52 protein-coding genes and 1 tRNA gene (2 of these 53 only partly in view) are annotated in these 57,671 nt (G+C 61.8%); 26 read left to right on the plus strand and 27 right to left on the minus strand.

Features of this window, described 5'->3' with window-relative positions:
* From AAFO92_RS10375 to AAFO92_RS10405, 7 genes are all read right to left on the minus strand, one after another.
* Positions 1-317, minus strand: partial view of a carboxymuconolactone decarboxylase family protein gene (locus tag AAFO92_RS10375; protein ID WP_347534733.1) — the 5' portion only. Its footprint begins 70 nt before the window's first position; 317 of the gene's 387 nt are visible here — the first part of the coding sequence; its start codon is at positions 315-317; its stop codon lies off the left edge, out of view.
* 67 nt (positions 318-384) lie between these two features.
* Positions 385-1,836 carry an aldehyde dehydrogenase family protein gene (locus tag AAFO92_RS10380; RefSeq protein WP_347534735.1) on the minus strand — a complete coding sequence of 484 codons (1,452 nt, stop codon included), beginning with the start codon at positions 1,834-1,836 and terminating at the stop codon, positions 385-387.
* Between the two features lie 11 nt (positions 1,837-1,847).
* A complete protein-coding gene (locus AAFO92_RS10385) occupies positions 1,848-2,588 on the minus strand; it encodes a sulfotransferase family protein (RefSeq protein WP_347534737.1) in 741 nt (246 codons plus the stop codon).
* A 48-nt stretch (positions 2,589-2,636) separates the two neighbouring features.
* Positions 2,637-3,455, minus strand: a complete 819-nt coding sequence (locus AAFO92_RS10390) for a hypothetical protein (RefSeq protein WP_347534739.1) — start codon at positions 3,453-3,455, stop codon at positions 2,637-2,639.
* Positions 3,449-4,093 (minus strand): DsbA family protein, encoded by a 645-nt coding sequence (locus AAFO92_RS10395; protein WP_347534741.1) that lies wholly within the window; start codon positions 4,091-4,093, stop codon positions 3,449-3,451. The genes AAFO92_RS10390 and AAFO92_RS10395 overlap by 7 nt, the downstream gene beginning before the upstream one ends.
* Before the next feature lie 35 nt (positions 4,094-4,128).
* Complete coding sequence (locus tag AAFO92_RS10400; protein ID WP_347534743.1) at positions 4,129-5,208, minus strand: aromatic ring-hydroxylating dioxygenase subunit alpha; 1,080 nt, start codon at positions 5,206-5,208, stop codon at positions 4,129-4,131.
* Positions 5,205-6,092 (minus strand): MurR/RpiR family transcriptional regulator, encoded by an 888-nt coding sequence (locus AAFO92_RS10405; RefSeq protein ID WP_347534745.1) that lies wholly within the window; start codon positions 6,090-6,092, stop codon positions 5,205-5,207. Before AAFO92_RS10405 ends, AAFO92_RS10400 begins: the two co-directional genes overlap by 4 nt.
* A 71-nt stretch (positions 6,093-6,163) precedes the next feature.
* On the opposite strand from AAFO92_RS10405, the gene AAFO92_RS10410 reads away from it, so the two are divergent.
* The 10 genes from AAFO92_RS10410 (at position 6,164) to AAFO92_RS10455 (ending at position 18,093) form a co-directional block, all read left to right on the plus strand.
* On the plus strand, positions 6,164-8,623 hold the full coding sequence (locus AAFO92_RS10410; protein ID WP_347534747.1) for an FAD-dependent oxidoreductase: 2,460 nt from the start codon (positions 6,164-6,166) through the stop codon (positions 8,621-8,623).
* A complete protein-coding gene (locus AAFO92_RS10415; RefSeq protein ID WP_347534749.1) occupies positions 8,620-9,705 on the plus strand; it encodes an alcohol dehydrogenase family protein in 1,086 nt (361 codons plus the stop codon). The genes AAFO92_RS10410 and AAFO92_RS10415 overlap by 4 nt, the downstream gene beginning before the upstream one ends.
* On the plus strand, positions 9,702-10,292 hold the full coding sequence (locus AAFO92_RS10420) for a dimethylsulfonioproprionate lyase family protein (protein ID WP_347534751.1): 591 nt from the start codon (positions 9,702-9,704) through the stop codon (positions 10,290-10,292). Before AAFO92_RS10415 ends, AAFO92_RS10420 begins: the two co-directional genes overlap by 4 nt.
* Positions 10,289-11,413 (plus strand): mandelate racemase/muconate lactonizing enzyme family protein, encoded by a 1,125-nt coding sequence (locus tag AAFO92_RS10425; RefSeq protein WP_347534753.1) that lies wholly within the window; start codon positions 10,289-10,291, stop codon positions 11,411-11,413. The genes AAFO92_RS10420 and AAFO92_RS10425 overlap by 4 nt, the downstream gene beginning before the upstream one ends.
* Positions 11,414-11,416: 3 nt before the next feature.
* Positions 11,417-12,529, plus strand: a complete 1,113-nt coding sequence (locus AAFO92_RS10430; RefSeq protein WP_347534755.1) for an enolase C-terminal domain-like protein — start codon at positions 11,417-11,419, stop codon at positions 12,527-12,529.
* A gap of 76 nt (positions 12,530-12,605) precedes the next feature.
* Complete coding sequence (locus AAFO92_RS10435; RefSeq protein ID WP_347534757.1) at positions 12,606-13,712, plus strand: mandelate racemase/muconate lactonizing enzyme family protein; 1,107 nt, start codon at positions 12,606-12,608, stop codon at positions 13,710-13,712.
* A 4-nt stretch (positions 13,713-13,716) separates the two neighbouring features.
* A complete protein-coding gene (locus AAFO92_RS10440) occupies positions 13,717-14,820 on the plus strand; it encodes a mandelate racemase/muconate lactonizing enzyme family protein (RefSeq protein WP_347534759.1) in 1,104 nt (367 codons plus the stop codon).
* A gap of 10 nt (positions 14,821-14,830) precedes the next feature.
* Positions 14,831-16,108, plus strand: coding sequence for an aminotransferase class III-fold pyridoxal phosphate-dependent enzyme (locus AAFO92_RS10445; RefSeq protein ID WP_347534761.1), 1,278 nt, complete (start codon positions 14,831-14,833; stop codon positions 16,106-16,108).
* Between the two features lie 305 nt (positions 16,109-16,413).
* Positions 16,414-17,850 (plus strand): ammonium transporter, encoded by a 1,437-nt coding sequence (locus AAFO92_RS10450; protein ID WP_347534763.1) that lies wholly within the window; start codon positions 16,414-16,416, stop codon positions 17,848-17,850.
* Between the two features lie 12 nt (positions 17,851-17,862).
* The gene (locus AAFO92_RS10455; protein ID WP_347534765.1) at positions 17,863-18,093 is read left to right on the plus strand and encodes a hypothetical protein; all 231 of its coding nucleotides are present in this window, start codon (positions 17,863-17,865) and stop codon (positions 18,091-18,093) included.
* 98 nt (positions 18,094-18,191) lie between these two features.
* Here AAFO92_RS10455 and AAFO92_RS10460 read toward each other — a convergent pair whose 3' ends face one another.
* The 4 genes from AAFO92_RS10460 to glpD all read right to left on the minus strand — a co-directional run bounded on the left by AAFO92_RS10460 (position 18,192) and on the right by glpD (position 23,838).
* Complete coding sequence (locus tag AAFO92_RS10460; protein WP_347534767.1) at positions 18,192-18,956, minus strand: hypothetical protein; 765 nt, start codon at positions 18,954-18,956, stop codon at positions 18,192-18,194.
* Positions 18,957-19,286: 330 nt separating this feature from the next.
* Positions 19,287-20,627, minus strand: coding sequence for a phosphoglucosamine mutase (glmM, locus tag AAFO92_RS10465; protein WP_347534769.1), 1,341 nt, complete (start codon positions 20,625-20,627; stop codon positions 19,287-19,289).
* A 100-nt stretch (positions 20,628-20,727) separates the two neighbouring features.
* A complete protein-coding gene (gene glpK / locus AAFO92_RS10470; protein ID WP_347534771.1) occupies positions 20,728-22,206 on the minus strand; it encodes a glycerol kinase GlpK in 1,479 nt (492 codons plus the stop codon).
* 66 nt (positions 22,207-22,272) lie between these two features.
* Positions 22,273-23,838: a glycerol-3-phosphate dehydrogenase gene (gene glpD / locus AAFO92_RS10475; RefSeq protein WP_347534773.1), complete on the minus strand. Its 1,566-nt coding sequence runs from the start codon at positions 23,836-23,838 to the stop codon at positions 22,273-22,275.
* Positions 23,839-23,958: 120 nt separating this feature from the next.
* On the opposite strand from glpD, the gene AAFO92_RS10480 reads away from it, so the two are divergent.
* Positions 23,959-24,726 carry a DeoR/GlpR family DNA-binding transcription regulator gene (locus AAFO92_RS10480; RefSeq protein WP_347534775.1) on the plus strand — a complete coding sequence of 256 codons (768 nt, stop codon included), beginning with the start codon at positions 23,959-23,961 and terminating at the stop codon, positions 24,724-24,726.
* A gap of 116 nt (positions 24,727-24,842) precedes the next feature.
* Positions 24,843-24,919: transfer RNA gene (locus AAFO92_RS10485), tRNA-Met, on the plus strand.
* Positions 24,920-25,079: 160 nt separating this feature from the next.
* On the opposite strand, the gene AAFO92_RS10490 is transcribed toward AAFO92_RS10485, so the two are convergent.
* The 3 genes from AAFO92_RS10490 to AAFO92_RS10500 form a co-directional block, all read right to left on the minus strand.
* A complete protein-coding gene (locus AAFO92_RS10490; RefSeq protein ID WP_347534777.1) occupies positions 25,080-25,514 on the minus strand; it encodes a universal stress protein in 435 nt (144 codons plus the stop codon).
* Positions 25,511-28,117, minus strand: coding sequence for a TRAP transporter permease (locus AAFO92_RS10495; RefSeq protein ID WP_347534779.1), 2,607 nt, complete (start codon positions 28,115-28,117; stop codon positions 25,511-25,513). The genes AAFO92_RS10490 and AAFO92_RS10495 overlap by 4 nt, the downstream gene beginning before the upstream one ends.
* 97 nt (positions 28,118-28,214) lie before the next feature.
* Positions 28,215-29,186 (minus strand): TAXI family TRAP transporter solute-binding subunit, encoded by a 972-nt coding sequence (locus AAFO92_RS10500; RefSeq protein ID WP_347534781.1) that lies wholly within the window; start codon positions 29,184-29,186, stop codon positions 28,215-28,217.
* A 441-nt stretch (positions 29,187-29,627) separates the two neighbouring features.
* Here AAFO92_RS10500 and AAFO92_RS10505 point away from each other — a divergent pair, with 441 nt between their 5' ends.
* Positions 29,628-31,574: an ATP-binding protein gene (locus AAFO92_RS10505; protein ID WP_347534783.1), complete on the plus strand. Its 1,947-nt coding sequence runs from the start codon at positions 29,628-29,630 to the stop codon at positions 31,572-31,574.
* A 41-nt stretch (positions 31,575-31,615) separates the two neighbouring features.
* On the plus strand, positions 31,616-32,245 hold the full coding sequence (locus AAFO92_RS10510) for a response regulator (protein WP_347534784.1): 630 nt from the start codon (positions 31,616-31,618) through the stop codon (positions 32,243-32,245).
* A 12-nt stretch (positions 32,246-32,257) separates the two neighbouring features.
* Here the strand turns inward: AAFO92_RS10510 and AAFO92_RS10515 are convergent, their stop codons facing one another.
* From AAFO92_RS10515 to AAFO92_RS10550, 8 genes are all read right to left on the minus strand, one after another.
* Entirely contained in the window at positions 32,258-33,457 is a 1,200-nt protein-coding gene (locus AAFO92_RS10515) for a catalase family protein (RefSeq protein ID WP_347534786.1), read from the minus strand.
* 9 nt (positions 33,458-33,466) lie between these two features.
* Positions 33,467-34,972 (minus strand): hypothetical protein, encoded by a 1,506-nt coding sequence (locus AAFO92_RS10520; RefSeq protein WP_347534788.1) that lies wholly within the window; start codon positions 34,970-34,972, stop codon positions 33,467-33,469.
* The gene (locus AAFO92_RS10525) at positions 34,969-36,267 is read right to left on the minus strand and encodes a hypothetical protein (RefSeq protein WP_347534790.1); all 1,299 of its coding nucleotides are present in this window, start codon (positions 36,265-36,267) and stop codon (positions 34,969-34,971) included. The genes AAFO92_RS10520 and AAFO92_RS10525 overlap by 4 nt, the downstream gene beginning before the upstream one ends.
* Before the next feature lie 8 nt (positions 36,268-36,275).
* Positions 36,276-36,719 carry a hypothetical protein gene (locus tag AAFO92_RS10530; protein ID WP_347534792.1) on the minus strand — a complete coding sequence of 148 codons (444 nt, stop codon included), beginning with the start codon at positions 36,717-36,719 and terminating at the stop codon, positions 36,276-36,278.
* On the minus strand, positions 36,709-38,589 hold the full coding sequence (locus AAFO92_RS10535) for a GMC family oxidoreductase (RefSeq protein WP_347534794.1): 1,881 nt from the start codon (positions 38,587-38,589) through the stop codon (positions 36,709-36,711). Before AAFO92_RS10535 ends, AAFO92_RS10530 begins: the two co-directional genes overlap by 11 nt.
* A 14-nt stretch (positions 38,590-38,603) precedes the next feature.
* Positions 38,604-41,015 (minus strand): hypothetical protein, encoded by a 2,412-nt coding sequence (locus AAFO92_RS10540; RefSeq protein ID WP_347534796.1) that lies wholly within the window; start codon positions 41,013-41,015, stop codon positions 38,604-38,606.
* Between the two features lie 272 nt (positions 41,016-41,287).
* A complete protein-coding gene (locus AAFO92_RS10545) occupies positions 41,288-41,992 on the minus strand; it encodes a hypothetical protein (RefSeq protein WP_347534798.1) in 705 nt (234 codons plus the stop codon).
* A complete protein-coding gene (locus tag AAFO92_RS10550; RefSeq protein ID WP_347534800.1) occupies positions 41,985-42,461 on the minus strand; it encodes an SRPBCC family protein in 477 nt (158 codons plus the stop codon). Before AAFO92_RS10550 ends, AAFO92_RS10545 begins: the two co-directional genes overlap by 8 nt.
* A 121-nt stretch (positions 42,462-42,582) precedes the next feature.
* Here AAFO92_RS10550 and AAFO92_RS10555 point away from each other — a divergent pair, with 121 nt between their 5' ends.
* Positions 42,583-44,058 (plus strand): trimethylamine methyltransferase family protein, encoded by a 1,476-nt coding sequence (locus tag AAFO92_RS10555; protein WP_347534802.1) that lies wholly within the window; start codon positions 42,583-42,585, stop codon positions 44,056-44,058.
* A complete protein-coding gene (locus tag AAFO92_RS10560; protein ID WP_347534804.1) occupies positions 44,055-46,490 on the plus strand; it encodes an FAD-dependent oxidoreductase in 2,436 nt (811 codons plus the stop codon). Before AAFO92_RS10555 ends, AAFO92_RS10560 begins: the two co-directional genes overlap by 4 nt.
* Positions 46,491-46,615: 125 nt before the next feature.
* Here the strand turns inward: AAFO92_RS10560 and AAFO92_RS10565 are convergent, their stop codons facing one another.
* The gene (locus tag AAFO92_RS10565; RefSeq protein WP_347534806.1) at positions 46,616-47,494 is read right to left on the minus strand and encodes a LysR family transcriptional regulator; all 879 of its coding nucleotides are present in this window, start codon (positions 47,492-47,494) and stop codon (positions 46,616-46,618) included.
* Between the two features lie 295 nt (positions 47,495-47,789).
* On the opposite strand from AAFO92_RS10565, the gene AAFO92_RS10570 reads away from it, so the two are divergent.
* Entirely contained in the window at positions 47,790-47,987 is a 198-nt protein-coding gene (locus AAFO92_RS10570) for a CsbD family protein (RefSeq protein ID WP_347534808.1), read from the plus strand.
* 360 nt (positions 47,988-48,347) lie between these two features.
* Here the strand turns inward: AAFO92_RS10570 and AAFO92_RS10575 are convergent, their stop codons facing one another.
* Complete coding sequence (locus tag AAFO92_RS10575; protein ID WP_347534810.1) at positions 48,348-49,079, minus strand: Crp/Fnr family transcriptional regulator; 732 nt, start codon at positions 49,077-49,079, stop codon at positions 48,348-48,350.
* A gap of 184 nt (positions 49,080-49,263) precedes the next feature.
* Here AAFO92_RS10575 and AAFO92_RS10580 point away from each other — a divergent pair, with 184 nt between their 5' ends.
* Positions 49,264-49,563, plus strand: a complete 300-nt coding sequence (locus AAFO92_RS10580; RefSeq protein ID WP_347534812.1) for a hypothetical protein — start codon at positions 49,264-49,266, stop codon at positions 49,561-49,563.
* Positions 49,564-49,847: 284 nt separating this feature from the next.
* On the opposite strand, the gene AAFO92_RS10585 is transcribed toward AAFO92_RS10580, so the two are convergent.
* On the minus strand, positions 49,848-50,177 hold the full coding sequence (locus AAFO92_RS10585) for a hypothetical protein (protein ID WP_347534814.1): 330 nt from the start codon (positions 50,175-50,177) through the stop codon (positions 49,848-49,850).
* 165 nt (positions 50,178-50,342) lie between these two features.
* Here AAFO92_RS10585 and AAFO92_RS10590 point away from each other — a divergent pair, with 165 nt between their 5' ends.
* On the plus strand, positions 50,343-50,513 hold the full coding sequence (locus AAFO92_RS10590; protein ID WP_347534816.1) for a DUF1328 domain-containing protein: 171 nt from the start codon (positions 50,343-50,345) through the stop codon (positions 50,511-50,513).
* Between the two features lie 78 nt (positions 50,514-50,591).
* Positions 50,592-51,080, plus strand: a complete 489-nt coding sequence (locus AAFO92_RS10595; RefSeq protein ID WP_347534818.1) for a DNA starvation/stationary phase protection protein — start codon at positions 50,592-50,594, stop codon at positions 51,078-51,080.
* Positions 51,081-51,132: 52 nt separating this feature from the next.
* Here the strand turns inward: AAFO92_RS10595 and AAFO92_RS10600 are convergent, their stop codons facing one another.
* Entirely contained in the window at positions 51,133-51,951 is an 819-nt protein-coding gene (locus tag AAFO92_RS10600) for a response regulator (RefSeq protein ID WP_347534820.1), read from the minus strand.
* Positions 51,952-52,066: 115 nt separating this feature from the next.
* Here AAFO92_RS10600 and AAFO92_RS10605 point away from each other — a divergent pair, with 115 nt between their 5' ends.
* From AAFO92_RS10605 to AAFO92_RS10630, 6 genes are all read left to right on the plus strand, one after another.
* Positions 52,067-52,240: a NepR family anti-sigma factor gene (locus AAFO92_RS10605; protein WP_347534822.1), complete on the plus strand. Its 174-nt coding sequence runs from the start codon at positions 52,067-52,069 to the stop codon at positions 52,238-52,240.
* Positions 52,237-52,791, plus strand: coding sequence for an RNA polymerase sigma factor (locus AAFO92_RS10610; RefSeq protein ID WP_347534824.1), 555 nt, complete (start codon positions 52,237-52,239; stop codon positions 52,789-52,791). Before AAFO92_RS10605 ends, AAFO92_RS10610 begins: the two co-directional genes overlap by 4 nt.
* Positions 52,788-54,539 carry a sensor histidine kinase gene (locus tag AAFO92_RS10615; RefSeq protein ID WP_347534826.1) on the plus strand — a complete coding sequence of 584 codons (1,752 nt, stop codon included), beginning with the start codon at positions 52,788-52,790 and terminating at the stop codon, positions 54,537-54,539. Before AAFO92_RS10610 ends, AAFO92_RS10615 begins: the two co-directional genes overlap by 4 nt.
* Positions 54,540-54,601: 62 nt before the next feature.
* Positions 54,602-54,733: an entericidin A/B family lipoprotein gene (locus AAFO92_RS10620; RefSeq protein ID WP_347534828.1), complete on the plus strand. Its 132-nt coding sequence runs from the start codon at positions 54,602-54,604 to the stop codon at positions 54,731-54,733.
* Positions 54,734-54,913: 180 nt separating this feature from the next.
* Positions 54,914-55,435, plus strand: coding sequence for a hypothetical protein (locus AAFO92_RS10625; protein WP_347534830.1), 522 nt, complete (start codon positions 54,914-54,916; stop codon positions 55,433-55,435).
* A 170-nt stretch (positions 55,436-55,605) separates the two neighbouring features.
* Positions 55,606-56,574, plus strand: a complete 969-nt coding sequence (locus tag AAFO92_RS10630) for an endonuclease/exonuclease/phosphatase family protein (RefSeq protein WP_347534832.1) — start codon at positions 55,606-55,608, stop codon at positions 56,572-56,574.
* A gap of 241 nt (positions 56,575-56,815) precedes the next feature.
* On the opposite strand, the gene AAFO92_RS10635 is transcribed toward AAFO92_RS10630, so the two are convergent.
* On the minus strand, positions 56,816-57,671 hold the 3' portion of the coding sequence (locus tag AAFO92_RS10635; protein ID WP_347534834.1) for a methylenetetrahydrofolate reductase. It continues 128 nt past the right edge of the window; 856 of the gene's 984 nt are visible here — the last part of the coding sequence; the start codon falls outside the window, past its right edge; the stop codon is at positions 56,816-56,818.

The raw sequence follows: 57,671 nt of genomic DNA on the forward strand, positions 1-57,671 counted from the left end.
TAGATGCCGACCACATGAATGATGGCCCGGATCTCATCTTGCGTGACGCCGTTCTTCAGCGCCCCACGGCAATGAATCTCCCATTCGTGCATTTTCCCAAGCGCGCCGATCATCGCCAGGTTCATCATGCTGCGGGTTTTCGGCTCGATCACATCATCGCCCCAGCCAAAGCCCCAGCACCACGCTGTCATCGCCTCCTGGAAGGGGCGGGTAAACTCATCCGCCGCAGCCAGGTTGTTCTCGACATACGCCGCCCCAAGCGTGGCTTTGCGCTGTTCGAGACCCTTCAGGAACAGATCTTCGTCGAATATACTCATCTTGCGTGCCTTTCACTTGCCGTTGGTTTCCTCAACACCATCTGCCGCCTCGCGTTCCAGCACCGGGTTATCGCAGCGCGATGGCGACATTCTTGGTCTGGACATAGTTCCACAGCGCCTCGCGGCCCTTTTCGCGGCCGTAACCGGATTTGCCGTAGCCCCCGAAGGGCGTTTCGACCCCACCCGCAAACCACTGATTGACAAAGACTTGCCCTGCCCGGATCTGCCGCGCGGCGCGGGTGGCGCGATCCAGGTCGCGGGTAAAGACGCCGCCGACAAGGCCATATGGTGTGCCATTGGAGATACGGATCGCATCCGCCTCGTCCCGGAATTTCATGACCGACAGCACCGGGCCAAAGACCTCGTCCTGTGCGATCGTCATCTCGGGCGTCACCTCTGACAGCACCGTCGGCTCCAGGAACGCGCCGGGGATGTTCATCGCCCTTCCGCCCGTGGCCACCCGCGCGCCCTGTGCCTCGGCCTCGGCCACCATTGCGGCGGCACGGTCGCGCTGCGCCTCGGACACCATCGCGCCCATATTGGCGCCCGCTTCCGCGCGCTCGATCCCGGGCCCGACCGACAGCGATCTGGCGACGTTCACGGCCCGCTCCACAAGCTCGTCGTGACGGCTTTCATGCACGATCACCCGGCTCATCGCCGAACAGACTTGCCCGGCATTGAAATAGATGCCCCAGCGAATGTCATTCTCGAACGCCTCCAGATCCGCGTCGTCATGCACGATCGCCGCCGATTTACCGCCCAGTTCCAGCACGCAGGGCACTACATTCGCCGCCGCCGCCGTGGCGATCGCGATCCCCGTGCGCACCGAGCCGGTAAAGACGATCTGGTTCACCTCCGGGTGCGCGCTCAGCGCCGCTCCGGCCTGATGGCCCCAACCGCACAGGATATTGACCGCGCCTGCGGGCAGGCCAACCGCCTCGGCCGCATGCGCGAACCAGGCATTGCTCAGCGGCGTCAGTTCCGGCGTCTTGATCACGCAGGTATTGCCGGTCGTCAGAGCGGCGGAAAGCGACCGCGCGGTCATCTCCATCGGATAGTTCCACGGGATGATCTGGGCCGAAACCCCATAGGGCTCGTTGTCGGTGAAGTCGAAATACCCCGAACCCAGCGGAATCGACCGCCCTTCGACCGTTGACGCCTGGTTGCCGTAATATTCGAAATAAAGCGCCGCACCGTTGATTTCTTTCCTGGCTTCCCACAGCGGCTTACCTTGTTCAAGGCTCAAGAGGGCAGATATTTCATCAATATTATCAAGCAGGTATTTGCCCATCGCCTGCACAATCCGCCCGCGTTCGATCGGCCGCATCGCGGTCAGAACACCGGATTGGTGTACCCGTCTGGCGGCGCTTACGGCGCGGTCCACATCCGCCTCATCCGCCAGCGCATGTTCGGCCAGCTTTTCACCGGAACCAGGGTTGATGACATCCAGCCGCCCGGCGCCGCCATCGGTCCAGGCGCCGTCGATATAGTTCTGCCAATAGAGTTTCACGTCGGGCATGTCACGGCCTTTCAGATTTGGATTCGATGTTCGTAAAGACGGTCATAATGCGGCTTCATCCGCCGGTACACCTGCTGTACGCGCGGAGGTGTATCGGCCAGCGACACATATTTGCGTTTCTGCGGTTTCAGCCCCGTGGACTGCGCCAGGTTGGCATGAAACGATCCGCCATCCCACCAGCTATGCGCCGACGGATCGCCCCCGGGTTCCCAACTGAGCGCCTCGGGGATGAACGGAATATCCACCGCCGCGCAGAACGCGCGGGTCATGTCATGCGGATTTTCCAACAGGTCATCGCTGTCGATCACGGGCGGCGGGCTGCCATTCAGCGCCCAAAGCAGGTCGAACAGCGCGCGCTGCTCGGGAAACCCGACCTCGCCCTCGTGGAAATCTGGCCATTTGTGGTGCATCGATGTGATGGTCTTGGCCGGGTCGCGGATCAGGAAGGCATGGGTAAAGCGCGATAGAAACGCCGCGTCCCACATATGATTGATGTAATGGGGAAAATCCTTGATGAACACCGGTCCCTTCGCGGCCCGGTTCTGGATGTCCTGCCAAACGCTTTCAAGCGTGAGCCCGGGCGTGGTGACGGCACCCGCGGTAAACCGGTGCCAAAGCGGCGCTTCGCCCTGATACCAGGCCTCGCCAAAAGGTTCGTGCAGGCAATCCAGATCGCCGCGCTGGCGCATCATCCATTCAAAGGCGGTGGAGGTGGACCGGGGTACGGCCCAGAGGGCAACGATCTTGTGCATAAACACCTCGAATTGGAGTATTTGGGGAACGATGAAAGCGCAGGCCGGTCATAAGCTGTCCAGCAGCCGGCCCTGCGGAGATGTCGGCGCAAGGCCGAGGGATTTGAAAATGCGCCAGTACAGCGCGGTGTCATGGCCGATCACCGGCTTGCCAAGGGCGGATTCCAACATCGGCGTCAGCTGCAGCGGCCGTTGCGGCAGGCCACCGGGACCCGACCGGAAATTGCACATGCCGTTGATCAGGTAGGCATCGGCCCCGGGGGCCCGTTCTGCCACGTATTCAAAGCTTTTCAGTGCCAGATCGCCGTCGAATATCCAGCGGCATTCGTTGATCGCCTCCTGGCTCTCGAACCAGCCCTGGTCGTGGAAATTACCGGCGTAGAGCACATCGAACCCCGCCTCTTGCAGGAAACCCACCGTGCCCTGCCACCATTCGGGCCAGTGATACGCGGCGTTGAGCGCGACCTTCTCGACATTCATCGCCCTCAGTGCCTCGACCATCGCATAACCGGCCATGTGAAAGCGGATGCCGTAACGGTCGGAAAGATCCTCGCAATGCTGGCGGATACCTTCCACGCCCAGCCCGCTGGCATGAACCCAGTTCGAACCCACCTGCCCCGCGACATCGACACCGTTGCGGGCCATGCAATGCACGAAATCCTCCATCATCCCGAAATTCTGCTTCCGCTGATCGAGCCCGTGCGCGTAATCCGGCACGTGCAACATCCAGCCATGCACCCCCACCGTTTCGGGGGCCATGCGCAGAAAATCCGACGGCGCCGCATCGTAATCGAAGGGCGGGCAGGTAAAGCCCACCTGATGGGGGAACAGCTTGTGTTCCGGCCGCCATTCCTCGGGCATCAGCATGTCAGATCTCCCTTGTTTCTCATCCGCCAGACCAGCTGGTCAAACCGGTCCTGCCCGTAAAAGGGTTCGCCCCGGTAGACCATCAGCGGCACACCCCAATGACCCGCCGCCAGCATCGCCTCGGCATTGGCGTCCAGATCGGCTTTCGCGTCATGCCAGGAGGTGTTCGCCAGAACGTCATCCAGGTCGAGACCTGCGGACGCCATCGCATTTGCCAGATGATCGCCCTTGTCCCAGCCCGGCGCGGACCCGTTCCAGATCATGCGGCCCACCTGGTCCAGAAAGGCCAGCCCCCGGCCGGCCCATTCGGCGCCGACATAGAGCCGGTTGAGCATCCGATTGAGCGGTTGATCCTCTTCGGCAACCCACAACGATTGCGGCTTGAACGCGATGGGCGACGGATCGGGATAGGCGTAGGGCAATCCGAGATACGCCGCCGTGCGCGCGGCATCGGTTTCGAAATAGCGCTGCTCTAACGTGTCCCGGTCACGATAGCGCTCGGGCAGGCGGACCACCCCGCCCAGAACCGGACGGACCGCAACTTCTATCCCCTGCCCGGCCAGGCCAACCAGCCGGTCAAGCAGGAAATAGCAATAGTCGCTCTGCAGCGAATAGAAGATATCGACCCGCCCCGCCATCTGTGCGCTAGGCCGCCCTTATCCGGGAAATCAGGTCAGCCATCCACCGCCTCGCGCATCCAGCGTTGCAGATGCATCACCGAATGTTCCGAGTTCACGCCGCATTTCGGGTCCAGCACCAGCGGGCCGGGGCGGTAGCCGCGGGATTTCAACCCCTGCTGCACGGATTCGACCAGGTGAATGTCTTCTTCGACCGTGGTTGCCCGATCCTGCACCGCCATCCGGCGCACGGTCTCGTTATCCTCGCCGCCGATCGAGTACCAGCCGCGCCAGACCACCACATGATCGGCATCGACAGCGCGCCAGTGGTAGGTGTTCAGCAGGTTGCCGGGGTAGACCTGAAAACTGAACATCGGCCAGAGGAACCAGCTTGAATATTCCTCGTTATGGGCAAAACCCGAATTGATGTCATAGGTCATCTGGTCAAGCGCGTTGCACTCGGTCGTGTGCCGCAGGCAATAGCCCTGGGGCTGGATGTCATAGGTTTCGGGCTTGATCACGCCGGTGGAAAAGGTCGGGTGGTTGAGGCTGCAATGGTAGCATTCCGAGTAGTTCTCGACCGAAACCTTCCAGTTGCAATTTTCCGGGATTTCCACCCATTCCAGCGGCTTCAGGTCAGCCCAGTTGGGCACGAAACTCTCCAGTTCGGTGCGCGCATTGGGGAACCATGCGTCCATCGGATCCGCATCCGGGTCGAGATTGACGAAGATAAACCCAAGAAATACCTCGGTGCGCACCGATGTCAGGCAAATGCTCGATTTATCAAACCCCTCCACGGACTTGATATTCGGGCCCGCGCGCAGTTCTCCGGTCAGCTCATAGGTCCAGGCGTGATAGGGGCAGACCACGACGCGGGTCTGACCGCTGCCCTGGACAAGCTGATGTGCCCGGTGCTGACAGACATTGTAGAACGTCCGGATCTCGCCGTCGCGACCACGCACGCAAAACAGGCTCTCGCCGCCCAGATCGAATGCGAAGTAATCGCCGGGGTTTTCCAGCTGGCTGGCATGGCCGGCGAATTGCCAGGTGCGGGCCAGGAGCCCGGCGCGTTCAGCCTCGAAGATGGCGGGGTCGGTGTAGTAGCGCGCATCGAGAGAGCGGATAGGGTCGCTCATTCGTATTCCTCCTGGTAAATGCCTAGCTGGTGGCGGCGTTTGTGGAATTTCTCAACCCTTTCCACGATTTCCTCGCTGGACACGGCGATAACAAAGCTCAGCAATGTCTCCAGCAGCGCGATCGTCGAAACCGATGAGGGAAAGAATTGCGGCGTGTCGGCAGCCACCACGAAACCATGCTGCGCCGCCAGGATGATCGGGCTGGCAGGGCTGTCGGAAATCGACACAACGGTAACCCCCTGCTCGCGGGCGATGCGCACCGCCTCGACCACTTCGGCACGGTAGGGATGGCAGGTAATCGCGATCAGCACATCTCGCTCGTCCGCCCAGGCCAGATCGTCGGTCGCGACAGAGCCCGAACGCGGGATGGTGTGAAACCGAGTCATGCCGGTGCTGGCCAGATAGGTGAAATTGCGGGCATTGGCGTTGTTGACCCCCACGCCCATCACGAACACCTGCCGTGAATTCCAGATCGCCTCTGCCGCAGTTTTCAGCGCCTCGGCACTGATCCCGGCAAAGGTCTCCTCGATATTGCGGATGGCGGCGGCCACCTGATCGGCATAGAGCCCGCCCAGATCGCCGGATTTGCGCACATCCTGCAGCCACCGCACCCGATCCGGATAGCTGACCTGGCCGCGCCTGATCGCCTCGCGGAAAGGTTCGCGAAAATCGTCATAGCCCTCGAATCCCACCTGCCGCGCCATGCGGACAAAGGTGTTGGGCTTGACCTTGGCCGCCTCGGCGATCTCGCGCACGGTCGAAACCCCCACATCTGCCGGGTTTTCAAGCACATAGCGCGCTGCCTTCTGCGCCTCGGGCGTCAGGGCCGACCACTCTTCGGTCAGGCGCTCCAATACGATTGATTGTACATTTGTATCATTCATGATTGACGATGGTACATATGTTCGATTAGCGTGTCGAGGAAATTTTCGACTCAGGCCACAGGAAATTCGACATGTCTGAAAAAACGTTCCCCAGCCACGCACGCGTGGTCATCGTTGGCGGCGGCGTCATGGGGGTGGGCCTTGCCTATCACCTGGCGCATGAGGGCTGGGGCCCCGAGGTCGTTCTGCTGGAAAAAGCCGAGCTGACCAGCGGCAGCACCTGGCACGCGGCGGGCCAGATCACCCATTCGACCAGCAGTTTCGGGCTGGGGAAATGCGTCGACTACAATATCGGGCTCTATTCCGGCGGGCTTGAAAAAGAGACCGGCCAGGCCGTGACCTGGCACGGCTGCGGTTCGTTCCGCCTCGCCTATACCGAGGACGAGATGGACTGGCTGCGCCACACGCTCAGTGTCGGCCGGTCCCTGGGCTTCAACATCGAACTCGTGGGGCCCGAACGGGTGGCCGAGCTGCATCCGTTCTACAACCTCGACGGTGTGCTTGGCGCGCTTTACACGCCCGATGATGGCCATGTTGACCCGACAAACGTGACGATGGCGATGGCCGCCGGCGCCCGCCAGAAAGGGGCGCGAATCATCCGCAACTGCCGCGCTACCAACATCACCCAGGCCGATAACGGCGAGTGGGTGGTCGAAAGTGAAAAGGGTACGATCACCTGCGAACACGTGGTCAATGCCGGCGGCACCTATGCAAGGCAGATGGGCGAATGGTCCGGCCTGCAGCTGCCGATGACCTCGATGACGCACCATTACTTCGTCACCGAACCGGTGCCGGAATTCGAGAACCTCGACCAGGAGCTGCCGGTGATCCGCGACGACCGCAAGGTGTCGGGCTATATCCGCATGGAGCAGAAACGCGGCCTGATCGGGATCTACGAAAAGGAAAACCCGAATTCGGTCTGGCATGACCATTGCCCCTGGGAATACGAGAACTGGCTCTTCGACGCCGATTACGACCGGATCATGCCGTGGCTGGAGGAATCGCTGAACCGGATGCCGATCTTTGCCGAGCTTGGCATCCAGCGCGAGGTGCATGGCGCCATCAGCCACCCGCCCGACGGCAACCCGCTGATCGGCCCGGCGCCGGGCGTCAGGAACTACTGGTGCTGCTGCGGCACCCAGATCGGCATCGGCTGGGGCCCCGGCCTGACCCGCGAACTGGCCCGCTGGATGGTGCATGGGGCCGCCGATATCTCGATGCGGGAATACGACCCGCGCCGCTTTGGGGATTACGCGAAGAAAGACTGGCAAGTCATTAAGGCGGAAGAAGATTACTGCCTTCGTCATGAAATCCCGTTCCCGCATTTCAACCGGCTTGCCGGCCGCCCGGTCAAGCCCAGCCCGCTCTATGACCGGCTGAAGGACAAAGGCGCCGTTTACGAAGAGGTTTTCGGCCATGAACGGCCCCGCTGGTTCGCCAAGAATGGCGTCGAACAACGCGATCACTATTCCTTCGGACGCAACGTGGTGCATGACATGGTCGCGCTTGAATGCAAGTCCGTGCGGCAAGATGTTGGAATCATGGATATTTCGGCCTTTACCAAGATCGAGGTGACCGGCCCCGGCGCCGCGGCGCTGCTTGACCGGCTGGTCGCCAACAGGCTGCCGCAAAAGGTCGGCGGCATCGCGCTGACCCATGTGCTTAACCGGCGCGGCCGGATCGAACTGGAAACCACCATCGTCAAGTTGAGCGATGACAGCTATTATCTCGTTTGCGCAGCGTTTTTCGAACAGCGCCTGTTGGATCACCTGAACCAGCACCTCGCGGGAGAGGACGTGCAGATCATTCTGCGCTCCAACGATTGGGCCGCTCTCGCTCTCAACGGCCCGAAGGCCCGCGAGGTTCTGGCCCAATGCACCGATGCGGACCTGTCGAATGCCGGGTTCCGCTGGCTGACCGCGCAGCAGATCACCGTCGCGGGTCACACGCTTTGGGCCTTCCGCATGTCCTATGCGGGCGAACTTGGATGGGAGTTTCACATCCCGCGCGACAGCGCGCTGGCGGTCTATGACGCGCTCTGGGCCGCGGGCGAGGCACATGGCATTGCCGATTACGGCAGCTTTGCCATGAACGCGATGCGGATGGAAAAAATGTTCAAGGGCGCGGGAGAGCTGACCAACGAGGTCACCCTGCCCGAGGCCGACGTGATGCGCTTCGCCCGGCTGGACAAGGAGTACCTGGGCGCTGACAAGACCCGTGAAAGCGCCGAAAAGGCAGAGGCTGGCACCATGCCCTGGGTCTGCGCCTATCTGGAGATCGAGCCGGATGGCGACCATGACGGCCACGGCGGCGAGGCGGTCTTGCTGAATGGCGAGGTCGTCGGCTCGACAGCTTCTGTCGCGTTCGGACACACGGTCGGCAAGATTCTGGCGTTTGCTTACATCAAGCCGCGCGCCAATGTCGCGGGCACCGAGGTGGAGGTTGTGGTGGCGGGCGCGCCGCGAAAGGCCCGTATTCTTGATGCGCCGGTTTATGACCCCGAAAGCCTGAAACCAAGGACAGACGGATGAACGACATACCCAAGACGATGAAAGCGATGGTGCTGAAAGGGCACGGCGACCTGGACGCCTATGAATGGCACGAGGACTGGCCGGTGCCCGAGGTCGGGGCCGATGACGTATTGATCAAGGTGGCTGCCTGCGGGCTGAACAACACCGACGTCAACACGCGCTCGGGCTGGTATTCCAAGGCCGTGGACGATGCCACGACCGGCGGCGCCTATGACACGGTCAATGACGAAGATCCCACCTGGGGCGGACGGCCGCTGACCTTTCCGCGCGTCCAGGGCGCGGATGTGGTTGGCCGCGTGGTCGCCGTGGGGGCCAACGCGGATGCCCGCCTGATCGGCAAACGGGTGATGGTCGACGGCTGGCAGCGCGACTGGTCCGACCCGGACAACATGGACAAGACAGGTTACTTCGGCTCGGAACGTGATGGCGGCTATGCCGAATACACCACGGCGGACCGCCGCGACGTGGCAGTTGTCGAAAGCGATCTCAGCGATGCCGAGCTGGCAACCTTCCAATGCAGCTACGCCACCGCCGAGGGGATGCTGGTGCGCGCGGGCGTCACCGCCGAAGATACCGTGCTGGTCCCCGGCGCATCGGGCGGCGTGGGCGGTGCGCTGATTCAACTGGCCAAGCGGCGCGGCGCCCGGGTGATCGCCATGGCGTCCGAGGCCAAACACGCCGATGTCGCCAAATCGAACCCCGACAAGATCCTGCCCCGCGCCCCGGAAAACCTGCGCGCGGCGCTGGCGGATGAGAAAATCACCGTCGTGGCCGATGTCGTCGGCGGCGACTACTGGCCCAACCTGATCGACATTCTGGAACGGGGCGGGCGCTACACCTGTTCCGGCGCCATCGCCGGGCCGATGGTCACGCTGGATCTGCGTACCTTCTACCTGCGCGACCTCACCTTTACCGGTTCCACGGTCAACCCGCCCCATGTGTTCCGCGACATGGTAAGCTATATCGAACGCGGTGAGATCAAGCCGGTGCTCGCTGCCACTTACAAGCTGGACGAGCTGCGCGAGGCCCAGGCGGCCTTTATCGCCAAGAACCACACCGGCAATATCGTGGTTGTCCCGTGACGGCCAAGGCGGCGCTCCACAGGCTGCTGGACGCGGCCCGCGACTGGCACGGCGCCTTGCCCTCGCTGCGCGACTTTGCGCCCTGGCCGGATGACCTGACCTATGTGGAACGGGCGCCCAATCCACTGCCGGTGATCGCGCATCTTATGGCCGATCCAGGCGCGGCAAGCCCGGCCAGCCTGCCGTTGCGGGACGCGCTGGTGGGTGCGGCACCCTATATCGAATGGCGCCACACCTATACCGAGGCCGAGGTTGGGCGCGACTTCCTCGACCGCTATGGTTGGTTCGAACTGGCGGGCCCCTACGGGCATTTCACCTCGCAGCAATGCCGCCTGACAGCCGCCTATTGGGGCCCCAATCTGAATTATGGCTGGCACCAGCACGCGCCCGAGGAAATCTATTCGGTCATCTCCGGCTCTGCCCTCTTCAAGTTAGACGGCGAAGAAGATCAGCGGCTGACCCCGGAACAGACCCGCCTGCACGGCAGCAACCAGCCCCACGCGATGGACACGGGCGAACAGCCGGTCCTGACCTTCGTCATGTGGCGCGGCGAGGGGTTGGGCGACGACCCGAGGATGAGCGCATGAGGATTGCCCGGATCGACATTTTCCAGGTCGACCTGCCCGTGAAGGGGGGCGTTTACCGCCTGTCAGGCGGACGTCAATATACCGCCTATGACGCGACAATCGCACGTGTCACCACCGCGTGCGGGCGCATCGGCTGGGGCGAAAGCACGCCGTTCGGGTCCACCTATGTTGCGGCCCATGCGGGCGGCACCCGCGCCGCGCTTTATTTGCTGGCCCCTGCGCTGATCGGCATGGACCCGCGCCTGCATGACCGCCTCTGGGACCGGATGCGCGAAACGCTGCGCGGCCATCGCGACGCCCGCACCGCGCTGGACGTGGCCTGTTGGGACATCGCTGCGCAGGCGACGGGGCTGCCGCTCTGCGATATGCTGGGCGGGCGCATCCCCGGACCGGTACCGGTGATTTCTTCCATCGGCGGCGACGCGCCCGACGCCATGCGCGCCAAGGTCGCCGCTCACCGGGCACAGGGCTTCCTGGGCCATTCGATCAAGATCGGCGCGACCGAGGCCGAAGGCGGGCCCTCGCTGGACGCCGAACGCATCTGCGCCTGCCTGGCCGACCGGCAGCCCGGCGAATGGTTCCTGGCCGATGCGAACAACGGCCTGACGCCGGAACACGCGCTGAGAATGCTGGCGCTGTTGCCCGATGGCCTCGATTTCGTGCTCGAGGCGCCCTGCGCCACCTGGGCCGCAACGCAATCCCTCCGCGCCCGCTGCCGCGTCCCGATCCTGTTGGACGAACTGATCCAGTCCGAGGGCGACCTGATCCAGGCCATCGCCAACGATACCTGTGACGGCGTCGGCCTCAAGGTATCGAAACAGGGTGGGATCACGGCGATGATCCGCCAGCGCAGCATCGCGGCCTCGGCAGGCATGGTCATCTCGGTTCAGGATACGGTCGGCAGCGAAATTTCCTGCGCCACGATCCTGCATGTCGCGCAATCCACCCCCCGCCCCTTGCTGCGCTGCGCCCTCGACCCGCGCGCCATGGTGGATATTTCTGTCGCCACCTTCGACGCGCCGGTCGTGGCGGGCGGTGCCGAAGCGCCCGATTTGCCGGGCCTGGGCGTCACCCCGGATATGGCCGTTCTCGGCGATCCCGTCGCCAGCTTCGGGGGGTGACGCATGAAGATCACCCGCATCCGAGTTTTCAAGACGGACCTGCCCTATGTCGACGGCAGCTATGTCTGGGGTGCGGGCAACGCGATTTCCGTGGCCAGTTCCGCCGTCGTGGTCATCGATACCGATGCCGGGCTTCAGGGCTGCGGTGAATTCACGCCCTGCGGCGAAAACTACATGGTTGCCCATTCCGAGGGGGTCGCGGCGCTGGCGCGCCTGGTCGCGCCGCGCCTGATCGGCGAAGACCCGCGGCAGGTGGCCCGGATCGAGCGGCTGATGGATCACCTTGTGCAGGGTCACGGCTATGCCAAGGCGCCGTTCGATGCCGCCTGCTGGGATCTGCTGGGCCAGGCCACCGGCCAGCCGGTATGGATGCTGATGGGCGGCAAACTGACCGATGGCGCACCGATGTACCGGGTCGCGCCGCAACGTGAACTGCCGGACACAATCGCCGAAATGGACCGCCACCGCGCCAGCGGCTACCGCCAGTTCCAGATCAAGGTCGGCGGCGACTGGGCCAAGGATATCGAGCGCATCCGCCAGACGGTGCCCCTGCTGCAGCCGGGCGAAAAGGCGATGGCCGATGCCAACCAGGGCTGGCGGGTCGATGATGCCATCCGCGTGGCCCGCGCCACCGCCGATCTGGATTTCATCCTCGAACAGCCCTGCCGGACCTACGAGGAATGCCAGCAGGTGCGCCGTGTTGCCACCCAGCCGATGAAGCTTGACGAATGCGTAACCGGCCTGCACGCGGCGCAACGGATCGTGGCCGATCGCGGCGCCGAGATATGCTGCCTAAAGATTTCCAACATCGGCGGGCTTTCCAAGGCGCGGCGCGTGCGCGACTACCTGGTCGAAAACCGCATCCCCGTGGTCAGCGAGGATACCTGGGGCGGCCAGATCACCACCGCCGCGGTGGCGCATTTCGCCGCCTCCACGCCCGTGGAATACCTCGTCAACTCGACCGACCTGATGAATTACAACACCCGCAACACCGGTATCGGCGGCCCGACCACGGCGCAGGGCAGGCTTTATGCCACCGACACGCCCGGCCTCGGCGTCACCCCGGATTTCGAAAGCCTTGGCGCGCCCATTGCCACCTATGGAGGCGACGCATGAGCCCATGTCCCAGTCGACGTCGCGCTGATAGGATGCCCGTTCCCCGCCAGCCACGCGCGCCGGAGGCGCCCAAGCCTTGAAGATCACCCGCCTCACGCTCTGGCAGCTCGACCTGCCCCTGACCGAGCCCTACTACCTCTCGGGCGGGCGACTGCGCTTTGACCGGCTGGACAGCACATGCCTGCGCATCGACACCGACGAAGGGCTCTGCGGCTGGGGCGAAGGCTGCCCCTGGGGCCATACCTACCTGCCTGCCCACGGCCCCGGAATCCGGGCCGGGATCGCGACCCTTGCGCCGGCGCTGATCGGGCTGGACCCGCGCAGCGTCGATCACGTCAACCGGGTCATGGATGTGCAACTGCCCGGGCATCCCTATGTCAAGTCCGCCGTGGACATCGCCTGCTGGGACATTCTCGGGCAAGCCGCCAACATGCCCCTCTGGCAATTGCTGGGCGGCGAGAGCGCCACGCCTGTCGCGGTCAATTCCTCGATCTCGACCGGCACGCCAGAGCAGATGATCGCGCTGATCAACCGGGCTGCCGAGCGGGGCTATACCGTGCATTCCGCCAAGGTCGGCGGTACCGACATCGTTGCCGACATCGCCCGGATCGAAGGAATTTCCGCCGCCCTGCCCACGGGTCATCGCGTCACCTTTGACGTCAACCGCGCCTGGCAACCTGCCACCGCCGTCGAGGTGCTGAACTCGGTCACCGCCCGTGACTGGGTCGAACAGCCATGCGAAACGCTGGATCAATGTGCCCATGTCGCGGCGCGGGTAAAGAACCCGATCCTGCTGGATGAATGCATGGTCACAATGGCCGATCACCTGGAGGCCTGGCGGCGCAGCGCCTGCGAAGGCGTCAAGGTCAAACCGAACCGCGTCGGCGGGCTGACCAAGGCGCGCCAGATCCGGGATTTCGGCGTATCGGTCGGCTGGCAGATGCATATCGAGGATGTCGGCGGCTCGGCCCTTGCCGATACGGCCGCGATCCACCTGGCTGCCGCGACGCCCGATGCCAACCGGCTGGCGTCATGGCTGTGCCACTATCACCTGTCCGCCGATCCCGTCCCGGGACAGGGCGCCCGCAACGTCAACGGCTTCGCCACCCCGCCCGACACCCCCGGGCTGGGCGTCATTCCCAACCCCGATCACCTGGGTGATCCATTCGCCATCTTTGAGTAACGCCATGAAAATAAAACGCATATCCCTCTGGCACGTGCCTCTGACCTCGCATGAAACCTACTACATGGCCGGCGGCAAGACCTGCGATACAACCGTCTCGGTGGTGCTGCGGCTTGAGACCGATACCGGGCTCGACGGCTGGGGAGAGGTCTGCCCGATCCCGCACTACCTGCCTGCCTATGCCGGTGGCGTTGCACCGGCGCTGTCTGAAATGGCGCCGGTGCTCCTGGGCGCTGACCCGGTTGGCCCCGAGGCGCTGATGGAGCGCCTGAACCGCCACCTGCAGGGCCACCGCTATGCCAAATCCGCGATCGACACCGCGCTTTGGGATCTGACGGGCAAGGCGGCGGGACAGCCGCTTTATGCCCTGCTGGGCGGCCGTGCCGTGCCCGACATGCCGCTTTATCACTCGATCACCTGCGTCGCACCCGAGGAAATGGCCCGCATGGCGCTGGACGCACAGGCACAGGGCATGGCCCAGTTCCAGGTCAAGCTCGGTGCAGATGACGACTGGCAGAGCGATGTCGAACGCCTGACGAAGGTGCGCGAGGCCGTGGGCCCCGGCCCGTTGGTCTATGGCGACTGGAATTGCGGCGCCGACCGCCTGACCGCCACCCGTGTCGGCCGGGCGGTGGCGCATCTGGACGTGATGCTGGAACAGCCCTGTGCCACGATTCAGGAATGCGCGGCGGTGCGCGCCGCCACTGGCCTGCCGATGAAGCTTGATGAAAATGCCCATGACATCCCCTCGCTGCTGGATGGTCATGCCCGCGGCTGCATGGACGCGGCTGCACTGAAACTCAGCAAGTTCGGCGGGCTGTCGGCGATGCGTGCCGCCCGCGACCTGTGCCTGACGCTAGGCACACAGATGTGTATCGAGGATACCTGGGGCAGCGACATCACCACCGCCGCGCTTCTGCACCTCGCGGCCTCGACCCCGGCGCGCGGTCTGATGAACACCTGCGATCTCAGCCACTATGTTGCCCCGCGCCTTGCGCCCGATGGCCCCGCCCGGCAAAACGGGCGGATAACCCCGCCCGACGGACCCGGCCTGGGCGTCACCCCGGATACCGAAATTCTCGGCCAGCCCGATCTGGTCCTCGACTAGGAGTTCAACCATGCTCAAATCCCATACACAGCAAGAGTGGATCGCCCGCGCACAAGAGGTTCTGCCGGGCGGCGGCTTCGGGAACTTCGATCCCAGTATTTTCATCCGCGAAGGCAAGGGTTCCCGCGTCTGGGACGAGGATGGCAATGAGTATATCGACTACCTGATCGGTTCGGGGCCGATGCTCCTTGGTCACGGCCACCCCGAGGTGCTGGAGGCGGTGTTCGAGCAACTGCCCAAGGGCATGACGTTCTTCGCCAACAATGCCGATGCCATCGAACTGGCCGAGGAGATCTGCCGCGCCGTCCCCTGCGCCCAGCAGCTGCGCTATGTCTCGTCGGGCGGCGAGGCCGACATGTACGCGATCCGCGCCGCGCGGGCCTTTACCGGGCGGGACAAGATCGTCAAGTTCGAGGGGGGTTATCACGGCATGTCCGCCGAGGCGCAGATGTCGCTTGCCCCCACGCGGCTGGCCAATTTCCCGCAGGCGGTGCCCGACAGCGCGGGCATCCCCGACAGCGTCGCGGCCGAAATGCTGATCGCGCCATTCAACGATCCCGACTATATCCGCTCGCTCCTGGCCGAATGGGGGGATCAGGTGGCCGGGATCATCGTCGAGCCGCTTCAGCGGATCATCCCGCCCGCCCCGGGATTTCTTCAGCTTCTGCGCGAAGAGGCTGACAAATACGGTATCGTTCTGATCTTTGACGAGGTCGTGACCGGCTTCCGCTTTGCCTATGGCGGCGCGCAGGAGCTTTACGGCGTTACCCCCGATCTCTGCACATTGGGCAAGATCATCGGGGGCGGCTTCCCCCTGGCCGCGATCGCCGGGCGCGCCGACATCATGGCGCATTTCGACAAGGCCGCCGTGGGGGCGGATCGCTGGCTGATGCAGCTCGGCACGCTGTCGGGCAACCCGGTGGCCGCCATTGCCGGGCTCAAGACGATGGAAATCCTGCGGCGCGACGGGCAATACACGCGGCTGCGCGATCTGGGCCAGCAGATCATGACGATGGCAAGCGACGCGCTGCAGGCACATGACATCCCGCACCGCATCGTGGGTGATCAGACCCTCTTCGAGGTGGTGTTCACCGATGCCGATGTTTCCAATTACCGCGATGTCCTGCAATCCGACACGGGGCGGCAGGCCAGCTTCAACAATGTCCTGCGGCAGGAGGGTCTGTTCAAATCGGCGGGCAAGACCTATCCGTGCCTCGCCCTGACCGAGACCGATCTGGAACAAACCCGGACCGCATACATGCGTGCGGCCGAGGCTATTGCAACCTAGAATCAGCACAAGGGCGTGGTCCGTCAGGAACATTCCAATTCCGGATTTTCAGCAGGTATGCACCTACCCCAAAGGGTAGCCACTACATATTGTGTGGATTTTTGGGAATAATTTTTACCTGACAGGAAACACGACGCATGATACCCTGTTTGCGACACGACTCTTTTGCGATGAAAAGAGTCGAGTTAGAGGTAATATTGGTGTACCATATGAACCACTGGTGTACCAATACCAAACCAATTCAAGGGGCCGAACACAACGAGAGCCCCGCATAATATCAACTGTCCAAACGGGAGGACAACTGAATGGATACCGATATCGGTGCTTTGACGGTGATATTCACCGAGTTCTATTATTGGGTAACTGTACCGCTGATGTTTCTCATCCATGTAGGTTTCTGCATGTATGAGGTCGGCGCGACGCGTCACAAGAACCATGTTCACACGCTGATGAAGAACACCATGCTCATTCCGCTGGTGACCGTGACATTCTTCTTCTTCGGATGGTGGATTTATTTCGCCTTCCCCAACGGCCCGGGAATCACCGGCGGCATCACCCAATCGGACAACGCCGTGCCGTGGAGCGAGCTGATGGGCACCCACCTGGGCGGTGCGGGACCATCGCTTGAATCCGCACAGGGTTACGGTGTCGAACTTGGCAACAGCTTCTGGAACCGGCTGAACGGCGTGTTCTGGGCGGCATTCCTGCTGTTCTCATGGACCGCGGCCTCGATCGTATCGGGCGCTACCATCGAACGTATCCGCCCCTCGGCCTTCTGGATTCTGGCCGTGGTCATCGGCTCGTTCACCTGGATCATCGACGCCGCCTGGGGCTGGCACCCCGATGGCTGGATGGTCACGCAGCTGGGCTATCATGATGCCTATGCATCGGGTGTGATCCACGCCATTGCCGGTGGCTTCGCGCTTGGGGTCGTCTGCGTGCTTGGCCCGCGGATCGGCAAATTTGCCCCCGACGGCACGCCGCGCAACATCAACCCACATAACAAGTGGCTGGTCACCATTGGCCTGTTCCTGATCTATTGTGGCTTCTGGGGCTTCTACGTGGCCTGCAACGTGCCGATCATCGATCACGGTACACTGGGCGGTGCCGAAGGCGTGGTGAACTTTACCGCCACCACGATCTACCTCACGCCTACGACGCTGTCGGCCATCGTGTTCAACTTCCTGATGTCATTGTCGGGCGGCCTGATCATGGGGTATATCGTGTCCAAGGGCGAGGCCTTCTGGACCTATTCGGCCGGTCTTGCCGGGATCATTACCGCATCTGCGGGCAACGATCTCTACCACCCGATCCAGGCAATGATCATTGGCGCCATCGGTGCCTGGTGCGCCTACAAGATGCATTTCTGGGTCGAACGCAAGTTCAAGATCGACGATCCGGTGGGCGCGATCGCCGTGCATGGCTACGCGGGCTTCATCGGTCTGGTGATCTGCGGTTTCATGCTCTGGGGTCACCCGGCAACCGCCGCCTATCACGATCCGGTCGCGGTGATCACGCCCTGGGGACAATTCCTGGGGGCCTGCATCATGTTCATCGTGCTGGGCTTCATCCCCGCCTACATCGTATCCAAGATCCTGTCCGGCATGGGCATGCTGCGGGTACCGCCGGCGGTTGAACTTGTCGGGTTGGATATGAGCGAAGATATCGCCGAGGAAGCGGACGCCATCGCCATATCCGAAGCGGATATCGCCGAGGCCAAGCGCCTTGGATTGCTGAGCTAAGGAGGACATCACATGTCGACGACAGCAGTAGAAACCTGGGCCGGCGCGGATCTTTCGCAGATCGGTCCGATCTATCCAATGGTTGGGATGGAGGTCATCCTTTTCATCATCGGCCTTCTGTTCTGGCTCGCCTTCCACGTCATGCAGGCCGGAATCGAAAAGCGCGAGATGGAGGCCGATGAGACCGCCGCACGAAGCCCTGAACGATTGCAAAGAGTCTTCGACGAGGAGGCGCACGAATAAAGGCGAACGACGCCCACGAAACAATCAACGGCCCCTGCAATGCGGGGGCCGTTTTTCGATGGAAAGCACTGACCGCTACTGATGCCGGTCAGGCCGGATCAGAGCCCAACGTGATAATACGGGCCCGGCAAAATGATCTCGGCGCTTTGGTCGATCTCTTCCATATCCGCGCATTTCGGCGCGCTTTGCAAAGATTCCGTTGTCAGGTCAAAAGTCGCTTCGTTCGCGTCCTGATCGACCCGGCGCAACTGCGCAAACGGGATACAGTGGCGGCTGTCCTTGAAGAACTTTTCGGCGTCGATCACGAAATGGCTGGCCCGCATCCGTGCGGCGTCAAACAACAGATCGGCGATATGGCCAAGCTCGTTGCCATGCCCGTTGACCTTCATACCCAGAAGGCCCGAACCACGCAGCAACCCCGAGATGCACGCCTGCCCTTCTTCTTGCTTTGTCTCAGCCGCCCGCGCCTCGGCGCTTCGGGCGGCACCGGTCAAGCTCTTTGCCTGCTCGTCTATCTGCGCAAGGATCAGCGGGTCGTATCCCATTCCCGGCGGTCCCGAAAAGAGCAGCGGCATCGCCCGCCCGTCCGTCAGCCAGTCAAACCACCCTTTGTCGTTCCAGCGCGGTTGGGCTTCGACGTCCTCTTTGCTGATCTCGACAGGCCACAGCCGGCTTCTTGTATCCGGCACGCCGAATTTGCTGTCGGCGACGATGGCATGAGTCGATTCGAACCACCCGCCGATATCAAGAGCCACAAATCGGATGCGGCCGCCGTGCCCATCGACAAACAGATCGGCAACGGGAAAGTGGTCCTCGCCTGCGACGGCCTGATAGTTCAGCACGTCTGCGATAGTGTGTAACATTTTTTACCTCCAAGGGACCAACGCCCAGGTTCGTGAAATGTTCCGTCGCGAGGGTCAATTAATCCGTGGCACTCCGGGGGCGCGCCAAAACCTTGGCCATCCGGTGCCGGACCTAAGCCGAAAGTACCGGCAGTGCGTGGCGGATATTCATCTAAATCAAGCACTTGGCTGACTCTACGACAAAGTGCTGAACGGTTGCGTCAGCGACCCCGTCCGCAACTGGCCAGCCTGCATCGCGCCAGCCCTCTCCTGCAGGATACCACGAAACGCGCCAATCCCGAACCGAGAGCCCTGCCCGGCGAATTTCCGGCACTGCCCATGACGCGCCGATCAGCTCTCGGCGCGCACCGCGTCGGTGATACTGGTCAGCACCCGGTCCAGCAGCGGCAGATCCTCGGCCTCTCCCATTACACGGATCAGCGGCTCGGTGCCTGATTTGCGTATCAACAGCCGCCCACCGGAACCAAGCGCCGATTCACCTGCGGCAATCGCCTCCTGCACGCGGTCGGCTTCCAGCGGGGTCTTGCCCTGTTCGTAGCGGACATTGACCAGCTTCTGCGGCACCGGGTCGAACACGCGGCTGAGCGCGCTGGCCTTGCTGCCGGTTTCGACCATCGCCGCCAGGAACTGCAGCGCCCCGATCAGCCCGTCGCCGGTGGTGGCGTAATCCGTCATCACGATATGGCCCGACTGTTCGCCGCCCAGGTTGAACCCGCCGCCGCGCATCCGCTCCACCACGTAGCGATCTCCGACCGAGGTACGCTCCAGCCCGATCCCCTGGCTTTCGAGGAAACGTTCAAGCCCGAGATTCGACATCACCGTCGCAACCAGCGCGTCACCGGCCAGCCGCCCCTCGCGCGCCCAGCGAGAGGCGATCAGCCCCATGATCTGATCCCCGTCCGACACATGGCCGGTCTCGTCGATCAGGATCACCCGGTCTGCGTCACCGTCCAGGCAAATGCCCAGATCCGCGCCGGTCTCGATCATCTTCGCCGCCGCCCGCTCCGGGTGGGTCGATCCGCATTTTTCGTTTATGTTGAAGCCGTTCGGCTCCACTCCCAAGGTAATGACCTCAGCGCCCAACTCCCACAGAACCTCGGGCGCGGTTCGATAGGCAGCGCCATTGGCGCAATCCACCACCACGCGCAGCCCGTCCAGGCGCTTGCCTGTCGGGAAAGTCGTCTTGGCATATTCGATATAGCGCCCGCGCACGTCGTCGACGCGCTTGGCCCGGCCGATATTTTCTGGCGCGGCGGGCGATACGCCCTTTTCCAGTAGGTGCTGAATTTCCGCCTCGGCCTCGTCACTCAGCTTGAACCCGTCCGGGCCAAAGAACTTGATCCCGTTATCCGAGGCCGGGTTGTGGCTGGCCGAGATCATCACCCCCAGATCGGCGCGCAGGCTGTGGGTCAGGAAGCCGATGGCCGGCGTGGGCACCGGGCCCAGAAGGAACACGCTCATCCCGGTCGAGGTGAAGCCCGCCGTCAGGGCGTTTTCGATCATGTAGCCCGACAGCCGTGTATCCTTGCCGATGACCACGCGGTGTTCGTTCTTGTCCTGCCGGAAATACCGCCCGGCGGCGGCGGCCAGCTTCAACGCGACCTCGGCGGTCATCGGCCAGCTATTGGCGCGCCCGCGCACCCCATCGGTTCCGAATAGTTTTTCCGACATCCGTCTTCGCTACCTGCCTTACCCGGCCTGAGAGTCGGCCGTCAGTTCATTTACCCCTTGATGAACGCCGTTTCCAGCGGCTTGTTGGCCGGCCTCCCGGTCACACCGCCATCGTGGCCTGGACCGCGCGTTTCCAAGTGGCGTATTTTTCGTCGCGCGCGGCGTCCTTCATATCCGGGGCGAATTGCCGCTCCCGCGCCCAGGTCTGCGCGAACGCGTCCTGACCCGGATAAACCCCGGCGCGCATCCCGGCCAGCCACGCCGCGCCCAATGCCGTGGTTTCCAGCACCTTTGGCCGGTCGACAGGGGCGTCGATGATGTCGGCCAGAAACTGCATCGTCCAGTCCGAGGCGCTCATTCCGCCATCCACGCGCAATACCGCCTGTTCGCCGGTCGCCTCCCAATCGTCGCGCATCGCCTCCAGCAGATCGCGGGTCTGGTAGCCCACGCTTTCCAGCGCCGCACGGGCGAATTCCGCCGGGCCCGAGTTGCGCGTCAGCCCGAACACCGCACCCCGGCAATCGGCATTCCAATAGGGCGCGCCCAGGCCGGTGAAGGCCGGTACGATCACCACCTGCTGCGCCGTGTCTGCGCTTTCGGCCAGCGTTTTGGTCTCGGCCGCGTCGCTGATGATCTTCAGCCCGTCGCGCAGCCATTGCACCACTGCGCCGGCCACAAAGATCGACCCTTCGAGCGCGTAGGTCGGCTTGCCGTCCAGCTGATAGGCGATGGTGGTCAGAAGGCGGTTCTTCGAGGTGACCGGCGTGTCGCCGGTGTTCAACAGGGCAAAGCAGCCGGTGCCATAGGTCGATTTCATCATGCCGGGGGCAAAGCACGCCTGGCCGACAGTTGCCGCCTGCTGATCGCCCGCCACGCCCAGGATCGGGATCTCCTGCCCCAGAATGTCTGCCCGCGCGGCGCCGAAATCGGCGGCACTGTCGCGCACCTCCGGCAGCATGTCGACCGGAACGTCCAGAAGATCGCAGATCGTCCGGCTCCAGCGCCCCTTGCGGATATCGTAAAGCAGCGTGCGCGCGGCGTTTGTGGCATCGGTGGCATGAACCCGCCCGCCGGTCAGCTTCCAGATCAGAAAACTGTCGACCGTCCCAAACAGCAGATCACCCGCGTCGGCCCGGGCCCGCGCACCTTCGACATTTTCCAGTATCCAGCGCAGCTTTGTCCCCGAGAAATACGGATCCGCCAACAACCCGGTGCGCGCGGCGATCATGTCGCCGTGGCCGGCCTCGCGCAGCTCGCGGCAATAGTCCGCCGTGCGGCGATCCTGCCAGACGATGGCGTTATGCACCGGTTCGCCCGTGGTCTTGTCCCAGACCAGCGTGGTTTCGCGCTGGTTGGTGATGCCAATGGCGGTAATCTCGCCGCCCGCCGCCGCCATCGCCTCGCGGCAGGTCGCCAGCGTGGTGTCCCACAGATCCGTCGGTTCATGCTCTACCCAACCGGATGCCGGGTAATGCTGCGGAAACTCCTGCTGCGCCGTGGTTACCACGTTCATGTCACCGTCAAAGACGATGGCGCGGCTCGATGTGGTTCCCTGGTCGATTGCAAGAATGTTGGTCACGCGGCGGATCCTCCCCAAATTTCGTAGCCAGTTTGGCAATGGCCGTCAGCGAAGGCAATCCCGCGTTCAGGCCGCCCGCATCCACGCATCCAGCGCCGCGACCTGATCCTTGTCCAGCCTCAAACCCAGCTTGGATCGCCGCCAGATGACATCCTCGGCAGTGCGGGCAAATTCCCGCTCCATCAGCCAGCGCAGCTCGGCCTCCCGCAGCCCTGCCCCGAAATCCCGTCCCAGATCATCGGCCGACCTTGCCGCGCCCAGTATGTCGCACGCCTCGGTCCCGTAGGCGCGCACCAGCCGCCGGGCCTGCGCCGGTTCCAGAAACGGGTAATCCCGCGCCAGCACCTCGACCAGCGCCGCGACCCCGTCGACGGGGAAATCACCGCCCGGAAGCGCCACACCCGCCGTCCACGGCCCCGAAGCGCCCGGAAAGAACGGCACGATTTTCTCCAGCGCCGCCTCGGCCAGCTTGCGGTAGGTCGTGATCTTGCCGCCAAAGATGTTCAGCATCGGTGCGCCGCCCTCATGACGCAGTTTGAGCACATAATCGCGCGTCGCCGCCGTGGCCGAACTGGCCCCGTCATCATAGAGGGGGCGGACGCCCGAATAGGTCCAGACGATATCGGTTTTCTCGATCGGTTTGCGAAAGTAGTTCGAGGCGAATTTCCGCAGGTAATCAGCCTCTTGCGGGGTGCAGACGGGCTTCTCGCCAAGGTCGGTGTGTTCGGCATCGGTGGTGCCGATCAGGGTGAAATCCGTCTCGTAGGGAATGGCAAAGATGATCCGCCCGTCTTCACCCTGGAAGAAATAGCACTTGTCGTGGTCGAAAAGCTTGCGGGTCACGATATGGCTGCCGCGCACCAGCCGGATACCCTCGGACGCATTCACACCGGCCACGTTTCCGATCACATCTCTGACCCACGGCCCGCCGGCATTGACCAGCATCCGCGCCGTGACCTGCCGGGCGCCCTCCGGACCCTCCAGGTGAACCACCCAGTGATCCGCCCCGCGCTCTGCCCGTGTCACCCGTGTACGGGTATTGATCCGGGCGCCACGGGCCTGCGCATCGCGGGCATTGAGCACCACCAGCCGGCTGTCCTCGATCCAGCAGTCGGAATATTCATAGGCTTTCGCGAAACGTTCCTGCAGCGGCGCGCCCGCCGGATCTCGTGTCAGGTCCACCGTGGCGGTGGCGGGCAGGATCTTGCGCCCCCCGAGGTGATCGTACAGGAACAGCCCCAGCCGGATCAGCCAGGCCGGCCGGCGCCCCCGCATCCAGGGCATCACGATGTTCAGGATGCGCGAGGTCGGCGTATCAGATTCGAACCGCATGTCCTTGTGATAGGGCAGCACGAAACGCATCGGCCAGCTGATATGCGGCATGGCGCGCAACAGCGTTTCCCGCTCGATCAGCGCCTCGCGTACCAGGCGGATTTCGAAATACTCCAGATAGCGCAATCCGCCGTGAAACAGCTTGGTCGAGGCCGACGAGGTGGCCGAGGCCAGATCATTCATCTCGGCCAGTTCCACGCGCAGCCCCCGGCCCGCCGCGTCGCGCGCGATACCGCAGCCATTGATGCCGCCGCCGATCACGAAAAGATCGGTATCGAAAGACCGTGATGATGCAGACAATTCAGCGCCCCTTGCCCCCGGACTCGGTGCACCGGTGATCCCCCAATTCAAAAAACTTGTCAATATCGCGCTTTCGTTTAGTTTCGTTTTGACTGCACAACACCGACAGAGATACCCGTAATGCCCCAGACCTTCCGCCATCCGGAGATCATCGAGCTTGCCCGGTCAGAGGGCAAAGTGACGGTCGAGGACTTGTCCGAAAGGTTCGGCGTCAGCGTGCAGACGATCCGGCGCGACCTGACCGACCTGGCCAGTGCGGGCCTGCTGGCGCGGGTACATGGCGGCGCCACCCTGCCCTCGGGGATCCGCAACATCGTCTACGAGGAACGCCGCCAGCTCAACAGCGCCGCCAAGGCGGCAATGGCCCGCGGATGCGCCCGGCTGATCCCCGACAATGCCTGCGTATTCCTTGATATCGGCACCTCGACCGAGGCCTTGGCCCGCGAGCTTGCCATGCGCGAAAACCTGATCGTTGTCACCAACAACATCAACGTCGCGCAGATCCTTGGCGCCAACCAGAACTGCCAGATCACCCTGACCGGCGGCAGCCTGCGCCCGGCCGATGGCGGGCTGACCGGCGCGCTGGCGGCCGAAACCCTGGCGCATTTCAAATTCGATTTCGCCGTGATCGGGTGTTCGGGCGTGGACACGGAAGGCGACCTGCTGGATTACGACCTGCAGGAAGTGTTGGTCAGCCAGGCCGCGCTGCGCCGCGCGCGACACAGCATTCTTCTGGCCGATCACTCGAAATTTGACCGTGCGGCACCGGTGCGTATCGCGTCGATCACGCAGATCGACACCATCGTCACCGACGCGCGGCTTTCGGTCGGGATGGCAGATCTCTGCGCCCGCGCCGGCACGGATATTCATCTGGCCGTGCCTGACTGACACGCTCCACAAACGCCCGCCCGCACAATCACGGCACCGATCCCGTCTGCGCCGCTATTTCACCCAGATTGAGGCTTGACGCGGCGCGCCCGCTGTCTTACCTAGCGGCTCGGTCCGGCGGAGTAGCTCAGTTGGTTAGAGCAGCGGAATCATAATCCGCGTGTCGGGGGTTCAAGTCCCTCCTCCGCTACCAGATCCCCTGAAAATTCCTAGATCTGCCACCGGTGCCAGCAGCGTCCCCGACAGGGTCCGCGTCATCGACCTTCGGGGAACGATCAACCCCCGCGCCGGGGCCGCGGCACGGGGGTTTGCGTTACGATGTCGGGTGGCATCCTTGCCGGCGTGCCGCGTCGCTAGCGCACCACAAAGACCGAACAGTTGGAATGACGCACGACGCGCGCTGCGTTGGGGCCAAGCAGGTAATCCGTGAAATCCGGCTTGTGCGCGCCGATCACGATCAGCCCGGTGCCCGCCTTGTTCGCTGCGTTCAGGATTTCCTCGTAGGCGTTGCCCGTGGCAACGATATGGCGCACGTTCTTGTTCGCCTCTGCCCCCAGCACTTCCTCGACCAGTTCATTCATCAGCCGCCGCGCTTCTTCCACCGCTTTTTCGTGGTGATGCTCTTCGAAGAAGCCGCCAACGACGCTCATGCCGAAATCCGGCACAACGGTAATGACATCCAGCTGGGCACTATCCAGATCGGCCATGCGCTTTGCCGTCCTCAGGACATCATGGTCCCTGTTCTTGTTGCTGATATCGACGGCACATAATACGGGTCGCGAGGTCATGCCGGTACTCCTTCCTTGCTCATCCGGCCGCGCTGCATCAGCGCGACCAGCCCCAGAAGCACAAGCGCCGGGATAAAGATCAACTCCTTCGGCATCTGGCTGGACGGGGCCTTTACCTGGCTGATGACCACCGGCTCATCGCCGTAGAAGTCATAGCCCTGCATCGTGTCGGCAAAGGGCGAGCCGAAAATCGGCTCTTCCATCTTCACCGCGCCGTCCTCTTCGAGCAGCATCAGGCCAAGCGCTTCAAGCCGCTCCGCGCCGGTGCCTTCCGCCTCGGGCGACAGAACCAGCGTGGTGTCCTTGGGCTCGCCCGTGTCGAAATCCGGCCCGGTGACGATTACCCGCAGTTCATCGCCCACGGCGGCATCGCCAAGCGCCTGCTCAAGCCCCGCCGGCTCGATCATCTCGAACGGCGGCTGCAGCCGGTCCATGATGTAATCGGGCCGGAACAGCGCAAAGGCCACGGCAATCAGCAGCACGCTTTCGTAAATGCGGCTGTTTGTCAGGAAATAGCCCATCGTGCCGGCGGTAAAGACCAGGATGGCGATGGTGGCCGATATCGCGACCAATATGCCCTGAGTGACCGTGACATCTATCAGCAGCAGATCGGTGTTGAAGATGAAGACAAAGGGCAAGGCCACGGTGCGCAGGCTGTAGAAGAAGGCCACGAAACCGGTCTTGATCGCATCCCCGCCCGATACGGCGGCCGCGGCAAAGCTGGCCAGTCCAACGGGCGGTGTCACATCGGCCATGATCCCGAAATAGAACACGAAGAGATGCACGGCGATAAGCGGCACGATCAGGCCGGATTGCGCGCCCAGCTCGACCACCACACCGGCCATCAGCGAGCTGACGACGATGTAGTTCGCCGTGGTCGGCAGGCCCATGCCCAGGATCAGGCTGAGCAGCCCGACCATGACCAGCATCAGGATCAGGTTGCCGCCGGACAGGAACTCGACCAGGTCGGCCATCACCTGCCCCACGCCAGTGAGGGTCACGGTGCCCACGATCACGCCGGCCGTAGCCGTGGCCAGGCCGATCCCGATCATGTTGCGCGCGCCATCGACCAGACCCTGCCTGAGGTCCGACAACCCGTTCGCGAACGCGCCGCCCAGTTCGCCTTCGCCACGGAACATGGCCTTGAGCGGGCGTTGGGTCAGCAGGATCACGAACAGCAGCGCCGACGCCCAGAAAGCGCTGAGGCCAGGTGATTTCTGTTCGATCATCAGGAAGTAGACCAGCACGATGATCGGCAGCAGGAAGTAGAGCCCGGACTTGTAGATCTCGGCCACCACCGGCAGCTTGACCTCTTCGGCATTGGGATCGTCGGGTTCAAGATCGGGCACCTGGGCGGCCAGTTTCAGCAGCAGCAGGTAGACCACGAAGATCAATGCCGACAGGATCAGGCCGGATGACGGCAGCGCCGAGGTAATCCAGCGGACCGGATATTGCACGCCGTAGCACAACAGCGCGAAACCCACGAAGAACGCCGCCATCCCGCCGATGGTACGGCCCATCGAGACGACGCGATCACCCAGCGTGGGCATGTTGTTCTTCACCGCCTCGAGGTGAACGATATAGACCAGCGCGATATAGGAAATCGCCGCGGGCAGGAAGGCGTGGGTGATGACCTCGACATAGGAAATCCCCACATATTCCACCATCAGGAAGGCCGCGGCCCCCATCACCGGCGGCATGATCTGGCCGTTGACCGAGCTTGCCACCTCGACCGCGCCGCCCTTTTCAGACGAGAATCCCACGCGCTTCATCAGCGGGATGGTGAAGGTACCTGTTGTGACCACGTTGGCGATGGACGAGCCCGAGATCAGGCCCGTGGCCGCCGAGCCGACAACCGCCGCCTTGGCCGGGCCGCCGCGCAGGTGGCCGAGCGCACCAAAGGCCATCTTGATGAAGTAATTGCCCGCGCCCGCCTTTTCCAGCAGGGCGCCGAACAGAACGAAGAGGAACACGAACTTGGTCGACACGCCGAGGGCGATGCCAAAGACCCCCTCGGAGGTGATCCACATATGGCTCATCGCCTTTTGCAGGCTGGCGCCTTTCCAGCGGATCACGTCGGGCACCCACGCGGACGAGCCGAAGAATACGTAGCACAGGAAGATCGTCGCGATGATCGCCATCGCCGGGCCAAGCGCGCGGCGCGCGCCCTCGAACAAGAGGATCAGGCCGAGCAGCGCCACCCATTTGTCGGTGTCATCGGCCAGCCCGCCATTGTTGACGATCTTCTCGTAGAAAATAAAACCATAGAGCGCAATTGTCGCGCCCAGCAGACCCATCACCCAGTCCTGGATGGGTACGTAGTGACGCGGCGAGGATCTGAGTGCGGGATAGGCCATGAAGGCCAGGAAAATCGCGAATGCCAGGTGGATCTGGCGTGAATTGTTGATGATGTCCCCGGGCAGGACATAGTTTGCGATCGGCGAGGCCAGCAAGACCTGGAACAGCGACCAGACCAGCGCGACCGTGGCCAGCAGCGTACCCACCGCCCCGGCGGGATCGCGGGATCCGGCATCGCTGGACGAGACCAGTTCCTGAAGCTCTTCTTCGCTAAGCGGGCTTTTTCCTGACGTGTTCTCGGCCATTATTCACTCTCCCTGATGCCACGGTTTTTTCTGTGGCTTGGTATTTTCTGAAACCGATAAGAGGGGGCGATGCACCGCCCCCTCTTGATATGTGGATTTATTCGATCCAGCCTTTTTCCTTGTAGTACTTGGCCGCGCCGGGATGCAGCGGTGCCGACAGGCCGGCCGATGCCATCTCTTCGGGTTTCAGGTTGGCGAAGGCCGGGTGCAGCTTCTTGAAGTCCTCGAAATTGTCGAAGACCGAGGCGACAACCGCATAGACCGCTTCCTCGCTGACCGCGTCCGATGTCACGAAGGTCGCGCCGACACCAAAGGTCGTGGTGTCATTGTCGCTGCCGCGATACATGCCGCCGGGAATGGTGGCCGAACGGTAGAACGAGTTGTCGGCAATCAGCTTGTCGATCGCCTCGCCGGTGACGTTCACCAGCACCGAGTCGCAGGCGGTCGATGCTTCCTGGATCGAGCCGGACGGGTGGCCGACGGTATAGATCATCGCGTCGATCTGGTTGTCGCACAGCGCCGCCGACTGTTCCGCCGCCTTCAGCTCGGACGCCAGGGCGAAATCGTCGATTGTCCAGCCCAACGCCTCAAGCACCACGTCCATCGTGCCGCGCTGACCCGACCCCGGGTTGCCGACATTGACGCGCTTGCCTTTCAGGTCCTCGAAGCTCGAGATCCCGGCATCCGCACGGGCGACAACGGTAAACGGTTCGGGGTGAACCGAAAACACCGCGCGCAGCCCTTCAAAGGCGCCGTCTTCCTCGAATTTCGAGGTGCCGTTATAGGCGTGGTACTGCCAGTCCGACTGGGCGACGCCGAACTCCAGCTCACCCTGGCGGATGGTCTTGATGTTATAGACAGACCCGCCGGTGGATTCGACCGAGCAGCGGATGCCATGTTCCTTGCGGCCCTTGTTCACCAGACGGCAGATCGCACCGCCGGTCGGATAGTAGACACCCGTCACGCCACCGGTGCCGATGGTGATGAACTCTTCTGCCATCGCCTGCGGCGCGGCAAAGCTGAGTGTCGTGGCCAGGGCGGCTGCGACGGCAAATTTTCCGTGATACATTTTTGACTCTCCCAATTTTAGTTGCATACTCTCAACGCGCCAGCGAACGATTGACGCTGTCATTCGTTCGCTCGCAAACTCATACGCATGTAGAAACGGATACCCCCGGTTCAGGTTCAAACGTCTCAATCATCCGGCCAGCTGTCTATGCGCGTAAATACCTATAGAAAGTACAAGGCAAACAAACGAACATCTGCAGATTCGCGGTCGGATTCGAAACCATGATACACATTTATTCGTTAAATTCCATAATCTTGCCAAGTCCCGAGCCTAGCCTGCCCGCGGCCCATCCCGTCCGCACATGCCGCCGCCCGACACCAATGGTTGCCGGCATTCGCGCCGGATCCCGTGGCATGTTGCCCCCCTGCCGGCGCGCACCCGCGGCTGCGGCACGCGGTGCCGGATGACGAAAACGGGGCCCCTCCCGCCGCGCAGGCCGGCATGAAGTTTTCGCTGGGTTTCGTACTGGCAATCAGCCTGGCGGGGCTTCAGTTCCTGGCAATTACCATCGTCGTTTCGACCTCCTATCTCACCTCGGAAACGGCGATGCTGGAACACGCCCGCCGTCTGTTGGCCGATGCCGGCGACAACGCCAGCCAGCATTCGCGCAGTTTCCTCAAGCCCGCGCGCGAGGCGGCCGAATTGTCAAGCCGGGTCTTCGAAACCGGTGTCGTGGATGCGGGAAACGCCGCTCAGGTCGAGAAATTCCTGTTCCAGACCCTGCAGGCGGATCCGCATATCTCCGGGCTCTATTACGGGGATGAGGAAGGCAATTTCATCTATGTGATGCGCAGTGCCGGTCCCGGCCCGTTCCGAACCAAGATCATTCAGACGGCGCCCCCGGTCAGGACAACCCAGTTCATCTGGCGAACCGCGGATTTCGCGGTGGTCGAACAACGTTTCGACCCCGAAGATCAATTCGATGCACGCGAACGCCCCTGGTACAAAAGCGCAAAGGAAGAACGGCAGAGCATCTGGACTGCGCCCTATATCTTCTTTTCGTCGCAGCAACCCGGCATCACCGCCGCCACGCCGGTCAGCCACCCGAACGGAACCCTGCGGGGCGTGATCGGCGTCGATATCGAGATCGCCGCGATCTCGGAATTTCTGGCACAGCTCGGGATCAGCGAGAACAGCGCCGCGATGATCCTGAATGAGAACGGCGACGTGATCGCCTACCCGACCCATGACCAAACCGCCCCGGGCGTGGCGGGATCGCTCGATTTCGTCAGCATCGGCGATTTCGCGGATCCCGTGGCCCGAACCGCCTTTGCCGAACTGGCCGCAAGCGGCGGCATCACCGTCGAGACTGAATCCATGTCGGAATTCGATTACCGGAAAAACACCTATGTATCGCTGGTGAAACCGGTTCTGGGCAAGGATCTGCCCTGGACCATCGCCATCTATGCGCCCGAGAACGACTTTATCGAAGGAATCAAGGACAATCGGCAACGCAATATCTGGATCGCCGCCGCGGTTTCCCTGGTAACCGCCTGTCTGGGCCTTGTGCTGGCAGAACTGATCTTGCGGCCGGTCCGCGCCTTTGCCGTGCGCACGGCGCTGGTATCCCAGGGCGAGGCGCCGGCCTCGCAACCTTTGCCGGGCACCTACCGCGAGCTGGAACGCGCCAACAAGACCCTGATCGACGAGATCGCCCAACGCCGCGAGGCAGATGCCAGGATCCTCGAGCTGAACCGCGACCTGTCACATTTCTCACGCGTGGATCTGATGGGGCAGATGGCAACCGGCCTCGCCCATGAGCTCAGCCAGCCCCTGACGGCAATCTCGCAGAACATCGACGCCGCGATAACCACCGCAAAGGAACAGAAGGAACCGGATCAGGAATTGATCGGCATCCTGACCGAACTGGATGAACACGCGCATCGCGGCGGTGACATCATCCGGGTTCTACGCGGCTTCGTGCGCAAGGATGCGGGGCAAAAAGCCCCCTTTGACCTCAATGCACTGCTGCTGCAGACCAACAGCCTGTTGCAGTACGAAGCAACGGCAAACGACGTAAAGATAATCTTTGAAACCCAAGACATCCCCGAGGTCATCGGCAACCGGGTTCAGCTGGCCCAGGTTCTGGTCAACCTCGTACGCAACGCGATCGAGGCAATTGTCGACGCAGACAGCCCAACCAAGGAAGTGACGATCCGAACACGCGCCAAAGACAGCCATGTCGAGGTCTGGGTCGAGGATAGCGGCCCGGGCGTTGCCCCCGATATCAAGCTATTCCGCCGGTTCGAAACCACCAAACCCGGCGGCATGGGGCTGGGGCTTTCCATCTGCCGCACGATCGTCGAGACCAATGGCGGAAAGCTATGGTACGACCGGGAAAACCTTGAAACTTCGAGATTTTGCTTCACGATACCGTTTCAGGCATAATACTTGTGCATGAAATTGGGTGATCCAGTGGTGAGCAAAACGTGAATTCGGCGACGGAAGAACAGTCGACGGTCTTTCTGGTGGATGATGACGACAGCGTTCGCGTCAGCCTGTCACGCGCTCTCAAGAAACGCGGGTTTCAGGTCAGCACCTTCCCCTCGGCCGAAAGTTTTCTGGAATCCTATGACCCGCGCCAGCCCGGTTGCCTGGTGCTCGATTACGGGATGCCCGGCCTGAACGGGCTTGAACTTCAGCAGCATCTTGTACGCGAGAGAATATCGATTCCGATCATCTTCATCTCGGGCCATGGCGGCATCCCGGAATCCGTTCAGGCGATGAAGGCAGGGGCCGTGGATTTCCTGGAGAAGCCGTTTCGCCAGCACCTGTTGGTCGAATGTATCGAATCCTCTTTCAGAAAAGACCTGGAGAACCGCAAATACCGCGAAAGCACGCGGTCCGCGCGCGAACGCTATGGCCAGTTGACCGCGCGTGAAAAGGAAGTTGCGCAATTCATTATCGCGAACCCCTCGCACACCTCCAGCAAGGAGATCGGACGAGAGCTGGACATCAGCCCGCGGACGGTCGACCACCACCGCGCACGTATCCTGGAAAAGATGGGGATAGGGTCGGTCGCCGAGCTTATCGACCTTTCGGCCTCGCTGACCGACTGAACGCCGTTCCGATCAGTCGAACACCTCATCTCCGGTCGGTTCGACATGGTCCACATTGTTCATGTGCTGCCTGAAACGCGCCAGCTCCTGATACATCCGCCGGCGCGCCCGGCTTTGATTGCCCAGTGGCCGATGTTCCGGCAGGGAATGCCAGGGATTGATCCGCATGTTGCGGGCAAACGCCATCTGCTGTGGCGATTCGAAATCCTGCATCGGAATGTGGATGCGGGCGACCGGCACCCAAGGTGACAGATTTTCGGGCCACAATACCGAGGCATCCTCGACCGGCATCAGGTGGGGGTCGGTCTGGATCTGGACCAGCATGTCGAATTCCACCGGTTTTTCCCGCAGGGTCCTGGCCATGTTGTCGCGCAGGTAATTGGGCGGCACGCGTCCGAAGGGCACACCGGGGATGTCCATCGGCACATCGGTGCGCGGGGCATAGGAATACAGCATCGCCTGATCTTCGCCCATCAGGTAGGGCACACAGCTGAAATACCGGTGCCCCAGGGGGTTGTACTGCGTCTCGTTCCACAAGCCCTGCATCAGGAAGTCCAGAATATGGCTGTCGAATGGGTTGAGGAAATACCAGAGAGGTTCGTCAATCGTGCTCCAGTATTGCAGCTTGGCGTTTTCCCGCACATCGGGCGTGACGAACGTGGGCGTCACCACCGCGGGCCAGTCCTGAGTGAACTTCTCCTCGTCCATCAGTTTCGGTCCGGGCACGTCCATCACCTTGACCGACATAGAGCCGAAGCCCACATCGCGAATATCCTCGGGCACGTCCGGCCCGGGTCCGGCATATCGGACATAGGCGGGGTATTCGCGTTCGGTCGCGAACACGCCATGCCTCAGATGATCCGGCAGATCGGGCAGCACGGTGAATGTCGCCTTGACCAGACCATGCGTCTTGGTATTGCCGCCCCGCTCATAGGCGCCGGGCTGGAAATGCAGCTTCATCTGCTCGCGCATCTCGTCAATGATGGTCTGCAAGGCCTCTTCTTCCCAGTCGAATACCTTCTCCTCGGCAAGTTGCAGGCCAAGATCCTCGCGCTTGCGGTTCTTGAGCCGCTGGATCAGCCGCGCAAGCGGCCGGCGGACAATCGCGTTGAGACGCCGGCGAAAGAACGGCTCCAGCCGCCGCTCGATATGCAGGCCGACTTCCGTGGCGCGGTGCAGAAGACGGCGGAGCGGGATCAGGATCGAGCGCATTCGGGCCTCCTAGCTGCCTTGGCCGGCGATGAATTTCAGGGCGCGCAGACCGGGCAGGAAGAAATACCCGCCCCCCTTCACGGTCACGAATTGCGGCAGCGGCGCGTGGCGTTCCGCGACCCCATCGGCCTTCTGGATGCTGAACCCATCGCTGGCCACCCCGCTGAACGGCTCGCGGCCGCCGACCAACGGGTCGGCCTCGCCGCTCAGCCCGTTGAATTTGGGCGAGGCCATCCACGCGTTCTGCACGAATTCGAACTGCCGTACCAGATCGGCGCACAGGCAGATGAACAGCAGCCCGCGTTCGCCGGTTCTGGCACCTTTCTTCAACGCGGCCTCCGGCGTCATGTTGGTGCCATAGACCCGTCCGCGCCGCACCAGCCGGTGAAACCGTGCCGAGGCGACCAGATCATGCCGGCCGGGCAGCTTGTCCTGCCGGCGCAGGAAACCCAGCGTGCTCAGCAGCCAGGCAAGGCGTCCCTCGACATGGTGCGGATGGTCCCCGGTCCGGGGATTGGCCCGGCGGATATGCGCGCCAAGGGGGCAGGACACGCCGTTGACATCGTCCTCGAAGGTGAAATCGTTTTCGCGCCGCGACCCCTCGATATCGCGCCGGTTGTGGATCAGGGGGGTGCCGTCTTCGTCGCGGCCCACCATCCTGGCGCCAAGCGCCCGACGCCGTGCGGGGTCACCCTGGGCGGCGCTGTCCAGGTAGCGCCAGAAACCCGGCACGTCCTGCGCCAACTGGCGAAAGACCAGATAGCTGCCGTTGCGACCCAGATCGCGGAGCGCCTGCCCATCCGGTGCCATCGCCAGAACCTCGCTGCCCGGCAGGTCCGGATCGACATTGGGCGAGGCGGAACGCTCGTTATATTCGTTGCGATGACCCAGGATCACCTCGCCGGGCGAGATCAGGTTGCTGTAATCCTCGCGCCCGTGTTTTGACGGCGGGTGCGCGTTTTTCCAGTCGATCTTGGGCTCAGAAATGCCATCGCGGAAACCAAAGGGCTCGAACCCATCGTTCGGCCGGGTGGGAAAGCTCTGGATCTGCGCGAACGCGGTGTTGAAACCGTCGTTCAGCACCTTGTCTTTCCAAGCTTTCAACCCCCCTTTGCGGGCGTACAGCATCAGCAGCATATGCGCCTCTGCCCCGTCCCAATCCCATTTTTTCGGCGCGTTCGTCCCGGTGTCACCAAGCCGCCGGGAGCGGCTGTCATCAGCCGCCATGCCCGACAGGAACGGATTTGAGAAACCTGCAATGGCCGCTTCGGGCACACCGAATGCCGCCAGTCCCGCGGCGGTAAAGGCCACCTGCAGCGCCTTGTCCGGAGGGCTGTCCAGCGTCGCCGCAGAGGTCACGTGCGCCGCGCGCAGCCAGGCCTTCGCTGCCTCGGTATCGTCAACGAGGCACAGGTAGAATTCCGCCTCGACCAGGGCGCCGTGACCAAAGCGGACCAGGCCCTGCATGTCGTCGAATTCGACAGATTCATCGGGTATGGCGCGGCGCTTGCTCATATCTTCGACAACCAGTTGCGCAGGGCTTTCGCGCCGTTGGGGCGTTTCTCAAGACCCTTGCGGATTTCGCTGTGGCGCGCCAGATCGCGCGCGGTCAGGCCGGGATAGGCCTTGTACCAGACCTGCGTGGGCAATTGGCGGTTGCGCAGATACCGCTTGAACTTGGCCTCCTGCTCGGCACCATCCTTGATCAGAAAGCGTGTCGAGGGGTAACCGACGCCATTGGAAAAGACGAGGTTCAGACCCCAGGCAACCTTGTTCACGAAATCATCCATGTAGCTTTCCAGCGCGCCGTCGTAATTGCTGCAGAACATCACCCGGCGTTTGCCGTCGACAAATACCCAGCGGGCGAAGTGGATCGTCTGCACACGGGTCAGGTAGCCGCGGCCAAAGATATGCCGGGCCGAATAGTTCAGCAGATAGAGAGCAACCGTCGTGACCGCGCGCCGGAACAGCCCGGGCTTCACATCGCCAAAGGCGGAAAACGGATTGGTCACGTCATGATCCTCGTACCGGCCCAGATCGGTAATGCGCGCATCGTCCGGACGCGGGAGGATTTCCGGATCCGACCGTTCAAGCATCCGCAGCCACACCAGGAAGAACGGCAGGGCCAGGATCACCAGGGGCGAAAGCAGCAGGAGGATCAGCGGCACACTGACGGCATCGAGCCCGTAGGCGATCCATCCGAACAGGCCCCTGCGCGCGGGCGGCGTCAGATGAAGCGATCCGTCCGCTTTCCGGCGGTTCACGAATTCGACCAGATGCCGGTGGATCCTGAACGGATCCGCGGTTCCCTGTGCTGTCGAGACCTCCGCCAGTTCGTCATGCAACGCCGCGGCAAGCGCCGCTTCTTCGTGGACCTGTCGCACGGTACGGCCGCGCGTGTTCACGTAATTGGCCGCTTCTTCGACGTTATGATCCTCCATCCAGCGCAGCAGGTCGCCCTGCCCCGCGCCCTCGCAATGGCTGAAGATCTCGTTCAGCCCGTCGGAGCACTGTGCGGCAAGCTCCTTGAGAAAGCTGCGCCGGTCGCCGTCCAAATCGCCCAGAAACGCAAGATGCAGCGGATAGGGTTGCGGTTCCCGCCCATAGGCCTCGATGTCACGCCAGGTGTTTGCCTCCACCAGGAACAACCGGGCCACGTGCAATTGGTCGAACCTGCCGAAGGGGACCAGCGCGTTCTGCGGGTCTGCCAGCCCCGGTTTCGTCACCATGCTGCCCAGCAAAGACACCAGATCCTCCACCCGGTCCTCGATCACCGGGGCGAGAATGAAGAATGTGTCCTGCTGCGTCATCCGGTGGCTCAGGTTTCGGCGTTGAATTCAAGCGCGAAATCAATCAGCCGGGTGTCGTCCCAATAGACCTTGCCCAGATACATGCCAGGCCCGATCTGGCGGATTTCATCGCGGATCCACTGCGCCACGATCGACGTGTCGGAATAATCCAGAACGATACATTCCTTGCCGTCCAGCCAGCTCTTGTCCTTGTAGACCTTGGCCAGGATCGCGTTGAGCCCGAAAGGCAGGATGCGGTTTTTCAACACGCCCTTGTCGCTGTCAAACACCTTGCCCTGCCAGGCAAACGCGTTGATGAAGCGCGAGATCAACGGCGTGAAGGTGGTGCCCGGCGCGATGATCGCCGTTCCTTCGGCCTCGCCATCGGGGATCGGGCCGGCGTCGACGCTGGAGAACAATTCATCCAGCGCCTCTTGTTCCATGTCCATCAGGGACTCGATGCTATGTGCCATAAAGCTTACCCTCGCTTAGTGGTTGAAATTGCGCATCCCCAAGCACCAGATCGGCGGCCTTTTCGCCGATCATGTAGACGGCGGATGCGATGAAAAATCCGGGGATCCTGGGAAAGACCGAGGCATCTGCGATCCGCAGACCCCTGGTGCCGTGGACCCGTAAACGGCTGTCCAGCACGCCCCCCCGATCCGCAGGTCCGATCGGGCAGGAACACGATGCGTGATGCCCCCAGCAATTGTCGCGCACGAACCGGGCGATCTGCGCGTCTGTCCGCACCTCGGGTCCGGGCACCTCCTCGGCCGCGATACTGCCGCGTTCGTGCAGCGGCCTGCAAAGCCTGCGCACGAACTTGACCCCTTCGACCACGGCGGTCAGATCCTCGTCACCGCCTTCGGCAAAATAGTTGAAGTCGATGACCGGCCTGTCGCGCGGATCACCCGAGACCAGGCGGACGCGCCCTGCCCGGTTCCGGGTATGCGCCTTGAGAACAGCCCAGCTCAGATGGTTGCGGCTGCTGGCCAGATCGGCGGCGTAGCCGGGGTAATAACCGCTGAACCTGCCCAGAAGCGCCATGCAAAAGAGATCGGGCTGCGGCTGCGCCACGGACGACCGGCGGATCACCGCAAGCGCCGCGCCGTTGGTGGCATAAAGCCCTTCGCCACGGTCTTTCCAGGTCTGCCAGAGGGGATCGCCCGACTGATAACGGCAGCCTGTCATGCTCTCCCAGTTGTCGAAATTCATGCGGTTCACCACCGAGACCTCGTAGCGGTCCTGCAGGTTGCGCCCGACGCCGGGCAGCGCAACCCTGGGCGTGATCCCGTGCGGGGTCAGTTCGTCGGGGTCGCCGATCCCCGACAGCATCAGCAGCTGCGGCGTGTTGAAGGCACCGCCTGCCAGGATGACCTCGCGCGCGGCAAGGGCTTGCCGCGTCGCGCCTTTTGCCGTGCTGGGATCGGCATGGGCCCGGTAAAGGCGCGCACCTTTCAGGTATTCGACGCCGGTTGCGCGGTTGTCATCATCCAGCAGAACCCGGGTTGCCAGCGCATCCAGTTCGATGGTCAGCCGGTCAGGGTGCCGCCGCGCCACGTCCAGAACCCGCTCGCGCGTGCCGATGCGCATGCCCTCCCGCGTGGTCAGCGGCGTATAGACCATGCCGTCCGCATCGTCGTCGATCCGGTCACGGTCATTGGGATCGGCGGCGCTGTTGGCAAGCCATCGCAGCCGCTGAAAAACATCGCTGCCCGTGCCCAGCATCTCGCGCAGGGATTTGCGCACGACCTCCATGATGTCGTCATCCCTGAGCGCCGCGCGCGGAATGGCCTTCTCGGTCGAAAGCCACCCGTCAAAGCCATGCCCGGTCCGATCAATGCCAATCGAGTTCAAGGTGCGCTGCACCGGCCGGTGGTGGCAATTCTCCAGTTTCCGAAAGATGCGGTGCATGGTGTCGGGGGACCATCCGTCATCGCCGGTGAGGTCCGCGATATGCTGCCAGTCCGCGTGGTGGGGATAGACGAAGATCATGGCGTTATGGGCCGTGCAGCCCCCCAACGTGCCCGCCCTTGGGTAAAGAACGCCCTCGGGGCCCGCCTTGGGGTTGCGGGCCTGCGCCTCGGCGTCGCCATAATGGCTGACGTAATAATCCCACCGCAGCGCCGCGTTCTCGGTCGCAAACGGGTGGAACGCCGGAACGTCGTAATCGTCGGGCAGCCGGTTTGCCCCCGCGTCCAGTCCGCGCGCACCGCCGGTCAGCACCCGCGGATCGCCCCCGGCCTCCAGCAGCAGGACGCGCATACCCTGCTCGGCCAGCCGCGCCGCGAGGGTACCGCCGCCGGCCCCGGAGCCGACGACGATATAGTCATGATCGGGCACCACCGTCCCGCTCCTCAGAAACGTTTGAGAAAGGCGATCAGCGCGCGCTTGTCGGCATCGCCGAGCTTGGTGCCGAAATAATGCCCGCGGTTCACCACGTAGTCGGGGCATTTGCTGAGCTCAAGAAGCGGCTCCACCAGGTCCGCAAAGACCGCGCGCGCCTGCTCATCACTGGCATTGTCGGGAAGCGCCTTGAGATCCCGCTTGATCTTGATCACCAGCTTCACAAGTTCGAAATCGTGGTCGATGCGCTCAAGCAGGTCGGCATTGTCGAGCCGGATATTGAGGTTCGCCAACAGCCCGATCGGCGTGCCCGCAGGTATCGGACCAAGCTCGATATCGCCGTCGAGGTTGAACAGCCACGGCAGATCGTCGCGCAACGGCGACAACAGCTTCACAAGGAACTCGGGCTGGAAGCCCCTGGGAATGATCAGATAGCTCTGCTCGGTCGTGCGGTCGATCAGCCCCGGCACCTTGTCGCCCAGAACCGCGTCTTTCAGGCGTTTTTCCGGCCAGAGCATCTTTGTGATGCCATCCTCGAACGCCGCCATCCGGCCCGCGACCGAGGGATCCTGGTTGTAATAGCCAACCGTGTTGTTCAGCAGGTAGGGCGCCGTGGACCAGAGGCTGACAAGCGAGGGCACACGGGTATAGCCGCGCCCGCCCGCCGGCATCGGGTAATCGTATTCCTCGCCGGTCTTGGGATGATGCACCTTGATCGTCCCGACCGACGGCAGGGCCTTGTAGGTGGCGGACGAGAAATTGTCCCAGATGTTGCCCGCAATCGCATTGGTAGCCAGCGGACTGCAGGCGTTGGTTTCCAGCAAGGTCACGGGGATGCGCAGCTCGTTTGACAGGTAATTGCCGTCAAGGAAGTCGTCGGCAAGTACGATCTCGCGCATTTCGGCCTTGAATCCGTCGGTCTTGACCAGCGCGCGATACCGGTCGAAACATTGCAGGTAACCGGGGCCCGAGCAGCCGCCGGGCATCGCCTCATACGCGCTTTCGGGCAGCTTTGACGAGTGACAGGCGGCGCAGTTTTCGGCAAATACCGTCTTGCCCTGCTCCACCAGTGCCTCGTCATCGCCCAGATAGGCCGCGCCGCCCGGCGCATCCCGCAGCAGGTCCGGCCGCCCGGCCTTGAGAAAGTAGAGCGCGGTCAGCGGCGACTGATCCTCTGTCGCGCGCCAATAGGCCGAGTTTTTCTGCGCGGTTTCAATCTCGATCGGGGTGATGTCCTTGCCACCCACGATGGGGTTGAAATGTCGCGTCCATTCTTCGCTGAACAGGCCGATATTCAGATAGACGCGGTTCAGCGCGCCCAGCGCGCCCACGGAATCCGCCCCATCCTTCAGCACACGCGGAGAAAAGCTGAGGTCGGGTTCCTCGAACAGCTCGGTCAGCGGGCCGTCGGGCACATAATCCTGAAACTGCTTGTTGTCGCGTTCGCCGCCCTGCAGACGCTCTTCGCCGAAACGGCGGGCGACGGCAAGCCGCTCCTCAAGCAGGTAAATCGCGTTCATCGTGCGCGGATTGTTGATGTAATCCGACGAAACCAAAGAGGTGTCGAGCGTTCCGGGCCGGGCCGTGTGGATCAGCTGCACCATGTATTGGCGGTCATCCGGGTTCCAGGCAAAGACCCGGTCGAACCAGAAATACTGCGCCCCCACCGTGGCGTTCAGGTTTTTCATGGCCGGGTTTTCCGGATCCTCGGGCGGGTCGATGGGGCTGGGGCCCACATGGCAGAACGCGCAGGACATGCCCACGCGGTAGGGCCGCACCAGATCATCGTCATTGTAGTAGTCCGGGTCGGTATAAAACCGCTCCGGATCCCAGCGGTTTTCGGCCCGTTCATCGAATTCCGGGTTCGGGAACAGCCGCAGGCCCAGCACGCCTGTCGGCTCTCCGTAATAGGACCAGACCGGCATGTTGCGGCCGCGCGCACCGATTTCGATACCGGGATATTTCTCGGCATTGGCGAAGGGATCGGGCGCACAGTCAGCCCGGCGCACATCCAGCCAGAGCCCGTGGCGATCCTCGACCGGGCCGGCCGCCTCGTCAAAGCAGGGCTCGTTGATCAGGCCCAGCTGTTCGAACCGGTTGCTGCGTTGCGCGGGCAGGCTGGGATGCGAGGATAACGTCTTGAGCAGATCGAACTGCCCGAAGGTATCGTTGGTCAACCTGTCCCACAGCAGGTCATTGCCGCCGGTCCAGACCATCCACATGTTCCGGCCCTTGATTTCATCCGGCGACAGCGCAATGCCATTGTCCATCTCGGCAAAGTAATCTTCGTCAGCCGGGGGAAAGGTCGTCTCGTCACGTCCAACCAGACGTGCTTCATCACGTGGACCCGAAAACAGCTGCGCCGATGCGGAAAATGGAACCAGAAACACGAACAAACAAGACGCAAAAACACGGAGTAACATGGGTAAACTCCTCAGTATGACTTACAAAAAAGAATCAATTAGTGGTTTAAATCTATGCGTTCATTGTCGACGCTGATTGCAGTTTTTGCAACCGGCGTGACGTTTCCGGATGACCGCCGCCCGAATTGGAACCGGTGGTTTCGGGCTTGCCATGGCTGCCGGATCAGGCCGCGCCATCCCCCGGGAAAATACCCTGCGATGCACGGATGGCGCGAAATCAGTGGCAGCGTTTCCGCCTTCATGGCTTGGTCCTGTAGCGGCTGCGCGAGCCGTCAGGCGGATCGCAGCAGGGTGCCGAACCCGTCAATCGTATCGCGGATGCCAAGCGTGCGAAGCGTTTGCCAGTAGACCGCGGCATTGCAGGCGACAATCGGCTTGTTGAGTTCGGTTTCCAGCTCCTCGATCAACGCCACGACGGGCAGCGCGGTGCCAACCTGCAATATCGCGTCACACTCCGATCGCGCGACCGAATGGAACACGGACCGGATATCGTCGGGCGGCGTTTCACAAATTTCGGGCAGCGAAGGCGCGCATGTGCCCCTGATCGCGGCAACGTCCAATCCGGCCGCCTCTGCATTTGCCTTTACATGCTGATCGACCTCGGCGTTGAACGGGGTCACGATACCAACCCGTCTTGCGCCCAGCTTGTCCAGCGCCGCGAAATTGGCCGCCGAGGCGTTCAGGACCGGGACGCCAACGGTGTCTTCCAGCTCGGCGCAGCGGCGCGCCAGTTTTTCCACCCCGCCCGGCACGGCATCGGTTGTCAGGCCCACGGCGATGGCGGCGGGGTTGCAATCCATCAGCATCCGGGCCTCCGATATGAGGTCGTCCGACACGTTGTCGCCGCCCAGCCGGAACCTCTGCATCTGGTTGGTCACGCCTTGTGGCCGCAGCATCTCCAGCTCTGGTTGAACGATGGTGTTCATGGCCGGGGTCATGACGCCGATAAGCGCGCGGGGCGCAAGCGTGTCAGCCATTGCAAGCTCCTTTCAGATAGGTGTTCAGCCCGGTCATGCCACCGACATAGATGTCGTCGCCCACGATCCGGCCCATTTCGTCTGCAACCTCCGCCTCACACTCGAAACGGCTCTCCCAAATGCCCAGGGTCTGGTTCGTGGCCGTAACGGGCAGAAAACGATGGGTCGAAATGTAGTTGCGTACCGGCAGCGGGCTTTCGAGGATGTCGTATGTGTAGAAATGGCGCAAATCCGACAGCTCCAGCAGCGTCTCGCGAAAGACCGTGCCATCGACGATGTCCAGGCGCCTGATGCTGCCCGGCGTCGCGGCATCGCCGGTCTCCATCCGTGCGGCAGACACGCCGGGGTTCCACCGGGCAACGCCGTCAAAACGCCGGACTGCATCCCAGACCGTACCGATCGGCGCATCAAGGATCATACTTCGGAATACGTGCATCGCGCCCAGCCTTCGGATCCTCTTCGTGGCCATGATACCGTCCGCTTGTCGCGTTTCCACCCACAATCGCGACCTCTCCTGTCGCTATCGAAGTAGCATCAGCGGGCAATAGATCATTCCCTTGAGAACAGACACAAAGGCGAAACGTGGCGCCATGACACGACGCAAAAACAGGGAATTCACGCCCGACGGATCAGCCGCCGCCCCTCTCGGCGGCCGCTACCAACCGCTGGGACCACGCGCGCTGGCTGAAATATCCGATGCGGCATTTGCCATTCTGGAAAAAACGGGCATGGCCGACTGCCCGCAGGCGCTTGCCGCCGAGGCCATATCTGCCGGTGCGGTACGGCGCGCCGACGGTCGTCTGTGCTTTCCCCGCCGCATGGTCGAGAAGGCCATCGGGCGGGCACAGAAACGGGTAAACCTGCCGGGCTTTGCCGAGGATGCCGGCCTGACGATCGGCGGCGGATATGTGCATATCGGGACCGGTGGGGCGGCGGTCGAGGTGCCGGGCATCAGCGGCGGGTTCAGAGAGGCGCGGCTGACCGATCTCTACCAGTTGATGACACTGGTCGGCCGGGCCGGCAACGTCCATTACGGCATCAGGCCGATTGTCGCACGTGACATGGAAACGCCGCTGGCCCTTGATATCAACACCGCGTTCGCCTGTCTCAGTGCCTGCCCGAAACCCATCGGCATCAGCTTTGACAATGCAGGGCATGTTGCGCCGGTGACCCGCCTGTTCGACCTGGCACTTGGGGGCAGCGGCGCCTTTCGCCGCCAGCCCTTCTGCCTTGGGGTCATCGTCCACGCGGTCTCTCCCCTGCGTTACGCAGCCGAAGGGGTCGAGATCATGTGCGCCGCTATCAGGTCCGGTATGCCGCTTCAGATCTGCACCGCGGCGCAGGCCGGCGCCACCAGCCCGGTGACATTGGCGGGTGCCCTGGCGCAGGGCCTGGCCGAGGCGCTTGCCGGTCTGATGGTTGTCGACTTGGTACAGCCGGGGTTTCCGACGATCCTGGCGTTCATGCCGTTCATCAGTGACCTGCGCACCGGGGCGATGACCGGTGGCGGCGGTGAATCCGCGGTAGCCAATGCCGCCGCGGCGCAGCTGTTGCTGCACCTGGGTCTGCCCTCGACCGTGTCCGCCGGGATGACCGATGCCAAGGAACCGGATGCACAGGCCGGCTACGAAAAGGGCTACACGGTCGCGCTTGCCGCGCAGGCCGGTGCCGACATGATAAACCTCAGCGTCGGCATGATCGGCTCGCTCATGGCGGCCTCGCCCGAGGCGCTGGTTATCGACAACGACATGTGCGGGGCGATCCTGCGCGCTGTCCGGGGGGTCGACCTGGCGGATGACGCGATCGACCTCGACATGATCGAAGCGGTCGCCACCGGGCCGGGTCATTACCTTGGGGAAGCGCAGACCCTTGCCCGGATGAAAACCGACTATGTCTATCCCGTTCTCGCCGACCGTCTGAGCTTGGGTCAGTGGCAAGAGGCCGGATGCCCCAAGTTACATGACCGCGCCCGCGCCCTGGTCCGAGAGATGACAGCGGTACCGCCGGACCACCTGCCACCGGATCGCGACGCTGCCATTCGGGCCGAGTTCGACATCAGGTTATGACGACGGACGCGATCAGATCCCACGCCCGCGTGGTCGTGATCGGCGGTGGCGTCGTCGGGTGTTCGATCCTCTACCATCTGGCCCGCGCCGGGATCGTCGATACCGTCCTGCTGGAACGCGACGAGCTGACCTCGGGTTCAACCTGGCACGCGGCCGGGAATATCCCCACCTACGCCACCTCGTGGCTGGGCATGCGGGCGGGCAACTACGCCTGGAAGCTCTACAGCGACCTGGATCGGATCACCGGCAGCCCGATCACCTACCGGCACACGGGCGCGTTCTGGCCCGCCCACACCAAGGAACGCATGGAACTTTTTGGCCATCTGGAAGGTGTCGCGCTCAGCGCCGGGTTCGATCTCCACCGGCTGAGCCCTGCGGAAATGGACGCCATGCACCCGTTTTGGCAACCGGGCGAAACCGTGTTGGGCGGGATCATGGATCCCTATGAAGGCGATATCGACCCCAGCCAACTGACCCAGGCGCTGGCGAAGGGGGCGCGCGACCTGGGGGCGCAGGTAAGGCGCTTCACCCCCGTCACCGGTATTGCCCGCATGCCGGGCGCAGAGTGGAAGGTTTCTACGGCGAAGGGTGACATCATCGCGGAAACGGTGATCAACGCCGCCGGGTTTTATGGTGCCAGGGTCGCGGCGCTTGCCGGGCTCGCCGCCCCGGTGGTCACGCTGGAACACCAATACCTTGTCACCGAACCGATCCCCGAGCTTGAAACACACACCGATCTGTTTCCTTTGGTCCGTGATCCCGACATCCGGTTCTATCTTCGCCGCGAGCGCAACGGGTTTCTGCTGGGGTCATATGCGCATGCCGGGCGCCCCGCCTGGCCCGATACCGGCCCGCCGAGTGATTTTGCCCATCAGCTGTTTCCCGACAGCGTCGAAGATATACTGGATGTGCTTGACGATACGATTGCCCATGTCCCGCTATTGGCCAAGGCAGGCGCACAGCGCTTTGTCAACGGCCCGATCCCCTATGCCCCGGACGCGCTGCCGCTGGTCGGACCGGCGGCGGAGGCGCCGAATTTCTATCATGCAACCGGCGTGCAGATCGGCATCACCCATTCCGCCGCCATCGGCAAAGCGATCACCGAATGGATCACCGAGGGTGAAACTGAATGGGACCTCGCGGCGTGGGATCCGCGCCGCTTCGGCGATTGGGCGACGCCGGATTATGCCCGTGCCCGTGCCTCGGAACATTATGACCTGCAATACGCAGTTCCCTATCCGCATCGCAACATGCGCCCTGGCCGCCCGGTTCAGCGCTCGCCACTGCATGACCGGCTGATCCGCAGCGGCGCGGTCATGGGGCAGATCGGTGGGTGGGAACGTGCCTTGTGGTTCAACACCGACGGCATCGGCGATATCGACCGGCTGAGCTTTCACGATGAGCCGTGGCATCCCGCTGCGTGCCGCGAATGCGAGACCCTGCGTGATGCGGTCGGCCTGATGGATCACAGTGGCTTCACCAAATACACGGTCGAGGGCGACGGTGCGCGCGCGTTTCTCGACAAGGTATTCTGCGGCCCTGTTCCCGATACCGGCCGCGTCAAGCTCAACTACATGCTGACACCCAAGGGGCGCATCTGGCCCGAGGCAACGATTGCCGCACTGGCCGAGGATCGGTTCCTGCTATGTGGTCCAACGCTTGCAGACCTCCGGGATTTCGACTGGTTGCAGGCGCATCTGCCCGAAACCGGCGTCACGCTCAGGCGCGGCCACGCGCTTGACGGAACGCTGCTGTTGATGGGGCCAAGATCACGCGCGGTGCTGGCGCCCCTGGGATCGGCCGACATCTCGGCCAGCGCCGCATCTTGGATGTCCTGCGCGATGATCCGTGTCGCGGGCATCGAGCTATGTGCGATGCGTGTCTCCTATGTCGGTGAACCCGGCTGGGAGCTTCACGTCCGCAGCAATGATCTGCCCGCGCTCTTTGATGCGATCATGACAACCGGGCGCGAACACGGGATCGGTCAGTTCGGTTCCTATGCGCTCAATGCCATGCGCATCGAAAAGGGCTATCACGGCTGGGGGGTGGACATCGGCAGCGAATACACGCTTTGCGACGCGGGTCTGCAGGGGTTTGCCAGTCCGGACAAAGGCGATTTCACTGGCCGGAGCGCCCTGGCCCTGCAGGCGGAGCGCCAGCCTGATTGGGAATGGGTCGGTCTGGAGATACTCGAACCCTCGCCATGCCCGCTGGCGTCCGAGCCCATCGTCAGATCGGGCAGCATTGTCGGCTATGTCACTTCGGGAACCTATGGGTTTCGCACCCGGAAAACACTTGCACTGGGGTACATATCTTTTGGGACGCTGCCGATGAACGGCGCGTGTCATGTCAGCATCCTGGGCAAGAGATACCGGGCACGCCGGGTTAACCCGCGCCAGTATGACCCCCGGAACCTGCGCTTGCGCACCTGACGGACCGTCCGGCATAGCAATCGGATCGCCCGCCAACACCCCCGGCGCTGCGGGTCGCGCTGAATTCCACGCCAACCGCTTGCAGAATCTGCGCGGCCCGGGCCTCGATGGCTCTCAGGCTCGCGTCATCCAGCAGCGCGTAGGGGGATGGCATTATCGACCTCTCGTTCGAATTCACCAATCAGCGCCCCGACGGCGTCGGTTCTGCTGTTACGGTGGGTACGGGCGATATAGGTAAGGCCCGGTGGATCCGGGAATATACCGTGGATGATCTCCATGTCCGGCGTCACATGCAGCCCGTTGAGCAAGGCAACACCAAGACCGGACCGCACGGCTGACTGGATACCCGCCGCGCTTGGGCATTCCAGAACATTGTCGAACCTGTGCCCTAGGGCCTGGCCGTCGGTCATCCCCCACCTCTTGTAGAAACAGTTGCTATCGAAGGACAGGAACGGCACGGGCTTCGACGGATCCAGCAGGAAATCCGGAGATTTCACCCAGTGCAGGCTGTCGTCGAAAAGGGTCAGATCACCGGGCAGTACGTCGGCGCCAAAAAGCTGCATGACGGCAACATCCAGCTCTCCGGCTTTCAGCCAGACCTGGACGTTCAGGCTCTGGCTGGTGCGTATCTGCACGCGAACATCCGGGTAGAGCCGCGTGAATCTCCCCAGAATCCGTGCGATGCCGCTGGTGGTCGTGTCCTCGGTGACACCCAGCCGGATCTTTCCGACAAGCGTTTTCCGGCCGAGGGACGCCAGCGCTTCGTCATGCAGATCGGTCATCCGCCGCGCATAGTCACAAAGCCGTTCGCCGGCCTCGGTAAAAAGCGGGCCACCGGCGCGGCGCGCCAGCAGATCGGATTCCAGCGCCTGTTCGAGCCGCCTGATCTTGTGGCTGACCGCGGACTGGGAAAGCGCCAGATGCTCTGCTGCCCGCGTCACCCCGCCATGCGCCCGAATGGCCAGCAGGGCGCGCAGGGCATCAATTTCCAACCGTTCTGCCAATCTTACCTCCGTATGACATTTTTAGATTCAATACTAAAACCAAGCTTGTTTAGTCATACTCTAACGAAACACCCAGGATTGGGAAAGCGAAAGTTCCAGCGTTACACCGCACCCGCCCTGCTCACGGAAACGTCGGCACCAGGGAAATCTGATAATGCGACAGTTTCCGGTCATTTCTACGCAAATGGCCCAGCAGGAAGGTTCATCCCTGCCAGCGGGGCGTCAATTTGATGGAACAAAATCAAACAGAGGTTGTTTGTCTAATCCATAGCAATCACAGCAGGAGAACAGAGCAATGAACTGGGATCAAATTGAAGGTAGCTGGAAACAATTCAAGGGTCACGTCCAGAGCAAATGGGGCGAGTTGACCAACGACGAGATCGACCAGATCGAAGGCGATCGCGACGTACTGGAGGGCAAGATCCAGGAAAAATACGGCAAGACGAAAGAGGAAGCAAAGAAGGAAGTCGACGAGTTTCTTTCCTCTGTCTGATCGGTTCTGCAACGACACGCACTCCGGAGTCGCGCCCGCGGCTGACGAAACGATCAAACGGATGCCGACAGAACGGCGCGGAACCAATTCCCGACAGATTCGTTTGGGTTGTAGCGGTTGCGGCTTTGACAAAGCCCGGCCGTGAACCGGCGCGCTACCACCTCTTCCCCCAAGAATGGCGCGCCCGTAGCACCTGATTGTCCCTGAGGTGCTCATGCCCCTGTCAGAGCTATCTGGCAGGGGCTTTTAACGCGTATGTCGTTTCGCAGCGGATCGAGCGATATGTACTTGCCCGTCAGGTTGGGCGGCATGATCCATTGGAAGATGATGGTTTTAAGAACGGCAGGCGCACCAAAGCGGCTAAAGTAACGGACGAATGACCGGATCCCGTGCGGGCTCAAGCTGAGCGATTTCGCAAAGGCGGTCATAGTTAATCACCTCAAGACGCCCTTGCGACCAGGACGCCACGGACCGTTCACGCAGCTTGCGCAACGTCTTGTTGGTATGCACCAGCGACATGCCCAACGCGTCTGCCAGATCTTGCTGTTTGAATGGCAGTGGAATGAACGACCCTTTCTTGAGGTCCAGCGCATCGCAACGGTCGTTCAGGCGTACAAAGGCACGTGCGACGCGTTCGATACCGCTCATCTGTCCGAGAACGGCAAGGCTTTCACCCAGCAGGTGTTCTTCGACCGCCGCCAGCCAGGTCAGGTCATACGCACGTTCCGGGTGTCTTTCGAAAAGGCTCCAAAGCGATCTGCGGTCAAACACGCATAGCAACATTTCGGTGCTGGCCTCTACCGTGTGCTGCATCTCGCCCATCACACCGGCCTGCAGCCCTAGAAAATCACCGGGCAGGATGAAGTTGATGACCTGACGGTCGCCGTCTTCCAGCGTCTTGTAGCGCAACCCCATCCCTTCGAGCACGGTAAAAAGTTGCGGGCTGTTTGAGCCTTCCATCATCAATGTGGCGCCGGCTTCCACCTCAAGCTCGCCAGCTTTGAAGCGCTGCATGAACGTGATCTCCTCCTCTGTCATCTCGTCGAAAATGCGTTTCTTGCGCAGGGGACAATGTTTGCACTTCACCGTCATGGCTACCTCCATCACTATGTCAAAGTTTAATGCGCCATGCCGGATATTGTTCCATGATCTCCGCAAGAGAAGAGGTGGCGGAATGGATTCGGATTTGAAATCACACTTGCACGTTTCGACTACCCCAACTGGTCACCCCGTGTTCCTTGTGCTTGAATCCAACCCGATAATCGCAGCGGACATAGTGAGTATCCTGGAGCTGTCATGCGAGTGCCGCGTGGTGCATGTTTCCGATGTCGACAGCCTGCTGGAGGCCATGCTGTCCATCCCCAGACTGACAGCGGCATTTCTGGAAATCGGGGTCACCGAACTCTCGGGAAGTGCGATTGAAGATGCGCTCTTGCACCATCGTGCCTCGGTCGTCCTGACACGGGGAGAAAGCCTTTGGTCGGAGGCGCAGGAGCGTGGATGGTATATGCTTGTCCGTCCGTTTACGGAACAAATGGTAAAAGACACCCTGCACGAGATGCACATCCTCGGATAGCCCGGGGATGTGCATCTTAATCTTTTTGTCTGAATGGGTTACCTCCGTGCGACGCACCCTGCCTGCAGTCCCATCGCAGAACCTTCTGCCAGGTGCAGGCGCGGCTCGGACCTCGCACCGGTCGCAGCAGGGACGTCAAAGAGGGTTTGGCCGCTGACCGGCAGCAGCCACAACAGTCCGGTCAGGAAGCCTGTCCTGACCAGCGCGCAGACGATACCAAACGCCCAAGGCGCGCGCTGTGACACGCGCGCCATGCTCTCAACCTGCTACAGATCCCCGAAGCGTTATTTGCGGCCGCTGAGAAAACCCAGGAGGAAGCCGACGCCAACGGCGAGACCCACGGCAGTTGCCGGCTGTTTGCGGACAGCATCAGCGGATTGCGCTGCAATATCTTCGGCCTTGGTCTGAGCGTCTTTCAGGTATCTTTCGCCCGTGCTGCGCAGCTGTGCGACGTTGTCAGATGCGGCGCTTGCAAGCGCGTCTCGGCGGGACGATCCCATGTCGGCCAAGGTTTGCGTGATGGACGAGATATCCGCCTTCAGCGCCTCGATCTGGTCGGCCAGTTGTTCGGCTTCGGAATTGCTGATCTTTGCGGCTGTTTTGGACTGCGCCATTGGAAGCTCCTTTCTTGGCTGTGATTCAACGCTTCAACGTGACGCCGCACGGTTTGTTCCAGGTTTTATTGCAATATTCCTGCGTCCTTCCGCTGAAGAAAAATCATGGAACATTCGCGAAGGTCAGGCGTTTGATCGTTGTCAATCAACGGAAAGGAAACGAAAATGCTTGGTTGGGCACTTACATTTCTGGTCGTCGCGGTCATTGCCGCAATCTTTGGATTTGGCGGTATTGCATCCGCGTCCGCGGGCATCGCCCAAATTCTGTTCTTCATCTTCATCGTACTCTTTGTCGTGGCGATGGTGATGCGGGCGCTCAAGGGGCGCACGCCGTGACGCGCAATTAGCGTGCGCCCGCCAGCCGGGCGCGCGCCTTTTCATGACATCCACACGTATCCCGAGGCACTTTCAGACATGATCCACTCCCAAACTCAGCGAACCGACACCGACACCGGCATTCGCGACACGCGCACGATTGCAGAAGGTCTGACAAATATTCTGGCCGACACATACCGTCTGGTCTTCAAGACCCACGCCTATCACTGGAACGTGACGGGCCCGCTTTTCTACTCGGTCCACAAATTGACCGAAGAGCAATATGAAAACATGTTCAAGGCCGCGGATTCCCTGGCGGAACGCATCCGTGCACTGGGAGAGGTCGCGCCGATGAGCCTGTCGACCGTCACCGGAAATTCGGTCATCAGCGACCGTGGCCGCCGCATGAACGCAAGCGAAATGGTGAGCGACCTTGCAAACGATCACGAACGGATCGCACACCGCTTGCATGACCTGATCGACATGGCGGGTGAACACAGGGATCCCGTGACCGAGGATCTGGCAACGCAGCGCGCGGCCTTCCACGAAGAAGCCGCCTGGATGCTGCGGGCCATCGCCACCGACTGATAGATATATGAAAGCCCCGGTTCATCTGCCGGGGCTTTCGTGTGAAAGCGCATCAGCTTTCGATGTTTTCCGAACTGGCAAAGAACATGGCCTGGCTGACGGCCGATTGCACCTGGTCCTCTGTGTAGGGTTTGGTGATCAGGAACGCGGGCTCCGGACGCTCACCTGTCAACAGCCTTTCCGGGAAAGCGGTGATGAAGACAACGGGGCGTTCCCCCATCTCTGCGAAGATATCGTTCACCGCATCAATCCCCGATGATTTGTCCGCCAGCTGAATGTCGGCCAGGATCATGTCGGGCGGTTGCTGCCTGGCCAGTTTGATCGCGCCGTCTCGGGTGCGCGCGACCCCTGTCACCTCGTGGCCCATCAATTCGACGATGCCCGTGATATCCATGGCGATGATTGCCTCGTCTTCGATAACCATGACGCGCCCTTGTATGCTTTGCTGCATTTCGCGGCGCGCAATATCGAGCAGTTCCAGGATTTCGACTTCGTCAAGCTCCATGATCTGAGCAATCTCCGAGGTCGAAAACCGCTCGATGCTGTGCAGCAGCAGCGCTTCGCGCGTGTTCTGCGTCAGTTCCGAAAGATGTTTCTGCGCCCGCGCTTCGCGATCGGACAGGTTTTCCTCTGCCACGATTTGAGATCCGGACGATTTCCAGATCGAGCTGAAAGTTCTGAACAGCGACAGCTTCACCGACATGTTGGGGTCGATGCAGCTTGCGTCCTGCAAGATTGCCTCCAGCGTGGCAGCGGCGTATTTGTCCCCGCTGTCCTGACTTCCGGTCAATGCCCGCGCGTAACGTCGCAAAAACGGGAGCTCGGTGCCGATGGCAGAGGCAAGATCGCCCTGGTCTTCAAGTTGGCTCATGTCGTCCTCTCAACATTTTTTCGAAACTTCGGAACCAAACGTTCGATCGTTGCGTTGGGTTCCGAGAAAAGTTTGTGATAAGTGAAAACTGTAATGTGAAAGAGCCACGGACGCGATGTCAAAAAAACGCAGGAACCCGAAAGTGGACCAGCAGATCGACGAAAACCTTCGCCGGGTATATGCCGAGGCGGCCGAAGAACCTGTGCCGGACCGGTTTACGCAGCTTCTGGAACAGTTGCGCCAGCAGGAACAGTCGAAGCAGGGCGACGAGGACGGAACCAACAAGTGAACCAGTCAATTGACCCGAAAGACGAGTTGGTCGAACATCTGCCAGCGATGCGCGCCTTTGCGCTGAGCCTTGCCCGCAACGCGGCCACGGCGGATGATCTCGTTCAGGACACGGTGGTCAAGGCCTGGAGCAACCTGGACAAGTTCGAACAAGGCACCAACATGCGTGCCTGGCTGTTTACCATCTTGCGTAACACGTATTATTCCATGCACCGCAAGCGAAAGCGCGAAGTGGAAGATCCCGAAGGTGTCATCACCGAGGCACTGTCCGAAAAACCCAGTCACGATGGCCGTTTGGCGCTGAAGGACTTCAGGGAAGCCTTTGCGCAGCTGCCCGCCGAGCAACGCGAGGCGCTGGTTCTGGTCGGTGCCGAAGGTTTTTCCTACGAAGATGCCGCCGCAATGTGCGGCTGCGCCATTGGCACAATCAAGAGCCGCACCAATCGCGCCCGCAAGCGCCTGGCGGAACTGATGCATCTTGACGACGAAGATGATCTGGAGATGACGGACACCGCGACACTGGCGGTGGTGACCGGGCAACCCACTGCATGAGCGAGAAAGAACGGCCCGAGGGCGATTTCGTGCGATCTCGCCTGGCGTTGCAGCTGATCGTCATCTTATCCGTTGCCATTCTGCCTCTTGGGCTCATCTCCATCTATCAGACCTCCAAAGTTCTTGAAGAGACACGCGCCCTGTCCGAGATCGCGCTGCTGAACCACACGCGGCAGGCGGCCTCGGAAGAACGCGAACTGATCCAATCCGCCTTCGGCGCAATCGAAGCCATCAGCGCGGCATCGCGCATTTTTCAAACACGCCTGGATGAATGTGACGACATCCTGGAACAGTTGATCGAGGTGGACCAACGCTATACGTTTGCGGGTTTCGTGGATCTAGATGGCCAGGTGACCTGTTCTTCGACCCGCGAGCGTGCGGACATCAGCAACACCGAATTCTTTCAGAACCTGATCTCCCTGCCCGACCGGCGCATCGACGCGCATCCGCTGGCCGCTCTTGATGGCCGCATCGCGCTGAACGTCAGCGTTCCAGTGACCGACGCCGCACAGCAGATAGGCTTTGTCTGGATATCCATTCCGTTGCAACTGGCCAACGAGCTGCTGTTGGAAAGCGAGGAAGCCACCGAACTGTTGGTCTTCAACAAGGAAGGAGACATCCTCGCGACAGAGGCGTTCGCGGATGACCGCCGCAGTATACTACCCCAGGACAGAAGCTTGCCTGAACTGGCCGATGACGAACGGCAGACGTTCCGGGGCCTGGACCGCGCCGGCGACGTGCGCGATTTCGCGGTTGTACCGATCGTCGACGACACGGTTTACGTCCTTGGCAGTTGGGAACCACGCCAACAGCGCACCTTGACCGGGCGCGGCGAATCCTATGCGCTTTATTTTCCGCTGCTGATGTGGATTGCGGCGATGGTTGTTGCCTATATCGGCGTCAACCGTCTGGTGATCCGCCACATCAGAAAACTGGGGCGCTGGATGCGGCAATACGCAGGTGGTCGGACAGATTTCGACAATGCGAAATTGGACCATGCGCCCGAGGAGCTTGAAGTTGTGGCACAATCCTTTCGGTCGATGACCACCCGTCTGGCCGCGCAGGACCGGCTGCTCAAGGAGGAGCTTGACGAAAAAACGACCCTGCTGCGCGAGGTGCACCACCGCGTCAAGAACAACCTTCAGCTGATATCCAGCATCATGAATATCCAGATTCGCAACACGAACAGCGCCGAGGCAAAGAAACTGCTGCGGCGCGTTCAAGATCGCGTCATGGCGTTGTCTGCCATTCACCGATATCTCTACCTGTCGCGCAAGCTTTCCATGGTGCGCGCCGACCAGCTGCTGGATGACATCATCAAGCAGCTGGTCGTGGTCGGAAGCCTCGACGACCCACAGGCGAACGTCAACATCGCGACCAAGTTCTCACCGGTCGAGATTTCACCGGACCAGTCCGTGCCCCTGACATTGTTGGCGACCGAAGCCGCGACGAATGCCGTCAAATACTGCGGGGCGCCGGACGGAGAAAAACCGTGGATCAACATCGTTCTCGACGATCTTGGCGATAACGTGATCGGCCTCAGCGTCGTGAATTCCCTTGCTCCGGATCCGCGCCACGAGGAATTCGAGGGGTCTGGCCTGGGGTCACAGCTGATCGAGTCCTTCGTATCTCAGCTGGATGGCACATTCGAGACCAGCACGCGCGACAAACGGTTTGAACTGCATGTGACCTTCAAGCTTGTTCAGGAGCAAGATGAGGACAATGACCACATGGTCGAAGAATCCTGATTTTTTTGGGAACCGGGTGTGTGACGGCGCGTTGACCCTTCACAATGAACAAGGAGGGCGCCATGACCCGCATCAAAACGCTTAGTCTGACATTCATCGCTCTGGCAGGGCTTGTTGCTTGTGAAACTGTCGAGGGCGCAGGCCGTGACATCGAAAAAGCCGGCGAAGCCATCAGCGAAGCCGCTGAAGAGTAACGCACGATCATTCGTGCGGCACGCGCTCTGGCATCTTGACTGACCGCCAGGCCAGCCAATTCGTCAACCCTAACCATCAGATCAATCGTCATTCGGCATCTCGCGCGAGGTGCTGATAACCAAGGCTTTTACCCAGATCCATGTAACGAGTGTGCCTTGGCCAACAAAAGGAGACTTCTTATGAACACCCTGAGAACAACCGCCTTTATCCTCGCGACATCGGTCGCTGCACCCGCGCTGGCCTCGCAGAATGTCAGCCTCTACGATGTCAATGTGCGCGCCGAGCTTTCGGATTTCGCCGACAGTAATGCGCTGAAATACTGGCCCGACATCGAGCGTGACCTGCAGGAATCGATCGCTGAGCGCATTACGCTGTCCGGCGATGACAGTGACCCGCGTATCGAAGTCGAGATCACCAAGATCAGCGTTGATGGCGATACGTTCCTGCCTGACAGTGGTGAATTCAACCAACTGGAAGGCCTCGTGAAACTCTACGAAGGGCAAGATGCCGTTTCGGTTCAGGGCGAAAACGACCAGGACGGCGACCTGCCGGTGTCGACATCGCCTATCCGCCTGTCGGCCGTTTCGCCCAGCGGTGAACCGCCGGAAGGGTACGTGTTGGTGCCGCCATCCCAAGATGACTTCTACAACGTTCTGGTCGAAGCATTTGCCCGTCTCGTTGTCGAAGATATCGACAAGTAATTGGCTTCGTGCGGAGAGCGCGCAGCGTTGCAAGGCAGCCGCCGGGCGAGCGTCCGGCGGCATATCTTGATCGTTCCGCGCTGTGCCGAAAAACGCGAAATCCAATCTGTTCCGAAACCGTTTCTTGTTGAGACACATGGACCATGCCAATCTTGGGGAATGGCCGGCCTATGACCTTAGCGATCTCGATTATTTTCTGGATTCTGACAGCAGGTGTGCTTTTCACCACGCTCGCCCCTTTGTCGGGAAGCGTGCAATGGTGGGTCCGGTGCTGGGATTTCCCCCGGGTGCATATTGCGGTCATTGGCATGATTGCCGTCGGACTTGGATTCTGGTTGGCGAATTTTGCCAGTATCGTTGCCGGATGTGCCTTGCTGGGCTGCATCCTCTACCAGGCCAGCTGGATTTATCCCTACACACCGCTGGCAACCAAAGAGGTGGCTGCGTCAGTCACGTCGGCAGCGTCGTCAAGGGTCTCGCTGCTGTCCGTCAACGTCCTGATGGAAAACGAAGATCACGCGCGCTTGCAGACCTTGATCGATCGCGAAGATCCGGACGTGCTCTTGCTGATGGAAGTGAATGACAGGTGGGAAGCCGCGCTTGAAGATCAATTGAAACGCTACGACACGGTGGTGCGGCACCCCCTGCCCAACCACTACGGCATGATTTTTGCAACGCGTCTGCCAACCAAATCCGCCAAGATGGTCTTCTTGAGCGACGACAATACACCCACGGCTTTTGCCGAACTCGAAGCACCAGGCGGTTGGTTCTACTTCGTCGGTCTGCACCCAAAGCCCCCCATCCCCGGCACGGACACCGATGTCCGTGACGAGCAGATCCGAAAAACCGCGACGCTTGCCGACAGAACCGTTCTGCCCGTTGTCGCAATGGGGGATTTCAATGATGTGGCATGGTCGCGCACATCGCGTCAGTTCAAGGACCATGGCGGGTTTCGCGACCCGCGCACCGGGCGGGGTATCCTGGCGAGCTTCAATGCCAAGTCCCGGATAATGCGCTTCCCCATTGATCAGCTTTTCCTGACCCGGGGATTGGAGCTGGTTTCTTTCGGCCGGCTGGAAGACATTGGGTCTGATCATTTTCCGATGAAGACCATTCTTGCCGTAACCGCCCGGAAATAAGGCACTTTTCTGGCGAAATACGCCGTTTCCATTCCGAGCCTCGTGCGCTTTTCGACCGTTAATTTTGACCGCAATAGCAGGATGGTCCGGACGGGCTGAATGGCTATGACGGCATGGCGGCACCGCGCTGGCACAAGGCCCCTGAAATGAAAGAGGCCGCGGGAGCGGCAGGCGCATCGGTCAACTTTGCGCCTGATGTGGCGTAGCGCAGATGAAGGTCATCGTGCCGTACCGCGCGCCGTCACTTTGACCTGCCTCGACCCTTCAGCACACCGGATTCCAGTATGATTTCGGAAACCAGATGCTCGCGCCGGTAGGCCATGATATGAACGCCGGACACGCCGGCAATCTCGCGCATCTGCTGAATCAGCTCGATACAAATCTTCTTGCCTTCCTCCGACGGGTTCTGCGCCCCTTCCAACCTGGCGATGATCTGATCGGGAATATGAATTCCCGGCACATTGCTGCGCATCCAGCGCGCCGCCTTTGCCGAGGCAAGCGGGCCGACGCCGGGAATTATGAACACACGTTTGTCCGTGCCCGTATCGCGGACGCGCGCCATGAAGGCCTCGAACAACGGAATGTCGAAGATGTAGTTGGTCTGGATAAAATCCGCACCCGCCTCGACTTTTTTTTCCAGCCGGTCCGGCCGCCATTCATAAGGTGGAATACATGGGTTTTCCGCCGCGCCGAGAAACAGTTGTGGCGGGCTGGTAAGTTTGCGGCCCGAAAGGAAAACGCCCTCGTCGCGCATCGTCCGCAGTGCTCGGAGCAAAGTCAGGGAATCAAAATCGAAGACCGGCTTGGCGCCCGGCTGATCGCCAACCCCCACGCCATCCCCGGTCAGGCACAGCACATTGCTGACACCAAGAGCAGCGGCACCAAGAACATCTCCTTGGATCGCGATCCGGTTCCTGTCACGACAGGAGATCTGGTAGACAGGTGAATACCCGGCGCGCGTCAGTAAGGCGCAGATGCCGATCGAGGACATATGGCAATTGGCGCCGGACGCATCGGTTGCGTTGATCGCATCGGCAACCTCTCCCAGGGGGCGGGCCGCATCGAAAACATCAGCCGCGTCGGCGCTATCCGGCGGG

It is taken from the genome of Roseovarius sp. CAU 1744 (assembly GCF_039839345.1).
In the GTDB taxonomy this organism is placed as follows: Bacteria; Pseudomonadota; Alphaproteobacteria; order Rhodobacterales; family Rhodobacteraceae; genus Roseovarius.

Bases quoted from the DNA above. Each gene is read 5' to 3' on its own strand.
- AAFO92_RS10380 (WP_347534735.1), bottom strand. From the start codon at position 1,836: ATGCCCGACGTGAAACTCTATTGGCAGAACTATATCGACGGCGCCTGG.
- AAFO92_RS10385 (WP_347534737.1), bottom strand. From the start codon at position 2,588: ATGCACAAGATCGTTGCCCTCTGGGCCGTACCCCGGTCCACCTCCACC.
- AAFO92_RS10390 (WP_347534739.1), bottom strand. From the start codon at position 3,455: ATGCTGATGCCCGAGGAATGGCGGCCGGAACACAAGCTGTTCCCCCAT.
- AAFO92_RS10395 (WP_347534741.1), bottom strand. From the start codon at position 4,093: ATGGCGGGGCGGGTCGATATCTTCTATTCGCTGCAGAGCGACTATTGC.
- AAFO92_RS10400 (WP_347534743.1), bottom strand. From the start codon at position 5,208: ATGAGCGACCCTATCCGCTCTCTCGATGCGCGCTACTACACCGACCCC.
- AAFO92_RS10405 (WP_347534745.1), bottom strand. From the start codon at position 6,092: ATGAATGATACAAATGTACAATCAATCGTATTGGAGCGCCTGACCGAA.
- AAFO92_RS10410 (WP_347534747.1), top strand. From the start codon at position 6,164: ATGTCTGAAAAAACGTTCCCCAGCCACGCACGCGTGGTCATCGTTGGC.
- AAFO92_RS10415 (WP_347534749.1), top strand. From the start codon at position 8,620: ATGAACGACATACCCAAGACGATGAAAGCGATGGTGCTGAAAGGGCAC.
- AAFO92_RS10425 (WP_347534753.1), top strand. From the start codon at position 10,289: ATGAGGATTGCCCGGATCGACATTTTCCAGGTCGACCTGCCCGTGAAG.
- AAFO92_RS10430 (WP_347534755.1), top strand. From the start codon at position 11,417: ATGAAGATCACCCGCATCCGAGTTTTCAAGACGGACCTGCCCTATGTC.
- AAFO92_RS10440 (WP_347534759.1), top strand. From the start codon at position 13,717: ATGAAAATAAAACGCATATCCCTCTGGCACGTGCCTCTGACCTCGCAT.
- AAFO92_RS10445 (WP_347534761.1), top strand. From the start codon at position 14,831: ATGCTCAAATCCCATACACAGCAAGAGTGGATCGCCCGCGCACAAGAG.
- AAFO92_RS10450 (WP_347534763.1), top strand. From the start codon at position 16,414: ATGGATACCGATATCGGTGCTTTGACGGTGATATTCACCGAGTTCTAT.
- AAFO92_RS10455 (WP_347534765.1), top strand. From the start codon at position 17,863: ATGTCGACGACAGCAGTAGAAACCTGGGCCGGCGCGGATCTTTCGCAG.
- AAFO92_RS10460 (WP_347534767.1), bottom strand. From the start codon at position 18,956: ATGTTACACACTATCGCAGACGTGCTGAACTATCAGGCCGTCGCAGGC.
- glmM (WP_347534769.1), bottom strand. From the start codon at position 20,627: ATGTCGGAAAAACTATTCGGAACCGATGGGGTGCGCGGGCGCGCCAAT.
- AAFO92_RS10480 (WP_347534775.1), top strand. From the start codon at position 23,959: ATGCCCCAGACCTTCCGCCATCCGGAGATCATCGAGCTTGCCCGGTCA.
- AAFO92_RS10490 (WP_347534777.1), bottom strand. From the start codon at position 25,514: ATGACCTCGCGACCCGTATTATGTGCCGTCGATATCAGCAACAAGAAC.
- AAFO92_RS10495 (WP_347534779.1), bottom strand. From the start codon at position 28,117: ATGGCCGAGAACACGTCAGGAAAAAGCCCGCTTAGCGAAGAAGAGCTT.
- AAFO92_RS10500 (WP_347534781.1), bottom strand. From the start codon at position 29,186: ATGTATCACGGAAAATTTGCCGTCGCAGCCGCCCTGGCCACGACACTC.
- AAFO92_RS10505 (WP_347534783.1), top strand. From the start codon at position 29,628: ATGAAGTTTTCGCTGGGTTTCGTACTGGCAATCAGCCTGGCGGGGCTT.
- AAFO92_RS10515 (WP_347534786.1), bottom strand. From the start codon at position 33,457: ATGCGCTCGATCCTGATCCCGCTCCGCCGTCTTCTGCACCGCGCCACG.
- AAFO92_RS10520 (WP_347534788.1), bottom strand. From the start codon at position 34,972: ATGAGCAAGCGCCGCGCCATACCCGATGAATCTGTCGAATTCGACGAC.
- AAFO92_RS10525 (WP_347534790.1), bottom strand. From the start codon at position 36,267: ATGACGCAGCAGGACACATTCTTCATTCTCGCCCCGGTGATCGAGGAC.
- AAFO92_RS10530 (WP_347534792.1), bottom strand. From the start codon at position 36,719: ATGGCACATAGCATCGAGTCCCTGATGGACATGGAACAAGAGGCGCTG.
- AAFO92_RS10540 (WP_347534796.1), bottom strand. From the start codon at position 41,015: ATGTTACTCCGTGTTTTTGCGTCTTGTTTGTTCGTGTTTCTGGTTCCA.
- AAFO92_RS10545 (WP_347534798.1), bottom strand. From the start codon at position 41,992: ATGGCTGACACGCTTGCGCCCCGCGCGCTTATCGGCGTCATGACCCCG.
- AAFO92_RS10550 (WP_347534800.1), bottom strand. From the start codon at position 42,461: ATGGCCACGAAGAGGATCCGAAGGCTGGGCGCGATGCACGTATTCCGA.
- AAFO92_RS10555 (WP_347534802.1), top strand. From the start codon at position 42,583: ATGACACGACGCAAAAACAGGGAATTCACGCCCGACGGATCAGCCGCC.
- AAFO92_RS10560 (WP_347534804.1), top strand. From the start codon at position 44,055: ATGACGACGGACGCGATCAGATCCCACGCCCGCGTGGTCGTGATCGGC.
- AAFO92_RS10570 (WP_347534808.1), top strand. From the start codon at position 47,790: ATGAACTGGGATCAAATTGAAGGTAGCTGGAAACAATTCAAGGGTCAC.
- AAFO92_RS10575 (WP_347534810.1), bottom strand. From the start codon at position 49,079: ATGACGGTGAAGTGCAAACATTGTCCCCTGCGCAAGAAACGCATTTTC.
- AAFO92_RS10585 (WP_347534814.1), bottom strand. From the start codon at position 50,177: ATGGCGCAGTCCAAAACAGCCGCAAAGATCAGCAATTCCGAAGCCGAA.
- AAFO92_RS10590 (WP_347534816.1), top strand. From the start codon at position 50,343: ATGCTTGGTTGGGCACTTACATTTCTGGTCGTCGCGGTCATTGCCGCA.
- AAFO92_RS10595 (WP_347534818.1), top strand. From the start codon at position 50,592: ATGATCCACTCCCAAACTCAGCGAACCGACACCGACACCGGCATTCGC.
- AAFO92_RS10600 (WP_347534820.1), bottom strand. From the start codon at position 51,951: ATGAGCCAACTTGAAGACCAGGGCGATCTTGCCTCTGCCATCGGCACC.
- AAFO92_RS10605 (WP_347534822.1), top strand. From the start codon at position 52,067: ATGTCAAAAAAACGCAGGAACCCGAAAGTGGACCAGCAGATCGACGAA.
- AAFO92_RS10615 (WP_347534826.1), top strand. From the start codon at position 52,788: ATGAGCGAGAAAGAACGGCCCGAGGGCGATTTCGTGCGATCTCGCCTG.
- AAFO92_RS10620 (WP_347534828.1), top strand. From the start codon at position 54,602: ATGACCCGCATCAAAACGCTTAGTCTGACATTCATCGCTCTGGCAGGG.
- AAFO92_RS10625 (WP_347534830.1), top strand. From the start codon at position 54,914: ATGAACACCCTGAGAACAACCGCCTTTATCCTCGCGACATCGGTCGCT.
- AAFO92_RS10630 (WP_347534832.1), top strand. From the start codon at position 55,606: ATGACCTTAGCGATCTCGATTATTTTCTGGATTCTGACAGCAGGTGTG.